Origin of the sequence: Indolivaga alginatilytica, assembly GCF_003201355.1 — a bacterium.
GTDB lineage: Bacteria > Bacteroidota > Bacteroidia > Bacteroidales > Dysgonomonadaceae > Dysgonomonas_A > Dysgonomonas_A alginatilytica.
Map to the genome: position 1 here is coordinate 57,672 of NZ_QICL01000010.1, position 57,671 is coordinate 115,342.

The 57,671-nt window shown below is 35.7% G+C and carries 58 protein-coding genes (2 of these 58 cut by a window edge); 23 read left to right on the forward strand and 35 right to left on the reverse strand.

Annotation, left to right across the window (positions count from 1 at the left end):
- Both gltB and CLV62_RS09385 read left to right on the forward strand, forming a co-directional pair.
- Positions 1-496, forward strand: the end of a protein-coding gene (gltB, locus tag CLV62_RS09380; protein ID WP_110310525.1) for a glutamate synthase large subunit. Its footprint begins 4,007 nt before the window's first position; the window shows 496 of its 4,503 coding nt (coding positions 4,008-4,503); its start codon lies beyond the left edge, outside the window; the stop codon is at positions 494-496.
- A gap of 12 nt (positions 497-508) precedes the next feature.
- Positions 509-1,936, forward strand: a complete 1,428-nt coding sequence (locus CLV62_RS09385; RefSeq protein ID WP_110310526.1) for a glutamate synthase subunit beta — start codon at positions 509-511, stop codon at positions 1,934-1,936.
- Positions 1,937-2,061: 125 nt separating this feature from the next.
- Here CLV62_RS09385 and rodA read toward each other — a convergent pair whose 3' ends face one another.
- From rodA to CLV62_RS09480, 19 genes are all read right to left on the reverse strand, one after another.
- The gene (gene rodA / locus CLV62_RS09390; RefSeq protein WP_110310527.1) at positions 2,062-3,519 is read right to left on the reverse strand and encodes a rod shape-determining protein RodA; all 1,458 of its coding nucleotides are present in this window, start codon (positions 3,517-3,519) and stop codon (positions 2,062-2,064) included.
- A 27-nt stretch (positions 3,520-3,546) separates the two neighbouring features.
- Positions 3,547-5,478 carry a penicillin-binding protein 2 gene (gene mrdA, locus CLV62_RS09395; protein WP_110310528.1) on the reverse strand — a complete coding sequence of 644 codons (1,932 nt, stop codon included), beginning with the start codon at positions 5,476-5,478 and terminating at the stop codon, positions 3,547-3,549.
- On the reverse strand, positions 5,475-5,984 hold the full coding sequence (gene mreD, locus CLV62_RS09400) for a rod shape-determining protein MreD (RefSeq protein WP_110310529.1): 510 nt from the start codon (positions 5,982-5,984) through the stop codon (positions 5,475-5,477). Before mreD ends, mrdA begins: the two co-directional genes overlap by 4 nt.
- A complete protein-coding gene (mreC, locus tag CLV62_RS09405) occupies positions 5,974-6,831 on the reverse strand; it encodes a rod shape-determining protein MreC (protein WP_110310530.1) in 858 nt (285 codons plus the stop codon). The genes mreD and mreC overlap by 11 nt, the downstream gene beginning before the upstream one ends.
- 129 nt (positions 6,832-6,960) lie before the next feature.
- On the reverse strand, positions 6,961-7,986 hold the full coding sequence (locus tag CLV62_RS09410; protein ID WP_050709631.1) for a rod shape-determining protein: 1,026 nt from the start codon (positions 7,984-7,986) through the stop codon (positions 6,961-6,963).
- A gap of 123 nt (positions 7,987-8,109) precedes the next feature.
- The gene (gene purH / locus CLV62_RS09415) at positions 8,110-9,633 is read right to left on the reverse strand and encodes a bifunctional phosphoribosylaminoimidazolecarboxamide formyltransferase/IMP cyclohydrolase (RefSeq protein WP_110310531.1); all 1,524 of its coding nucleotides are present in this window, start codon (positions 9,631-9,633) and stop codon (positions 8,110-8,112) included.
- Between the two features lie 174 nt (positions 9,634-9,807).
- Positions 9,808-10,773, reverse strand: coding sequence for an ROK family protein (locus tag CLV62_RS09420; RefSeq protein ID WP_110310532.1), 966 nt, complete (start codon positions 10,771-10,773; stop codon positions 9,808-9,810).
- Positions 10,774-10,896: 123 nt separating this feature from the next.
- Positions 10,897-11,997 (reverse strand): methylmalonyl Co-A mutase-associated GTPase MeaB, encoded by a 1,101-nt coding sequence (gene meaB, locus CLV62_RS09425; protein ID WP_110310608.1) that lies wholly within the window; start codon positions 11,995-11,997, stop codon positions 10,897-10,899.
- A 117-nt stretch (positions 11,998-12,114) separates the two neighbouring features.
- On the reverse strand, positions 12,115-12,513 hold the full coding sequence (locus CLV62_RS09430; RefSeq protein ID WP_110310533.1) for a DUF1573 domain-containing protein: 399 nt from the start codon (positions 12,511-12,513) through the stop codon (positions 12,115-12,117).
- Positions 12,514-12,584: 71 nt separating this feature from the next.
- Positions 12,585-13,124, reverse strand: coding sequence for a GNAT family N-acetyltransferase (locus CLV62_RS09435; protein ID WP_110310534.1), 540 nt, complete (start codon positions 13,122-13,124; stop codon positions 12,585-12,587).
- A 73-nt stretch (positions 13,125-13,197) separates the two neighbouring features.
- Complete coding sequence (locus CLV62_RS09440) at positions 13,198-13,887, reverse strand: cell division ATP-binding protein FtsE (RefSeq protein WP_110310535.1); 690 nt, start codon at positions 13,885-13,887, stop codon at positions 13,198-13,200.
- Between the two features lie 6 nt (positions 13,888-13,893).
- Positions 13,894-14,490 (reverse strand): bifunctional phosphoribosyl-AMP cyclohydrolase/phosphoribosyl-ATP diphosphatase HisIE, encoded by a 597-nt coding sequence (gene hisIE / locus CLV62_RS09445; protein ID WP_110310536.1) that lies wholly within the window; start codon positions 14,488-14,490, stop codon positions 13,894-13,896.
- A gap of 50 nt (positions 14,491-14,540) precedes the next feature.
- On the reverse strand, positions 14,541-15,293 hold the full coding sequence (hisF, locus tag CLV62_RS09450; RefSeq protein ID WP_110310537.1) for an imidazole glycerol phosphate synthase subunit HisF: 753 nt from the start codon (positions 15,291-15,293) through the stop codon (positions 14,541-14,543).
- A 17-nt stretch (positions 15,294-15,310) separates the two neighbouring features.
- Positions 15,311-16,036 carry a 1-(5-phosphoribosyl)-5-[(5-phosphoribosylamino)methylideneamino]imidazole-4-carboxamide isomerase gene (hisA, locus tag CLV62_RS09455; RefSeq protein WP_050709622.1) on the reverse strand — a complete coding sequence of 242 codons (726 nt, stop codon included), beginning with the start codon at positions 16,034-16,036 and terminating at the stop codon, positions 15,311-15,313.
- Positions 16,033-16,623 (reverse strand): imidazole glycerol phosphate synthase subunit HisH, encoded by a 591-nt coding sequence (gene hisH, locus CLV62_RS09460; RefSeq protein ID WP_110310538.1) that lies wholly within the window; start codon positions 16,621-16,623, stop codon positions 16,033-16,035. Before hisH ends, hisA begins: the two co-directional genes overlap by 4 nt.
- Before the next feature lie 6 nt (positions 16,624-16,629).
- Entirely contained in the window at positions 16,630-16,947 is a 318-nt protein-coding gene (locus CLV62_RS09465; protein WP_317048080.1) for a DMT family transporter, read from the reverse strand.
- 92 nt (positions 16,948-17,039) lie between these two features.
- Positions 17,040-17,375: a DMT family transporter gene (locus tag CLV62_RS09470; protein ID WP_110310539.1), complete on the reverse strand. Its 336-nt coding sequence runs from the start codon at positions 17,373-17,375 to the stop codon at positions 17,040-17,042.
- A 1-nt stretch (position 17,376) separates the two neighbouring features.
- Complete coding sequence (locus CLV62_RS09475; RefSeq protein ID WP_110310540.1) at positions 17,377-17,901, reverse strand: TlpA family protein disulfide reductase; 525 nt, start codon at positions 17,899-17,901, stop codon at positions 17,377-17,379.
- Positions 17,898-18,305, reverse strand: a complete 408-nt coding sequence (locus tag CLV62_RS09480; protein WP_110310541.1) for a VanZ family protein — start codon at positions 18,303-18,305, stop codon at positions 17,898-17,900. Before CLV62_RS09480 ends, CLV62_RS09475 begins: the two co-directional genes overlap by 4 nt.
- 259 nt (positions 18,306-18,564) lie before the next feature.
- On the opposite strand from CLV62_RS09480, the gene CLV62_RS09485 reads away from it, so the two are divergent.
- A complete protein-coding gene (locus CLV62_RS09485) occupies positions 18,565-19,974 on the forward strand; it encodes a DHA2 family efflux MFS transporter permease subunit (protein ID WP_110310542.1) in 1,410 nt (469 codons plus the stop codon).
- 96 nt (positions 19,975-20,070) lie between these two features.
- Here the strand turns inward: CLV62_RS09485 and CLV62_RS09490 are convergent, their stop codons facing one another.
- The gene (locus CLV62_RS09490) at positions 20,071-20,826 is read right to left on the reverse strand and encodes a hypothetical protein (RefSeq protein ID WP_110310543.1); all 756 of its coding nucleotides are present in this window, start codon (positions 20,824-20,826) and stop codon (positions 20,071-20,073) included.
- Positions 20,827-21,190: 364 nt separating this feature from the next.
- Here CLV62_RS09490 and feoB point away from each other — a divergent pair, with 364 nt between their 5' ends.
- The 5 genes from feoB to CLV62_RS09510 all read left to right on the forward strand — a co-directional run bounded on the left by feoB (position 21,191) and on the right by CLV62_RS09510 (position 25,278).
- Positions 21,191-23,671, forward strand: a complete 2,481-nt coding sequence (gene feoB / locus CLV62_RS09495; RefSeq protein WP_110310544.1) for a ferrous iron transport protein B — start codon at positions 21,191-21,193, stop codon at positions 23,669-23,671.
- A 74-nt stretch (positions 23,672-23,745) separates the two neighbouring features.
- A complete protein-coding gene (locus CLV62_RS09500) occupies positions 23,746-23,901 on the forward strand; it encodes a FeoB-associated Cys-rich membrane protein (protein WP_245904066.1) in 156 nt (51 codons plus the stop codon).
- A gap of 88 nt (positions 23,902-23,989) precedes the next feature.
- Positions 23,990-24,178, forward strand: a complete 189-nt coding sequence (locus tag CLV62_RS21500; RefSeq protein ID WP_146212723.1) for a hypothetical protein — start codon at positions 23,990-23,992, stop codon at positions 24,176-24,178.
- Between the two features lie 74 nt (positions 24,179-24,252).
- Positions 24,253-24,696 (forward strand): GNAT family N-acetyltransferase, encoded by a 444-nt coding sequence (locus tag CLV62_RS09505; protein WP_110310545.1) that lies wholly within the window; start codon positions 24,253-24,255, stop codon positions 24,694-24,696.
- Between the two features lie 12 nt (positions 24,697-24,708).
- Positions 24,709-25,278, forward strand: a complete 570-nt coding sequence (locus CLV62_RS09510; protein WP_110310546.1) for a DUF1697 domain-containing protein — start codon at positions 24,709-24,711, stop codon at positions 25,276-25,278.
- A 25-nt stretch (positions 25,279-25,303) separates the two neighbouring features.
- On the opposite strand, the gene CLV62_RS09515 is transcribed toward CLV62_RS09510, so the two are convergent.
- A complete protein-coding gene (locus CLV62_RS09515) occupies positions 25,304-26,371 on the reverse strand; it encodes a glycosyltransferase family 9 protein (RefSeq protein WP_110310547.1) in 1,068 nt (355 codons plus the stop codon).
- A gap of 209 nt (positions 26,372-26,580) precedes the next feature.
- On the opposite strand from CLV62_RS09515, the gene CLV62_RS09520 reads away from it, so the two are divergent.
- The 4 genes from CLV62_RS09520 (at position 26,581) to metA (ending at position 30,479) form a co-directional block, all read left to right on the forward strand.
- Positions 26,581-27,747 (forward strand): DUF418 domain-containing protein, encoded by a 1,167-nt coding sequence (locus CLV62_RS09520; RefSeq protein WP_110310548.1) that lies wholly within the window; start codon positions 26,581-26,583, stop codon positions 27,745-27,747.
- A 173-nt stretch (positions 27,748-27,920) separates the two neighbouring features.
- Entirely contained in the window at positions 27,921-28,862 is a 942-nt protein-coding gene (coaA, locus tag CLV62_RS09525; RefSeq protein ID WP_110310549.1) for a type I pantothenate kinase, read from the forward strand.
- A 60-nt stretch (positions 28,863-28,922) separates the two neighbouring features.
- Positions 28,923-29,474 carry a DNA-3-methyladenine glycosylase I gene (locus CLV62_RS09530; protein WP_110310550.1) on the forward strand — a complete coding sequence of 184 codons (552 nt, stop codon included), beginning with the start codon at positions 28,923-28,925 and terminating at the stop codon, positions 29,472-29,474.
- 57 nt (positions 29,475-29,531) lie between these two features.
- Complete coding sequence (gene metA / locus CLV62_RS09535; RefSeq protein ID WP_110310551.1) at positions 29,532-30,479, forward strand: homoserine O-acetyltransferase MetA; 948 nt, start codon at positions 29,532-29,534, stop codon at positions 30,477-30,479.
- Between the two features lie 85 nt (positions 30,480-30,564).
- Here the strand turns inward: metA and CLV62_RS09540 are convergent, their stop codons facing one another.
- Together CLV62_RS09540 and CLV62_RS09545 are read right to left on the reverse strand one after the other, a co-directional pair.
- Complete coding sequence (locus CLV62_RS09540; RefSeq protein WP_245904067.1) at positions 30,565-31,908, reverse strand: alpha-L-fucosidase; 1,344 nt, start codon at positions 31,906-31,908, stop codon at positions 30,565-30,567.
- A gap of 12 nt (positions 31,909-31,920) precedes the next feature.
- A complete protein-coding gene (locus CLV62_RS09545; protein ID WP_170120043.1) occupies positions 31,921-32,733 on the reverse strand; it encodes a DUF4261 domain-containing protein in 813 nt (270 codons plus the stop codon).
- Between the two features lie 240 nt (positions 32,734-32,973).
- Between CLV62_RS09545 and CLV62_RS09550 the strand changes: the two genes are divergently transcribed.
- Positions 32,974-33,231: a hypothetical protein gene (locus CLV62_RS09550; protein WP_110310554.1), complete on the forward strand. Its 258-nt coding sequence runs from the start codon at positions 32,974-32,976 to the stop codon at positions 33,229-33,231.
- Between the two features lie 552 nt (positions 33,232-33,783).
- Here the strand turns inward: CLV62_RS09550 and CLV62_RS09555 are convergent.
- From CLV62_RS09555 to CLV62_RS09570, 4 genes are all read right to left on the reverse strand, one after another.
- Positions 33,784-34,239, reverse strand: coding sequence for a helix-turn-helix domain-containing protein (locus CLV62_RS09555; RefSeq protein WP_110310555.1), 456 nt, complete (start codon positions 34,237-34,239; stop codon positions 33,784-33,786).
- Positions 34,240-34,258: 19 nt separating this feature from the next.
- A complete protein-coding gene (locus CLV62_RS09560) occupies positions 34,259-34,711 on the reverse strand; it encodes a helix-turn-helix domain-containing protein (protein ID WP_110310556.1) in 453 nt (150 codons plus the stop codon).
- 624 nt (positions 34,712-35,335) lie between these two features.
- Positions 35,336-37,159, reverse strand: a complete 1,824-nt coding sequence (locus CLV62_RS09565) for a peptidase U32 family protein (protein WP_110310557.1) — start codon at positions 37,157-37,159, stop codon at positions 35,336-35,338.
- Between the two features lie 263 nt (positions 37,160-37,422).
- Entirely contained in the window at positions 37,423-38,628 is a 1,206-nt protein-coding gene (locus CLV62_RS09570) for an MFS transporter (RefSeq protein ID WP_110310558.1), read from the reverse strand.
- A 509-nt stretch (positions 38,629-39,137) separates the two neighbouring features.
- On the opposite strand from CLV62_RS09570, the gene CLV62_RS09575 reads away from it, so the two are divergent.
- From CLV62_RS09575 to CLV62_RS09595, 5 genes are all read left to right on the forward strand, one after another.
- Positions 39,138-39,539: a hypothetical protein gene (locus CLV62_RS09575; protein WP_110310559.1), complete on the forward strand. Its 402-nt coding sequence runs from the start codon at positions 39,138-39,140 to the stop codon at positions 39,537-39,539.
- Between the two features lie 370 nt (positions 39,540-39,909).
- Positions 39,910-40,737, forward strand: coding sequence for an ABC transporter ATP-binding protein (locus CLV62_RS09580; protein ID WP_110310560.1), 828 nt, complete (start codon positions 39,910-39,912; stop codon positions 40,735-40,737).
- Positions 40,738-40,749: 12 nt separating this feature from the next.
- Positions 40,750-41,502, forward strand: a complete 753-nt coding sequence (locus CLV62_RS09585) for a hypothetical protein (RefSeq protein WP_110310561.1) — start codon at positions 40,750-40,752, stop codon at positions 41,500-41,502.
- A gap of 4 nt (positions 41,503-41,506) precedes the next feature.
- Entirely contained in the window at positions 41,507-41,866 is a 360-nt protein-coding gene (locus tag CLV62_RS09590) for a GntR family transcriptional regulator (protein WP_110310562.1), read from the forward strand.
- A gap of 5 nt (positions 41,867-41,871) precedes the next feature.
- Positions 41,872-42,066: a hypothetical protein gene (locus tag CLV62_RS09595; protein ID WP_110310563.1), complete on the forward strand. Its 195-nt coding sequence runs from the start codon at positions 41,872-41,874 to the stop codon at positions 42,064-42,066.
- Positions 42,067-42,126: 60 nt separating this feature from the next.
- On the opposite strand, the gene CLV62_RS09600 is transcribed toward CLV62_RS09595, so the two are convergent.
- The 8 genes from CLV62_RS09600 to CLV62_RS09635 form a co-directional block, all read right to left on the reverse strand.
- On the reverse strand, positions 42,127-42,795 hold the full coding sequence (locus tag CLV62_RS09600) for an MIP family channel protein (protein ID WP_110310564.1): 669 nt from the start codon (positions 42,793-42,795) through the stop codon (positions 42,127-42,129).
- Positions 42,796-42,982: 187 nt separating this feature from the next.
- Complete coding sequence (locus tag CLV62_RS09605) at positions 42,983-43,390, reverse strand: hypothetical protein (RefSeq protein ID WP_146212724.1); 408 nt, start codon at positions 43,388-43,390, stop codon at positions 42,983-42,985.
- 338 nt (positions 43,391-43,728) lie between these two features.
- A complete protein-coding gene (locus CLV62_RS09610) occupies positions 43,729-44,052 on the reverse strand; it encodes a hypothetical protein (RefSeq protein ID WP_110310566.1) in 324 nt (107 codons plus the stop codon).
- A 105-nt stretch (positions 44,053-44,157) separates the two neighbouring features.
- Positions 44,158-46,158 carry an SUMF1/EgtB/PvdO family nonheme iron enzyme gene (locus CLV62_RS09615; RefSeq protein WP_110310567.1) on the reverse strand — a complete coding sequence of 667 codons (2,001 nt, stop codon included), beginning with the start codon at positions 46,156-46,158 and terminating at the stop codon, positions 44,158-44,160.
- Between the two features lie 468 nt (positions 46,159-46,626).
- On the reverse strand, positions 46,627-48,843 hold the full coding sequence (locus CLV62_RS09620) for a GH92 family glycosyl hydrolase (RefSeq protein ID WP_394337199.1): 2,217 nt from the start codon (positions 48,841-48,843) through the stop codon (positions 46,627-46,629).
- Between the two features lie 105 nt (positions 48,844-48,948).
- Positions 48,949-49,425: a GAF domain-containing protein gene (locus CLV62_RS09625; protein WP_110310569.1), complete on the reverse strand. Its 477-nt coding sequence runs from the start codon at positions 49,423-49,425 to the stop codon at positions 48,949-48,951.
- An 86-nt stretch (positions 49,426-49,511) separates the two neighbouring features.
- Positions 49,512-50,702 carry a glycerophosphodiester phosphodiesterase gene (locus tag CLV62_RS09630; protein ID WP_110310570.1) on the reverse strand — a complete coding sequence of 397 codons (1,191 nt, stop codon included), beginning with the start codon at positions 50,700-50,702 and terminating at the stop codon, positions 49,512-49,514.
- A gap of 35 nt (positions 50,703-50,737) precedes the next feature.
- Positions 50,738-51,316, reverse strand: a complete 579-nt coding sequence (locus CLV62_RS09635) for a uracil-DNA glycosylase family protein (RefSeq protein WP_110310571.1) — start codon at positions 51,314-51,316, stop codon at positions 50,738-50,740.
- 409 nt (positions 51,317-51,725) lie between these two features.
- Between CLV62_RS09635 and CLV62_RS09640 the strand changes: the two genes are divergently transcribed.
- The 5 genes from CLV62_RS09640 to CLV62_RS09660 form a co-directional block, all read left to right on the forward strand.
- On the forward strand, positions 51,726-53,216 hold the full coding sequence (locus CLV62_RS09640) for a 2-isopropylmalate synthase (protein ID WP_110310572.1): 1,491 nt from the start codon (positions 51,726-51,728) through the stop codon (positions 53,214-53,216).
- Between the two features lie 16 nt (positions 53,217-53,232).
- On the forward strand, positions 53,233-54,306 hold the full coding sequence (locus CLV62_RS09645; protein ID WP_110310573.1) for an acyltransferase family protein: 1,074 nt from the start codon (positions 53,233-53,235) through the stop codon (positions 54,304-54,306).
- A 9-nt stretch (positions 54,307-54,315) separates the two neighbouring features.
- Positions 54,316-55,707, forward strand: a complete 1,392-nt coding sequence (leuC, locus tag CLV62_RS09650) for a 3-isopropylmalate dehydratase large subunit (protein WP_110310574.1) — start codon at positions 54,316-54,318, stop codon at positions 55,705-55,707.
- An 84-nt stretch (positions 55,708-55,791) separates the two neighbouring features.
- Positions 55,792-56,382 (forward strand): 3-isopropylmalate dehydratase small subunit, encoded by a 591-nt coding sequence (leuD, locus tag CLV62_RS09655; protein WP_110310575.1) that lies wholly within the window; start codon positions 55,792-55,794, stop codon positions 56,380-56,382.
- 95 nt (positions 56,383-56,477) lie between these two features.
- A protein-coding gene (locus tag CLV62_RS09660; RefSeq protein ID WP_110310576.1) for an alpha-isopropylmalate synthase regulatory domain-containing protein crosses the window boundary here: on the forward strand, positions 56,478-57,671 show its 5' portion. The gene runs 318 nt beyond the window's last position; 1,194 of the gene's 1,512 nt are visible here — the first part of the coding sequence; the start codon lies at positions 56,478-56,480; the stop codon falls past the right edge of the window.

Consider the following 57,671-nt stretch of genomic DNA (forward strand, 5'->3'; position numbering starts at 1 on the left):
TATTGCTGGCAATACATTGTTATACGGAGCAACAGGAGGTGAAGTATATATCAACGGACAGGTTGGCGAACGTTTCTGTGTAAGAAATAGTGGTGCAATAGCTATTGTTGAAGGAGCAGGCGATCACTGTTGCGAATATATGACAGGCGGACGTACTGTAGTCTTAGGGAAAACGGGTCGTAATTTTGCCGCAGGTATGAGTGGAGGAATCGCCTATGTATATAATGTAGACGGAGACTTCGATTTCTTCTGTAATATGGAAATGGTAGAACTTTCTTTAATTGAAGATAGCACCGACAATAAAGAACTGCATCAACTAATTTCTCAACATTATAAATATACCAAAAGCCCCTTAGCGAAGAGTATTCTTGAAAACTGGAATGAAGAAGTGAATAAGTTCATTAAAATTATGCCTATAGAGTATAAGAAAGTTCTTCAAGAAGAAAAAATGGAGGCTTTGAAAAAGAAAATTGCAAACGTAGAATTTGATTATTAATAACGAGGAACAATGGGAAATCCAAAAGCATTTTTAACAGTAAAAAGAAAAGAAGCAGGATACCGTCCTCGTCAAGAACGTATCCTCGATTTCGGAGAAGTAGAACAGACTTTAAACTCAGAAGACAGACAACAGCAAGCATCACGTTGTATGGACTGTGGTATACCTTTTTGTCAATGGGGGTGTCCTCTCGGAAATAAAATGCCCGAATGGCAAGACTACATATACAAAGGTAACTGGCGTTTAGCAGCAGAAGTATTGATGCAAACAAATGATTTTCCTGAGTTTACAGGACGTATTTGTCCCGCTCCATGTGAGAAAACTTGTGTTTTGTCTTTGCATAAATCTCCGGTAACTATCCGTGAGAATGAAGCATCAGCTTTAGAGCATGCTTTTCAGGAAGGATATATCAAACCTTTTATACCAAAGGTAAGAACAGGAAAGAAAGTGGCAGTTATAGGTTCGGGTCCTTCAGGAATGGCAGTTGCGAATCAATTGAACCGAATGGGACATGAAGTCACTGTTTATGAAAAAAGTAGTCGTATAGGTGGTTTACTTCGTTTCGGTATTCCCGATTTCAAGTTGAACAAAAATATCATTGATCGTCGTCTTGAGTTAATGGAAGCCGAAGGTATTAAATTTGTAACCAATACTGAAGTCGGAATAGATATCAAAGGAAAAGATTTGGTGAAAAATAATGATGCTATTTGTGTAGCCATTGGTTCACAAGTTCCTCGTGATTTACCCGTTGAAGGCAGAGGGCTTAAAGGAGTTTACTATGCGATGGAATATCTGACAATGAAAAACAGATTGGTTGCAAAAGAAGAAGTTTCTGCTGATAAAATTATAAATACGGAAGGTAAAAATGTATTGGTAATTGGTGGCGGTGATACTGGATCGGATTGTATTGGTACAGCCAATCGTCAAAAGGCGGCTAATATTTTGCAGATCGAGATTATGCCTAAACCTCCAACATTGGATGAATTGGAAAATAGTTGGCCTATGCCATTTCCCGGAGTATTGAAAACGAGTTCATCACACCTCGAAGGTTGTGAGCGCCGTTGGTCTATGAACACCAAACGATTCATTGGAGAAAATGGTATCTTAACAGGTGTGGAACTTGTAGAGATAGCTTGGGAGAAAGACGAAGCAGGAAAAATGGTTATGAAAGAAGTCGGAGAACCCGAAATATTGAAAATTGATTATGTTTTCCTTGCATTAGGCTTTATTCATCCGATACAAGATGGTCTTTTAGCAGAACTTGGTGTAAAAGTAGATGATGTTCGTAAGAATATTACCACAGATGTAAATCGGTTGACAAATGTTTCGAAAGTATTTGCAGCAGGTGACTGTGTTAGTGGACAATCTTTGGTTGTTACAAGTATTGCCTCGGGACGTAGAACTGCAAAACATATCAATGACTTTCTGAAAACAAAATAAGTTTGTAAGTATACAGATTTTGTTAAACGCAAAGTCGCAAAGATGCAAAGTTTTTTTCTTTGTTATTTGAAGATTACAAGCAAGAAAATAGCGTCTTTGCGACTTTGCGTTTAATATATAAAACTTTATCGTCTTTTACGAGCCATATCTAGACGTAAAAATATAAATAAAAGAATTGTAAAAGCTAATAATGATGATCCTCCATAGCTGAAAAATGGCAAGGGAATACCAATCACCGGCAGTAATCCAATAACCATACCTACATTAATCGTTAAATGAAATAAGAATATGCATCCGACACCATATCCATAGACTCGTCCGAATGTGTTCTTTTGTCTTTCAGCCAGAAAAAACACCCTTATAATAAGTGCTGATAATCCTAATAATACTAAGACAGATCCTACAAATCCTTGCTCCTCTCCTACTGTGCAAAATATAAAATCAGTATCCTGTTCGGGTACATATTTTAGTTTGGTTTGTGTTCCATTCAAGAAACCTTTACCCAAAGCACCACCCGATCCTATTGCTATTTTTGATTGATTGACGTTATATCCGGCTCCCATCAAATCATCTTCCATACCTAAAGATACTTTGATTCGTATTTGTTGATGAGATTGTAATACATCAGTAAATACATAGTTGACAGAACTGACATAGCCGATACTGCCTATAGCAAAAAGAGCTAAGAACAGATAGGTTTTAGACCATTCGCGGGCTGCAGTAATCAGCAAGTATATAACAACAGCGCTTATAGCAGTAATGGAGATAATACCCCAATTTACATAAATGTCAAAAAGAGAAATTACGTAGCAGATACCTCCATATATGGCTGCGCCTAATAGTATATAGGATGCTGTTCTGTAGTCTTTCCGAAAATTGATAGTAAGAATAGCGGTTACTACAATAATAAAGAGAATAGATATGCATTCTCCCATGGTGAGAGCGCCCATATCAATATCTGAATATTTTAACCCGAGAATAAATAGGACAACTGCACAAACTCCCGAGAACAAAACCATTCCGGGCAATCCTTCTCTATATAAAACCAATATGAAAGCTGTAAAAACAAGAGCTGAACCTGTCTCTTTCTGCATCATAATAAGAATCATTGGCAATATTATCATTATAGCCAATATCAACAGATTCTTTATTGTAAGCAGTTTAAAATTATAGCTATTCATAAATCTGGCGATAGCCAATCCAACTGCAAATTTTGTAAATTCAGCAGGCTGTAAGCGTATTGAATCAGTTATAACCAGCCAAGATCGAGACCCTTTTATATCGGGTGCAATAATTATTGTGACTATTAATAAAACGATAAAAAATGCATATATAAAGTAAGCCAGAATATCATACAGATTATTGTCCAATTTGAGCAGTACAAAACCAACTATAATTGATATTCCCATCCATACAAGCTGCATACCTGCACGACCCGAAAAATCAAATAGACTAGTTACATGGTCGTAATCGTAGCTTGCACCATAGATGCTAAGCCAGCCGCCAATTATTAATAGAAAATATAAAACTATTATAAACCAGTCGACACTTCCTGTAATATGATCGTCTTCTTTTTTTAGCATGTATAATTTAAATCTATTCTGAGATTTTTATTCTTCAATTATTGTTTCACCTTCAGTTGTAGTTTGAGTCGCAATATCGTTTCTTCGTTGCTCCCAACTGTTCAAAACATTAGGCAGGATTATAGCATTTGCCATATTATCCTCCAGATATTTCTCAGAAGCAGGTATTTCTCCTTTCAAGTATTTTTGAACCATCAATCTTGCAATGGGCACAGCAAACCGAGCTCCAAAGCCTGCATTTTCAACCAGTACCGAGATGGCAACCTGAGGTTTGTCTACAGGAGCAAATCCCATAAACCAAGAGTGGTCGCGACCATGTGGATTTTCAGCAGTACCGGTTTTTCCTGCTACTGCAATTTCCGGAAGAAGATTTATACCATAACAAGTACCTCCGGTTACAGCATTTGCCATCCCTTGGGCTATAGTGTTATAGTATGCCTCCTTTACTCCTGTATACCTTCTATCGGTGTATGTTTTATCTAAAGGCATATCTTGAATTTGTCTCACCACATGAGGTGTGTAAAAGAATCCTCTGTTGGCAATTGTAGCTCCCAGGTTTGCAACCTGTAATGGAGTGGCCAAAATCTCACCTTGTCCTATAGCTATCGAGATTACATTTTGAGCATACCATTTTTCTGTTTTGAAAGCTTTTGTATAGAACTGACTATTGGGAATAAGCCCTCTTTTTTCAGAAGGCAGATCTACTCCCAGTTTATAACCAAATCCCATAGATACCAAATAATCTTTCCAGATATCAAAAGCTTCTCTGATATTTGCATATTTCTTTCGGTTGCTAAGCATAGCATTTAAACCATAACAAAAATAAGAATTACAAGACGTTGCTATTGCAGGAACTAATGATAATGGCGATCCATGTCCGTGACATCTGGGCCTTCCTCCACCCGGAGGATACCCTCCGGCACAGGAATAAGCTGTTTCGGGTGTAATAATACCCTCTTCCAGAAATATTAAACCTTGAGTGGTCTTGAATGTAGATCCCGGAGGATATGTACCTTGAGTTGCTCTGTTGAATAGAGGTTTTGATGGATTCTGTTCAAGCGATTTATAATTATTTCCAAATTCACGTCCTAACAAAATAGCCGGGTCATAAGTCGGAGAAGTAACCAGACATAAGATTTCACCGGTAGAAGGCTCAATCATTACTATACTTCCAATCTTATTTTGCATCAGGTATTCGCCATATGCTTGTAGTTCTATATCTATAGCCAGCTTAAGATTTTTGCCCGATACGGGATTTACGTCATGTTTACCGTTTTCGTATTTTCCTTTTATTCTTCCATGTGCATCACGAAGAAGAATCTCTACCCCTTTTTGACCTCTTAATATATTTTCATAGGATGTTTCTATACCTGATTTTCCGGCATAATCACCTCTAACGTAATAAGGGTCTTCTGCCAGAGCCGTTTTATTTACTTCGGCAACATAGCCTAATACTTGAGCTGCATTCACAAAATTATATTGACGTAGAGCTCTGTTCTGAATATAAAATCCGGGGAATTTATATAATTTTTCTTGAAAAAGACCATACTCACGAACGGTGAGCTGAGTCATAAGTGTTTGTAAGGTATAAGAAGAATAACCGGGATTAAGCCTTCGGTCTTTAACGTCACTTATTTTCTTTTCTAACTGATCTCTGGTAAGTCCTAAAATATGACAGAAGTCGAGAGTATCAAAAGGTTCTACTTCCCGTGGGATATATACAATATCATAGGTCGGCTGATTATAGACTAAAAGACGATCTTTACGGTCTGATATAGTTCCCCTTGCAGGGTACAGTGTCTTTTTAAAGAAAGCGTTACTATCTGCCGAATATTTGTATTCGTGTTGAATAATCTGTAGATTGAATAACTGGCAGATCAATACAATGACAATAATTACGGTTATCGCCAGAATTGTATAATATCTTTTTTCCGAGTGTAAATTATTATCCTTACTCATGCCCTTTTTCTTTTGACTGAGAATCCTTCAATGGCATAAATTAAAATAGATGTAAGAAGTGTAGAGCTTAAAACTCTCAACATTATTGTGAAGAAATTAAGATATGAAAATGAGCTGATTGAGATAAGTGCCAGATGATGAATAAAAACAATTACAATCGTATATTTTACAAAGGCAAGTCCCAAGTTGGGTATGCTTGGTATAAAGTGCTCAAAATCTTCTCTTGCAAAAAATAAACCCTGAACCGGTCGACGCATAAAGGCGGCAAGAACAGCCGCAGCAGCATTTTGTCCGAGCGTATTACAAAATATATCAATAGAAAAACCTAATAAGAATGCCATAATTAAAACAAAATTACGGTTGGTTCCAATGGGCATTTTTATAATGAAATATATATATAGAAAAGGTGTAGCATACCCCAAAAAAGAGATATGGTTAAGTACTAATACTTGAAGAAGAACAAGTATAATAAATGAAATCAATTGCTTCAGCCAATTACCTGCCATTCGTTGTAATTTCTTTTTCTAATTGTATGAGTTCTTCGCGATCGTTGTTTTTTATGATCAACACATCCTTTAAAGAACTAAAATCAGTAGATAACCGTATTTTCAAAGTCAGGAAGTTATCATCACTTTGACTTTTTGAATCTTCCACAACACCCACAATAATTCCTTCCGGAAATATACCTGAATTTCCACTTGTAATAATAGTATCACCAACCGCAAATTTTTCAAAACGAGGGAATCCTTCAAGATTTGTATATCGGTAATCAATTCCATCCCAAACCAATGTTCCCGGATTATTAGAACCTTTTACTTTACAATTTAAACTTGTTTTAGGATTTATGACAGTTTGAATAACAGAGTAGTTTGGAGATACTGCTCTCACAATACCTACTATACCTTGCTGAGATATTACCCCCATTTCATTATGTATACCTTCGTTACTTCCTTTGTTAATTGTAATATAATTCTCGATCTGAGAAATACTGTTATTTATGACTCTGGAAATAATAAATTCGAAGTGTCTGGTGGGAATTGAATCTACTATTATAGATTGAGTTTTCAGACTATCAGATTCTTTGTCATGTATACGGTTTTCGAGTTGCAGAACTTTATTCTGTAGCTCGGCATTTCTTAATAACAAATCCTGATTGGTCTCTTTTAAACCAAAATAAGATGTTATCTTACCTGATATAGCATAAACTCTTCCAACAATTTCGTTCGAAGAGTTTAGGTATACACTCCTTTGAAAAGAGTTATATTGGAATATAAAATAAAAACACAAGATTTCGAGGAGTATGAATAGAAACCACGAACTGTTTTTTATTAAAAAAGCTATTAAGTTGCGCATGTATACGTATCAGAATGACACATTGTTTTACCAGTTGTTAGCAAACAAGTTCACAAGCCTTGAATTTTGTTTACTTGTTAACTTGTCACTATTTTTATACCTACCAAAGCAATAATAAGGTCTTGGATCTTATCTCATTAAGAAATTAAATTTCTCGATATTGTTTAGTGCTATTCCTGTACCTTTTGCTACAGCATGAAGGGGGTCTTCTGCTACATGAAAAGGAATACCTATTTTGTCTGAGAAACGTTTGCTTAAACCTCTTAACAAAGCGCCACCACCTGTAACGTATATTCCATTTTTTACAATGTCAGCATACAATTCGGGAGGAGTTTGCTCTAAAGCACTTAAGATCGCAGAGTCCATTTTAGATATAGACTTATCTAAGCAATGTGCCATTTCCTGATAGGAAATAGGAATATCCATTGGTAAAGAAGTCATTCTATTCGGTCCGTGTACAATAAAATCTTCAGGCTCTTCATTTTCGGCAAGCTCTGTCAATGCAGACCCTACAGCAATTTTGATGCCTTCAGCTGTACGTTCTCCAACTTTAATATTGTGTTGGCGACTCATATATTCCTGAATATCTTCAGTTAAATCATCACCTGCAATTTTAATCGATTTATTAGATACAATACCGCCCAGCGATATAACTGCAATTTCAGTAGTTCCACCGCCTATATCAACAATCATATTTCCTTCGGGGGCTTCAACATCTAATCCGATACCTAATGCAGCTGCCATTGGCTCATAGATCATATATACATCACGTCCTCCGGCATGTTCGGCAGAGTCACGAATCGCGCGGATTTCGACCTCTGTACTTCCTGACGGAATACAAACTACAATACGTAATGATGGAGAGAATAAACGATTTTTATTATCAATCATTTTTATCATTCCTCTGATCATATGCTCTGCAGCCGTAAAGTCTGCAATAACACCATCTCTCAATGGGCGAATTGTGCGAATATTTTCATGGGTTTTTCCATGCATTTGACGGGCTTTGTCTCCCACGGCAATAACCTTATCGGTTTTGCGCTCGAGAGCCACCACTGAAGGTTCGTCTACAACGATCTTTCCGTCCTTAATGATGATGGTGTTGGCTGTTCCAAGATCCATCGCTATTTCTTGTGTAAAAGAGAATAATCCCATCTTGTTCTTTTCTTTAAACTAATACATTTAATAATTAAGTAAAAGTAAATTCTACTGCTTGATTTTCAAAGTTTAATTAATAATTGTACTTATCTCATCAGAGCAATAAAATGGTCTGAGACCTTAATGTTTGAAGTGACGGACACCTGTCATTACCATCGAAATATTGTTTTCGTTACAATATTCAACAGACAGATCGTCTTTTACAGAGCCTCCAGGTTGTATAACAGCTGTTATACCTGCATTGCCAGCAATTTCGACACAATCGGGAAATGGAAAGAATGCATCTGATGCCATCACAGCACCTTGCAAACTAAACCCGAATGTATGAGATTTCTCTATAGCCTGTTTTAGTGCATCAACTCTTGACGTTTGTCCTGTGCCGCTCGCCAATAATTGCTTGTCTTTTACCAAAATAATCGCATTTGATTTAGTATGCTTCACAAGTTTGTTTGCAAATAATAAATCATCTAGTTCTGTACCTTCTAATTGACGGCGAGTAACTAAAGTCAAATCTTCCTTATTCTGTATACTAAGATCTCTATCTTGAACTAACACTCCATTTAAAAGAGAACGGAACTGAGATGTTTCTGTTATCTCTCCCTTTTGTACAAGTATTATACGATTTTTCTTTTGAGTCAGTATTTCTAAAGCTTCTGCATCGTATGCAGGTGCTATAATGATTTCAAAAAATATTGTGTTAATTGCTTCTGCAGCTTCTTTATCTATTTTGGTATTAGATACTATAATACCTCCAAAAGCAGAAACCGGATCGGCAGCTAAAGCAGTATTCCAAGCTTCTAATACTGTTGCTTTTGAAGCTATACCGCATGCATTATTATGCTTTAATATGGCAACTGTAGTTTCGCTAAATTCACTGATTAAAGATACGGATGCATCTATATCAAGCAGGTTATTGTACGAAATCTCACGACCATGTAATTGCTCGAATAAGCTTTCAAAATCGCCGTAGAAAGATCCTTTTTGGTGAGGATTTTCTCCATAGCGAAGATGTTTTACTTTGTTTTCGGCTTTACGGAATGCTGTACATTCATCTTTATCCATGTAGTTGAAGATGGCTGCATCGTATTCCGAAGATACTCCAAAAGCTTCTTTGGCAAACCACTTGCGATCATCTATTTCCGACGATCCTTGTTTGTTGTCTAACAAAGCGGAAAGAGCACTGTATTGTCCTTTAGATGGCACAATTACAACGTCTTTGAAGTTTTTAGCAGCAGCTCTGATTAAAGAAATACCACCTATATCTATCTTTTCGATGATGTCTTTTTCTTCAGCACCCGAATTTACAGTTTCCTGAAATGGATATAAATCTACAATTACAAGATCAATCTCGGTAATGTCATAAGCTTTGGTTTGCTTAGCATCTTCCGGTAGCTCTCTCCTACTTAATATTCCTCCAAAAATTTTTGGATGAAGTGTTTTAACCCGACCTCCCAATATAGAAGGATATCCTGTTATGTTTTCAACTGCTTGGCAAGGAAAGCCCAGTGATTCGATAAATTCACGGGTTCCTCCGGTTGAAATAAACGAAACTCCTAAAGAGTTCAACTTTTTCAGTATTTCATCTAATCCATCTTTATGATAGACAGAGACTAATGCGGTTTTAATTTTTTTAGTAGAAGACATAGAACTAATAGTGTAACTTTTTTGGTTCACAAAGGTATAAAATCTATCTCATATACTTCTGATAAGCAATGAAAGATTTTAGAAATTTTACAATCGTTTATAAATAAAATGCTCTTATAGCAAAATGTTGCTATAAGAGCTTATATCTGAAGTTGGACAGGTAAAAAAGAGATATTAAATTTCTTTTACTTCCCAGCCTAATGCACTGGCACCTAATACTGCTGCGTCGCTCTCTTTAAGTTCAGACATCAACAGTTTTACTTTGTTCTTGAAGATAGGTAATAAGTTATCTTCCATATGTGTTTTTACAGGGTCAAAAATCAGACTGCCTGCTTTGGTAAGACCTCCAAACAGGATTATAGCTTCGGGGCTGGAGAATGCAATGAAATCAGCAAAAGCTTCACCTAGAAGCTGTCCTGTGTATTCAAATATTTCTTTAGCTAAAGCATCACCTTGTTGTGCAGCTTCTGCAACATCTTTAGAGGTTATCTCATCGATGCTTATGTTACGAAGTAAACTTGGGTCTTGACGTGTTGACAAGAATTCTTTTGCAGTACGGGCTACACCTGTTGCAGATGTATATGTTTCAAGACAACCTTTTCTTCCACAACCGCACATACGTCCGTTGGTACGGCGAATAGTTGTGTGGCCTAGTTCTCCGGCGAAACCATCGTGACCGTAAACTAATTGTCCGTTAACAACAATACCACTACCGACACCTGTACCCAGTGTGATTACAATAAAATCTTTCATTCCACGTGCAGCACCATAGGTCATTTCCCCAATAGCAGCGGCATTTGCATCGTTTGTCAAAGCAACGGGTACTTTAATACGATCTGTAAGCATTTGTGCCAATGGAATCATTCCTTTCCAAGGTAAATTAGGAGCAAATTCGATACAACCAGTAAAGAAGTTACCATTAGGAGCTCCTACACCTACACCTTTGATGTTGGCAGAACCACCTACTTGATCCATCACTTCTTGTAAAGCGATAGCTAAATTGTTAACATATTCGTTGATTTCTTTATGAACTGCTGTCTTTATAGAGCCTTGAGCTATAATATGACCTCTTTTGTCTACAACTCCAAAGACAGTGTTAGTACCACCGATATCAATACCAATTGCATATGGTTTTTCCATGATAAAACTTAATATATTTAATTCAACAATGACTAGTTTCTTCTTATTAGTATACAAATATAAATTATTATTCCTTATAAATAATCATTTGATATTGTAGAATTACGCATCTTTTAATGTTGCTTATTCATTAAAATATAAACTTAGCACCTTTTTTGCTGCTGCAAAAGAACTTATTTGTGAACTGAGAACCTGTTGTTCGTACACTTTCAATTCGGATTGTACTTTAGAGTTATTATAAAATCTGGATTTTAATTGCTCATTAATTGTTTCGTACATCCAGAATTTCGATTGTTCGTTGCGGCGATGTGCAAAATATCCGTTTTGGGTAGTGAATGTCATATAATCGGCAATCATATCCCAAATTTCTTTGATTCCGTATTCGTAATAGCCTGAATATAATAAAACTTTGGGTTCCCATCCCGATTCGGGCATAGGAAATAAATGTAGGGCGTTTTTAAAGTGTGCCTGAGCCAATTTTGCCTTGTCAATATTATCACCATCCGCTTTGTTGATGATAATGCCGTCAGCCATTTCCATAATACCTCTTTTAATACCTTGAAGTTCGTCTCCTGTTCCTGCAAGTTGTATCAATAAGAAAAAGTCGACCATAGAGTGTACTGCTGTTTCGGACTGTCCAACTCCTACAGTTTCTATTATTATACGGTTAAAACCGGCAGCTTCGCAAAGTATTATTATTTCTCGTGTTTTACGTGCAACTCCACCTAAAGAACCTGCTGAAGGAGAAGGGCGGATAAAAGCATTATTGGCAACGCTTAGGCGTTCCATGCGGGTCTTGTCTCCAAGAATACTTCCTTTGCTTAATTCGCTGGATGGGTCAATAGCCAATACGGCTAGTTTGACATCTGTATCTTTTAATAAATGCATACCAAAAGCATCGATAGATGTACTTTTTCCTGCTCCCGGTACTCCTGTTAGACCGATTCTTACAGAGTTACCCGAATGAGGCAAACATTTTTCTATGATTTCCTGAGCAATTATCTGATGCTCCAATTTAGAGCTCTCGACAAGAGTTACTGCCTGACTAAGTATCGATATATTACCTTCGAGGATGCCGTCTACATATTCATCTACCGAGTATGTTTTCTTTTTGAAACGACTAAAATCTTTCAGGTAAGGATTTACTGTAGGTTTGTCTGATGTTCCTTCATTTACTTGCAATGTGTGAAAATGCTCGTCATTTTCGGGATGTTCATGTTCCATCATACTTCATTTTTTATCTTTATATACGTAAAGATATAACAAAAAAGAAAGACTAAATAAGATTCAGTTGTAAAACATACTCTTATTTAATCTTTCCTTTAATTTATCAGTCACAAATTATTTGCGAGGCAATACTTCTCCTTTAATAGTTAAAGTATATACATTGTCTGGTTCATTTGTGAAAATAGTTATTTTCTTATCGAAACTTCCAATTCTTCCAATTGTAGAATAAGATATTTTGATTGTTCCTGTTTTTCCGGGTAATACAGGATCCTTGGTATAAGAAGGTGTAGTACATCCACAACTGGTTCTTATATCTTGAATGATTAGAGGTTTTTTTCCCGTATTCGTAAATTGAAACTCACAGCTAACCGAACCAACCTCTTCTGCAACTTTGCCAAAATCATGTACTAATGTTGCAAATTTAGCATCGCCTGTTTGTTGTTTATTTTGCTGAGCCGATATTAAACCGATACTCAAAATCATTGCCAATAGAATAAAACTAATTTTTTTCATTGTTACCAACTTTATGTTAATTTGTCAAAGTTATAAATTATCCAGTAATCAGATGTGAATTTAACAATCATTTATATTTCTTTTTTATACACTTCTGAATATATAGTATCTCTTATTGTTTCAAAAGTAGCAGGAAAGCCTAAGTCGCGATAGGTAATAGTCAACATCGGAATAGGTTCATACCCATGTTCATAAGGAGGCTGTTCATAAGGTAAATCCCAAATCTGAAAACCTTGTTTTTCATAGAATTTAACACGTCTGCTTGCCATTTCTGAGGCTCCCGGCAATTCTATTTCACCCACTAAAGGTAAGTCCGTTTGTTGGATGAGTTTTTCGACGGCTTTTTTTCCATATCCCCCACTTCTTTGTTCTGAACTGATCGCAAAATGATCTAAGAATATAAACGTATCAAGCATCCAATATGTTACAAAACCAATTCGAATATTATCTTCTGTTTCCAATAAATACATATTGAATCGCTCTTCTGTTTCCAGTAATTGGTGCATTTGCAATATAGGTCGTCTCTCGTAACGAGGAAAACTTTCAATATATAGCTTCTCTATAAATTCTAAATCCGATTTATTATCAAGAGTTACTTTTTTTAATATCATTTTCTATTCTTATTTATATTTGTGCGAATAAAGAACTAGTCATAATCTTTGCTCTTTTTTATAGAGTCTGATTTTAAGAGTGTGATGAGATCATAACTTCCTTCATCGATCCGTCATCACATTTTATGATTCGTCCATGAAATTTCTGAACGATTGCATAATTATGGGTCGACATTATAACAGTTGTCCCTTTTTCTGAAATTTCATGTAATAACTTTACAATCTGTGTTCCGGTTTCAGGGTCTAAGTTTCCGGTAGGCTCATCCGCCAGAATTAATGCAGGAGAATTAAGCAATGCACGTGCTATAACAATACGTTGTTGCTCTCCCCCTGATAGTTCATGAGGCATTTTGTACCCCTTATTTTGCATACCCACCTGAGTTAGCACTTCACGAATTCGGTTGTCTATGGCATCTTGGCTGTCCCATCCGGTTGCTTTAAGAACGAACTCCAAATTCTTTTCTGCAGATCTGTCTATTAATAATTGAAAGTCTTGGAATACAATACCAATCTTTCGTCTTAAAAAAGGAATCTGATTTCTTTTAATATCATTCAGACAATAATCTAAAATATAGGCGGTTCCACCATCATCTATCAGAACTTCGCAATAAAGACTTTTCAGAAAAGTACTTTTACCCGATCCTACTTTTCCGATCAGATATACGAAATCTCCTTCTGATATTTGCAGATTTAAGTCTTGCAGTATCGAATTACCATCTCTACTAAGACCTACTCCTTTGTAATCTACAATGATTTCACCCATGGCTATTTATTTTTTATGTCTTTTTTGTAATTCTCGAGATAAATCCTCAATACTCAAACCTTTCGATGTAAGCAATACTATTAAGTGGTACAGCATATCTGCAGATTCATAAACCAGCCTTTCGTCAGTGCCGTTACAAGCCTCGATTACCGATTCTATTGCTTCTTCTCCTACTTTCTGAGCCATTCTGTTAACTCCCGATTGGAAAAGAGAGGTCGTATAAGAGCCTTCGGGCATTTCCTGATGACGTTTCTCTATAAATTGTTGGAGATGTTTGAAGAACATTACTTCTTCGCGATTTACTTCTTTAAAGCAAGTGTCATCACCTGTGTGACAAACAGGTCCTACAGGATTTACTTTGATCAAGAGCGTGTCCTGATCGCAATCTTCCTGAATGCTGATAACATTCAAATAATTACCACTTTCTTCACCCTTTGTCCAAAGCCTTTGTTTAGTACGGCTGTAAAAAGTAACCTTACCAAGTTCGTTCGTTTTATCCAAAGCTTCTTGGTTCATATAGCCTAGCATTAAGACTTTATTAGTCTCATTATCTTGTATGATGGCCGGTATTAATCCGCCAACTTTATCAAAATCTAAATTCATAACAGGTTATAGTTATTATATTTGCCAAAGTTATAATAAGGTCTGAGACCTTATCTTACGTTTATACCCTCATTACGAAGATAGTATTTTAAATCTTTAATCGCAATCTCTCCAAAGTGGAAAACGCTGGCTGCCAATGCTGCATCTGCTTTTCCTTCTTTAAAAACATCCGAAAAATGTTGTAGATTACCTGCTCCGCCAGAGGCTATGATAGGAATATTTAGTGATTCGGATAAGCGGCATAAAGCTTCGTTTGCATATCCTTGCTTTACCCCATCGTGATTCATACTTGTAAATAGAATCTCTCCGGCTCCCCTATTCTCTACTTCTTTAGCCCAGGAGAATAGTTCTTTATCTGTCAAATTACGACCTCCACTAGTATAGCACATCCATTCTTTGCCATCAAAACGGGCATCAATAGCACATACACAAACTTGTGAACCGAAATTTTTAGAGATTTCGTCTATTATCATAGGGTTGCGAAGAGCTGTTGAATTGACCGAAACTTTATCAGCTCCGGCACTCAACAATCTATCTACATCCTTTAGTTCGTTTATACCTCCTCCAACAGTAAACGGTATACTGATGTTGAGAGCTATACGTTCTACTAATTCGGTAAAAGTTTTCCGTTCTTCATGAGAGGCGGTTATATCAAGGAAAACCAGTTCATCTGCTCCTTCTTTGCTATATTTTATACCCAACTCAACAGGATCGCCCGCATCTCGCAGGTTGACGAAGTTGATTCCTTTTACTGTGGTTCCATCTTTAATATCCAAACATGGTATTATTCTTTTCGCCAGCATAGTTCCCGAACTGTTATTTATGAATTTTGAATTTCAGCAAGCTCTTTAAGAGTTACCTTGTTTTCATATATAGCTTTACCCATAATTACAGCCGGTATACCTGCTGCATCTAGATCCAGAATATCCTGTTTGCATGATACACCACCGCTGGCAATCAAATATACATCAGGTACCTGATTCATTATTAATTTATATAGGTCTATAGCCGGTCCGCCTAACATTCCGTCTTTAGTAATATCTGTACAAACCACTTTTTGTACACCATATTGCATATAGTTACGGATGTAAGGAACCACATCTAAGCTTGTTGCTTCTTGCCAGCCTGAAACGGCTATATGTCGGTTTTTACTATCGGCTCCTAATATGATTTTATCTCCACCATATTTTTTAATCCAGCTAACAAAGAGCTGTCTGTTTTTTGCAGCCACGCTACCTCCTGTAACCATAGCAGCACCGGATGCAAATGCAATATCTATATCTTGTTCGCTTTGAATACCACCACCAAAATCAATAATAAGTGAAGTATGGGTTGCTATATTTTCCAATACTTTATTATTGATTACATGTTTGGCCTTAGCTCCATCCAGATCTACTAAATGTAGGCGATGAATACCTGCATCTTCAAACATTTTAGCTACCTCCAGAGGATTCTCATTATATATGGTTTTCGCACCGTAATCTCCTTGGGAGAGACGTACGCATTTTCCATCGATAATGTCTATAGCCGGAATTATTTCTATCATAACTTTAAGAAATTGGTTAGTATATGTTCGCCCACGCTACCACTCTTTTCGGGGTGGAATTGTGTAGCATAAAAATTCTGAGTATGAAGTGCTGCACTAAATGGCAATATGTAGTCAGTAGTGGCAGCGGTATTAGAATTGATCGGCACATAATAACTATGAACAAAGTAAACGTACTGATTTTCTAATGTTGTATCGAATAGTGGATTTTTTACATCTGTAATGGTGTTCCAACCCATATGAGGAATTTTATCCTCATGCTTCTGGGGTATAAAACGTTTTACATTGACATCAAAAATACCCAGGCAATCGGCATTTCCTTCTTCGGAATGTTTGCACATCAACTGCATTCCAAGGCAAATGCCTAGTACCGGTTGTTTCAGGTCTTTAATGAGAGTATCCAAACCATTTTCTCTAAGATATTTCATGGTTGTACTAGCTTCTCCTACTCCCGGAAATATAACCTTGTCGGCTTTCCGTATCAGCTCCTTATCGTCTGATACAATGGCATCTACTCCCAATCGCTTCATTGCTGAATCAACGGAGAATATATTACCTGCATTGTATTTTATAATTACTATTCCCATTATATATTAACTCGAAAGTTTTAGACCGGTAATTCCAATGATTATCATTAGGATGAAAATAATTTTCAAAAAGCTTTTTGATTCTTTAAAGAAAAACATGCCGATAAGCACACTGCCTACTGCTCCTATCCCCGACCATACTGCATATCCGGTTCCGATAGGTATTGTCTTTAATGCTAATGATAAAGAATAAAAACTGACTGCCATAAATAAAATGGTCAATAAAGAATATTTGAGTTTCCGAAATCCATCGGATAACTTCATCATTGTCACAAAACCAATTTCGCATGCCCCTCCTATGAAGAGGAATATCCATGAAATCATAATTTCTACTTTTTTAAGGTCTCAGACCTTTTATTGCTTTGTTAATAACCAATCAAAGCTATTATAGTTTATATAAGCTTTATATTATTATATTACTTAGCCTCTTTTTTATCGTCCTTAGCCAGTTTTAGTCCTACAATACCCAATATTAAAAGGGTTAATGAGAATATTTTCAGAAAGCTAGTTCCTTCATTCAGAAAAAGGATGCCTATTATGGCTGTACCTGCCGCCCCTATTCCGGTAAAAACCGCATAAGCTGTACCGATAGGAATAGCGCGCATTGCACGGGCAAAAAGATAGAAACTTACAATCATAAAAAACAGAGTAATTAAACTCCATTTAACATCCGTAAAGCCATGTGCCGCTTTTAAGCCATACGCCCAAACTATCTCAGAAAGTCCGGCTAATATAAGATATAACCAAGCCATATTATTCTTCAGCTAAAAGGTTATCAATAACTTTTACCATTTGCTTAAACTCCTCCGGATCATAAAGGCGAGTCAGCATAACTATTCTGCCATCTTTTCCTATAATCACATTACGAGTAATACCTGCATCTTTCTCAGCATAAAGCTCAAAAATTCCTGCTTTAGGGTCTAATCCTATCGGATAGGTAACCCCTGTTTTCTTAGCAAAAGCGAGTACAGTTTCAGCCGGTTCATCCCTGTCTATTCCATATAATGCAAAATTAGGATTGTCTTTATGTTTTTGCCAGATCTCTGATTCTATAAATGGCATCTCTTTTCGGCATACTCCACACCAACTAGCTGTAAATTGAAGCATTACTACTTTACCTCTAAGAGACGATAGTTTTATCGTTTCAACACCGGGCATTGCCATTTCAAAATCGGGAGCTATATCCCCTACCTTTACTAGGTATTTACGATCGTCATCCTGAGCAAATATGTTCAGAGATACCAAAGTTACGATAAAAGTCAAAAATATAATCTTCATTGTATATGTTTTTTCTTTAAGTAGTTTCTATACTGAAATGCGATTGGCAATGCTGTAAGAGAGCCTAGCATATCTGCTAAAAAGTCGAACCAATCGCCTGCTCGTGGAGGAAAGAAATAATGTTGTAGAATTTCAACAAATCCACCATAGAGTATTGGTAGTAAAAAAGCTGCGATTATTAGCTTTTGAGTATTAACGAGACCTCTTTTTCCGTGTATGTAATTAATTGCAGTTGCTCCCGATAAACCCAAATACATACAAAAATGAACTATTTTGTCCATAGGTATAAAAAATTCAAATGATACTTCGGGGATATCATTGGCAGGAATAAGGCAACACAAATATAGAATTACAAGCGAAATAAAAATCGGTACTATAGAATACCTAATTAGCGAATATGACATAATCTTTTACCTGTTTCGTATACAAAGGTGCTATAAATTATCGACATTTGCATACAATCTGTAACAGTTTTAATCTGAATTAATAGTAATTTTGTTATATAAAAAGTGTGTTTTGGACGTATGCCCTATTTTTGAATTCGAAATTTTAGGCAAAATATAATTTAAGTCTCAGACGTATTTAAGATTTGGCAAGAATAAAAACTGTACCCTTTTACAACTCGAAAGTATATCGTTGCATACTTTCATTTACTTATATGATATGTTATTGGACGAAAATAAAGAGACTTTGAATATCTCTCCCAAATTGCCTTGGTTGGCGGCTATGGCAATGTTTATGCAATCATTAGATGCTACAATATTAAATACTGCTTTACCTACTATTGCAAAAGATTTAAATCATTCTCCATTATCGATGCAAGCCGTCGTAGTGAGTTATGCTTTGACTCTCGCTTTGTTAATACCGGTTAGCGGGTGGTTGTCCGATAAATACGGTACAAAACGAATTTTCAGCATTGCCGTATTTTTATTTACACTGGGATCTTTGGCTTGTGCTTTGTCTACAAGCTATTCATTATTAGTTTATTCGCGTATATTACAAGCGATCGGAGGCTCTATGATGGTGCCCGTTTCGCGTTTGGCTTTACTCTATGCTTATCCCAAAAGCAAACTATTGGGTGTAATGAATTTTGTTACTATGCCGGGATTAGTTGGTCCACTAATAGGGCCTCTTCTTGGTGGATGGATTGTAGATATTTCGACATGGCATTGGATTTTTCTCATCAATATCCCAATAGGAGTTGTGGGGTTGATATTTACTCAATATGTAATGCCAAACTTTACGAGAGGTGGTAAAAACTTTGATATAATCGGATTCTTTCTGTTTTCGGCCGCTCTTATTGCGTTATCCTTATTTCTCGAAATCGGAGAAGGAAGTTCTTTCGAATGGTGGGTAATTCCAAGTATATTATGCTTGGCTATTGCCTTTGGAGGATTATATATACTATATTCGAGAAGGGTAAACTATCCGATTATAAATTTAAATTTATTTTCGATACGAACATTACGGATCGGATTGATGGGCAACTTATTTACCCGATTAGGAATTGGAAGTGTTCCGTTTTTACTCCCTCAAATGTTACAAATTGCTTTTCTGCACACATCTACTGAGTCGGGAATGATTATGATGGTATCTGCTATATCTACTATTATAGCAAAATCGCAAGTGGTTCACTTGGTACACCGATTTGGATACAAAAAGATATTGATTACTAATACTATTATTCTTGGGTTTGTAATCTCAATGTTTGCATTACCGGACAAGGCTACCCCACTCTATTTATTGATACCTATATTGGTAATTTATGGAGCTGTAAATTCGATACAAATGACATCTATGAATACTATTTCACTAGCTGATCTAACGCCTGAGGTTGCAAGTGGCGGAAATAGCCTTTTAGCAATTACACAGCAATTGTCTATGAGTTTCGGTGTTTCGGTGGGAGCTATGATTTTACGAACAACAGAATCAACGACTTGGTTGACGGGTGGAGATATTGAATCTTCTTTCAGGTATACTTTTCTTATATTGGGAGTAATAACTTTACTGGCATCCTTAATATTCAGCCAGTTGAAGTCTGGTGATGGAGAACAAATGTCGGGGCATAAATAGTCTGGATTATTTGTATACGAATTTGCAGTAAAAAAATAAAGGATGAATTACTTTCACCCTTTATTTTACAAATAAGATTTTCTCTAGGATTATTTTTTATTCATTTTCTGAATCTGAACTGGAATTTTTTTTCTTTAGCAACTCTTCTATTTCTGAGTCTTCAATCTTTCTTACATTTGTCAGAAGGAATTGATCATCTACAAAATGCCCCATTTCATTACATTCTTTTATTGCATTTTCGATACAAGTATTTCCGTCCTGACTCAATCCGCAGAAAAGATATATTTTTAGGTAGTTTGTTTTTATTTCAATGCTTTCTACTTCTATATTATGAGTCGTAAATGCAAATTGTAATTCTCTCAAGAGGCTTTCTCTCTGGAATTCATTAAAGTCGGAACGATCCGAGGATGCTATAACCGAGAAATAGCGCAGTTTTCCGTTTTTCCCTCCTAATCCGGTAGATACGAAAAATTGTTTCTCGCCTGACAAATCGGCATCCAATAATATTTTACTTTCAGCCAGAGCCATTGCCGACCAATTGGCTAATTCGGGTTCCAAGGGGCTGCTGTGGTATGTTTCAATAGCTCTAAATGCTGCCACATCAACAATACCTGCTAAGGCTGACAGATAGTAGCGTCTATCTTCCAGATCAAGTTCGGGCGTGAAAAGTTTTGCTATTAGATAGTTGCGGTCGAGACCTGTATTATCTTTATTCGATTGTACGTATTTCGAATATTCGAAGTATTTCATTTGCTCTTCTACGGGTACAATCTCATTCAAAAGGTGCATGTTAGCTTTTAATTCACCTGATGAATCTCTCAACTGATTAAGCATTTTTTCAAATTCTTTCATAAACTAATTTCATTAGGTGATTTAGGTCTCAGACCTGTTTATTTTATAAATATATGTACTTACTCGTATCAAAAACTATACCATCAATTAACCATATTATTTATAACAAATATTCTGTGAAAAAAGATGTGTCGAAAATATCAATTTATGCATAGATTATATTTTTTAGTTACAAATAATACATAAATATAGCATATCAGATTTCAAAAACATAAAAAATGGGATAAAAACAGAGGTGTTCCAAAATTTAAAATAACCTATTAGTCCTTAAAAAGACATCCTTATTTAAAATTATTATAAATAATAAAGGAGTTTATCGGCAAAAATAAGCATCTTTGTATTCCCTAAAATTGATAAAGAAAACATGTTTCTATCTGACCTCAAAACCGGAGAGATTGGTGTTATTGTAAAAGTAAATGGCAGCGGGGCTTTTCGTAAACGAATTCTTGAAATGGGATTCATAAAAGGAAAAGCTATAAAAGTCATACTTAATGCTCCTCTCAAAGATCCGATAAAGTATAAAATAATGGACTATGAGGTTTCGTTGCGAAGAAGCGAAGCCAAATTGATCGAAGTAATATATCCTAAAGATAATAAAGAAAAAAAAGCTCTTGTTGAAGAGAAGTACTCATTTGAGAATAATTATGATTGCGAAGAGTGTGTTCTGAAAAAAGCTCCTAACGGAACTAAACAGATAACCATCGCATTAGTTGGAAATCCCAATGCCGGTAAAACGTCATTGTTTAATATTGCATCAGGAGCGCACGAGCACGTTGGTAACTATGGTGGTGTAACTGTTGATTCTAAGGAAGGAAACTTCAAGCACAGCGGGTACCAAATCAAAATTGTAGACTTGCCCGGTACATATTCTATATCGGCTTATACCCCTGAAGAATTATATGTGCGGAAATTCTTAATAGAAGAAAAGCCGGATGTTGTAATCAATGTTGTTGCAGCTTCTAATTTGGAACGAAATCTATATCTGACAACGGAATTAATAGATATGGAGGTTCCTATGGTCATAGATTTGAATATGTATGACGAGCTTCAAGAAAGTGGTAGTGAATTTGATCATATAAAACTTTCTAAGTTATTAGGTATTCCTATTGTTCCCACAGTTTGTCGCTCGGGAATGGGTATTCCAGCCTTGTTTGATGCAGTAATCAGAGTTTACGAAAATAAAGAACCCGTAGTACGCCGTATTAAAATCTATTACGGACATACTATTGAGAATGCAATCAGTAAAACCAATATCTTACTCGATAAGGAAAAAGGAATAGAACGTATATTCCCTACTCGTTACCTATCTATTAAGTTATTAGAGAAAGATGCTGAAGTTACCAAATATGTAAAACATGCATATCAATCGGCCGAAAATATACTGCAAGTAACTGCTGATGAAATAAAAGATATAGAAAGTACTCTTCAAGAAGATACCGAATCTGCAATAACTAATGCCCGCTATGGCTTTGTAGCCGGAGGATTAAAAGAAACATTCAAAGAGAAGCTGAAAGAATCGGATGCCACACGTGTGATTGATGCTATTGTAACCAATAAGTATCTAGGTTTCCCGTTGTTCTTTATCTTTATGTGGATTATGTTTGAATGTACATTCCGTTTGGGTGATTATCCGATGGGGTGGATTGAATCCGCTGTGGAATGGATAGGCAATATAGTGCGTAGTTATATGCCCGATGGTATACTTAAAGACCTTATAGTTGATGGTATTATTGGAGGTGTAGGTGGCGTAATTGTATTCCTTCCAAACATTGTGATCTTATATGCTTTCATTTCATTTATGGAAGATTCGGGCTATATGTCTCGTGCAGCATTTATAATGGATAAGGTAATGCATAAGATGGGATTGCATGGTAAATCTTTTATTCCACTGATTATGGGATTTGGATGTAACGTCCCTGCAATACTAGCAACACGTACTATCGAAAGCCGTAATAGTCGTATGATAACCATGCTTATCAACCCATTTATGTCATGTAGTGCCCGTTTGCCGGTGTATCTGCTTTTTGTGGGAGTGTTTTTTAAAGCCAATGCAGGATTAGCGCTATTTAGTCTATATATAATAGGAATACTATTAGCTGTAATTTCCGCCCGATTGTTTAAACGTTTCTTATTTGCGGGTGAAGATGCTCCTTTTGTAATGGAATTACCTCCTTATCGTATGCCTACCCTTAAATCGGTATGCAGACATATGTGGGATAAATCGAGACAATATCTCAGAAAGATGGGGGGAGTTATTCTTATAGCCTCTATTCTTATCTGGTTTTTAGGATATTTCCCTCAGGATAGTATCGAAAACCAACAAATCGATACTCAGATCGGACAAATTGATGAAAGCTTCTCTAGTGGCTTACTTACTGAGGAAGAAAGAAACGAACAAGTTGATGAGCAAGAAGCTTTAAGAACTACCGATCATACGGAATATTCATATATAGGACGTCTTGGGAAGTTTATAGAACCTGTGATGCGTCCTTTAGGTTTTGATTGGAGAATTAGTGTAAGTTTACTAACAGGAAGTGCAGCAAAAGAGGTTGTTGTGAGTACATTGGCAGTATTATATACAGGCAATGCAGAAGAAGATCAGTCGTCGCTGCAAGAACGTTTGTTGAGTAGTACAAATCCCGATGGTACACCAACTTTTACTCCATTGGTGGTCATTAGTTTACTTCTGTTTGTATTGATCTATTTCCCTTGTGTGGCTACAATTGCTGCAATAAAAGAGGAAGCAGGATCTTGGAAATGGGGACTTTTTAGTGTGGTCTACACTACCCTACTAGCTTGGTTAGTTGCATTTGCTGTATTTCAAATAGGAAGTTTATTTTTGTGAATAATTTGAACGTTATATAGCAGATATCTGTTTATAAATAAACAATCAATTGTATGTTGTAATAAAATTGAAAAATGATGATACAAGAGATAATTGTAACAATAATAGGATTAGCGGTTGCTGCAATTTTAGGATATAAGGTCTATTCTTTTTTCTTTATAAAAGAGAAATCGGGAGGAGCCTGTGGATGTTCGAGTTGCCATTGTAATGTGGAGAAAAAATTTAAATAACTCCTGCAAAGCTTGTATATTCCGAGAATATTCTATATTTTTGAATTAGTAATTAAGATCAATTAGAAGGAGAGCCTTCTTTAAAATATTGAGTCGTACTGGTCGATTGGGAAACTCATCAATTACATACGAATTCCGAGACAAGCTTCTCTATTCTAATGGCGGGTCACATCCTTCGGGATTGCTTAGGCGCAGTGAATTACAAAGGGATGGAGGCACTCAAATCCTGTTTAACGGAGTTTCGTCTTTATCCATCGGTACGGCTCTCTCATACTAAAAGGTAGATCATCTATATGATCTGCCTTTTCTAGTTGAAAAAATAACTGAAATATTGTTTTAAACACACTCGTAATGAATATTAGCATTAGAAAATCCACAGAGAAAGACATTCCTGTGATACTTAGTATGATTAAAGAATTTGCTACTTACTTGGGTAAAGCAGACAAAGTGAAAATAAGTATAGAGGATCTAACAAAGGAAAAAGATCGTTATCACTGTTATTTAGCGGAAAATGAAAAAGGTGATCCTGTTGGATATGCTTTTTATTTTTATACTTACCATACATGGACGGGAAAAGCTATTTATCTCGATGATTTATATGTAAAAGAGAAATACAGAAGATTTTCGGTTGGAACAATGCTAGCTTGTGCTTTAATTGATTTGGCAAGACAAACTAATTGTAAATCGCTTCGATGGCAAGTTTTAGATTGGAACAAGGAAGCTATTTCATTTTATAAGAAACTGGGGGCAACTGTAGGTGATGATAATTTGAATTGTTATTACGAAATCAAATAAAGAAACGGCTATATGAAAATAGAGGATTCTTTGAAGCAGACTTACATATCCATGTTACGTGGGATTAATGTGGGTGGGCATCGAAAAGTAAAGATGGATGACTTGAAAGACCTCTATGAAAATCTGCAACTTGAAAACGTGACGACATATATCCAGAGTGGCAATGTTGTTTTTCAATCTAATATACAAAGCTGTAAAGTACTTGCCGATTTAATTTCGGAGCAAATACTTCAACAATTTCAACTGGATGTGCCTGTTATTGTCAAAAATATAGAGGAGCTTAATGATGTGCATGAAAGTAACCCTTTTGTGGCACAGAATAGAGATGTAGAAAAGCTTTATGTGATTTTCTTATCAGAGAATGTAACTGGGACTGTCGTTGAAGAAATCAATAAGTATTCAGGTGATGACTTATTTATTATTTATAAATCAGTTATCTACTTGTTTTGCACCAACGGGTATGGCAAAACAAAGCTGACAAATACCTTCTTCGAAAAGAAATTAAAAATTATAGCTACCACTCGAGGATGGACAACGGTGTCTAAACTCCGAGAGATAGCTAAAAGTTCGATAAGTGAGTAATAACAAATTCTATAAATAGTTGTTATTACTTATTTTCTGCTTTATCTGAAAGGATTTTACTGATTATTTGTATAAGATCCTCTGTACTTGTTTTCTTGGTGTTTATGGCTATACTGCCCTTATTGTAAGGCTGGTATTTATCAATATCACTAATTGAAAACAATCCGACTGTGGGGGTGTCAACAGAACTTGCCAAGTGCATAATACCACTATCAGCACCTATAAACAATTCTGTGTTTGCTATTACTGAGCCAATTTCACGGATATCCTTACTATAATATGAGGGAGCTTTAAATCCTATCTGAGAAACATTCTCAACAGGCAAAACTTCCAATATGTTATAAGTTTCTCCATATTCAGCCTTTAGTCTGTCATATACAGGCTCCCACCAAGATTGAGGGTAGCATTTACTGCCCGTTGCAAACGTATATATAGCTATTGTCTTTTTTGTGTTGCTGACAATATTATCTAAAACGTTTTTGCCATTGGTTATTTCTGAAGGACTTAATTTTAGATCTAAAGAAAAAACAGGGTTGTTGTTCTCTTTGATTCCAAATTGAGTTAAGTATCTCCTCAAGTTATAAACCGGGAATTTAGCAATATGAATATAATCGGGGTATTTTGCTTGGAGTTCTTTACTGTCCTCATTGAAAAACTTGACTTTTGAACGGGTAAGCTGAGTAGAAAGTCTTCCTGATGAAGAACTCATACTCACATTAATAACCAAGTCATAACGGTATTTTCTTAACGAGAACCAAACTTTAATGTACCCTATTAATTCTTTGAATGGTTTTCGGGGTAGTTTAATTGTACGATCAACATTGTTGTAGTTTTCAAACAAAATAGGTGCTAGAAATCCTCTGACAAACAGATCGATTTTACATTCGGGAAATGTTTCGACGAGTTCTTGTACTAAAGGTGTTATTAACAGTTGATTGCCTAATCGACTGTTAGGTCTGCAAATTAAAACTCTTTTTACCTGAAGAGGATTATTGGAGTAATCTTTCTTGCTAATGGTCGATTTACCAATATTACTGGCCAATCCCTGCATTATAACCCTTCTTATCTGGTTTACTTTACTACTGAAACTCATTTCGATATTTTATTTATTGCTACATTCCTTGAGTATAATACTCACATTGTAAAAATAGAATTTTTTCAGGTATTATTTGATTCTTTTGGTTATTTATTTTAGGTGGGTATTTTTACAACAAAATAATTTTATTCAAGGGATATTAAATATAATATGATATTTTTGCAAATGGTCGATAATTAAAACTTATTAAATATTAATCTAATACTATGAGTGAGCCAAAACGTATTGATGTAGCCGATGTACTGCGTGGTTTTGCTATTATGGGAATATTCCTTATTCATACCATTGAGCATTTCAATTTCTATTCGTTCCCTGAAGTAGAAAACGAATGGCTGAAATTTACAGATAAAGCTATTTGGGATTCTGTCTTTTTTGTTTTTTCGGGTAAAGCATACGGAATATTTGCTTTATTATTTGGATTCAGTTTTTTCATTCAGGATAATAACCGAATGCAAAAAGGTTCGGATTTTAGACCTCGATTTGCATGGAGGCTTGTTCTTTTATTTCTCTGGGGGAATATTAATGCAATGTTCTTTACCGGCGAAATATTGGTTTTCTTCTCTATCATGGGATTTGTTTTGCTTTTTGTTTGCCGCTTATCAAATAAAGTTGTTTTTATAATTGCAACAATCCTGATGTTACAGCCATTTGAGTGGTATAAGCTTATTTCTGCTTTAATGAATCCTGAGTATGTAGCAGGAGAAAGTATGGTGGGCTATTATTTCGGAGAAGCATACAAAGTACAGATGAACGGAACGTTTTTAGAAACAGTGAAAATGAATCTTGGAGTGGGACAAATGGCTAACTTTTCATATGCATGGGAATATGGTCGTGTTTTTCAAACCGCATCCTTATTCATGTTTGGTATGTTGGTTGGTCGTACGGGTTTATTTTTGAATACGGAGGATAATCTTAAATTCTGGAAAAAAGCATTCGTTATATCTATATTGTGCTTTTTCCCTTTGAGTGGTTTAGTAAATCTGATCCCTCAATTTATAGAAAAAGGACCTGTACTTAGCTCTCTTAAAATAATACTTAATCCTCTGGCGAATCTCATGTTTATGGTTTTCATAGTTTCGTTAATTATTAATCTTTATTATACTACCAAGTTTCATACAATATTGGGCAAATTAGCTCCATACGGTATGATGAGCCTTACTGCATATGTTACTCAGTCGATAGTTGGTTCTTTCTTATTCTATAATTGGGGGCTAGGGTTGCACGACAAGTTATCTATAACCTTTTCATTCCTTTTAGGGATAGTTTTATTCTTATTACAATACAGTTTTGCCTGCTGGTGGATGAAACGTCATAAACATGGTCCTTTAGAGTATATTTGGAGAAAGGCTACATGGATTGGCGCAAAGAATTGAGATATGTTTATTGCTTTAGTAAGCACAAAAGCAATAGTCTTTTATAATCTAAAAGCGCATTCTTAAATACTTTCACTTACTTATATCAGTGTCGTGAATTAATTTTGTACTTTTGTGCAAAATTAATTCACGATGAATAATTGAACGATTATTCTCAAAACCTGAGACTATAAATGGATGTTTCTTCTCAGAGCCCCTATATGCTGTTTAGTCGTGACAAATGGGCTGCACTACGACAATCTGAGCCAATGACTCTTACACAAGAAGAGTTGGAGAAATTAAAGGGAATAAATGAAGAGCTTTCTATAGAAGAAGTTCAGGATATATATCTGCCTTTAACCCGATTGTTGAGTTATTATGTAAATGCAACTAAAACACGCCAAGCTGCGACAATGGAGTTTCTGAACGAAAAAGCTCTTAAAATACCTTTTATAATAGGTGTTGCGGGAAGCGTATCAGTCGGAAAAAGTACCACTGCTCGGGTTTTACAGGCATTGATGAGCAGATGGAAAGAAAACTCTAAGGTTGCTCTTATCACTACAGATGGTTTTCTTTATCCGAATGCAATATTGGAAGAAAAGGGATTAATGCTAAAAAAAGGATTTCCTCAATCTTATGATATACATAAACTACTTGAGTTTGTAAGTGATATAAAATCAGGGAAAGAAGAGGTGAAAGCCCCTAAATATTCGCATCTTATTTATGATGTAGTACCTAATGAATATGAGATCATAAAACAGCCTGATATCTTAATAATTGAAGGTCTGAATGTTTTACAAAGTGGCATGGATTACCCTAAAAGTAAACCTCGTGTTTTTCTTTCCGATTATCTCAATTTTTCGATCTATGTAGATGCTGAAGAGGATATGCTTGAACATTGGTATATTTCGCGTTTCATGAAGTTTAGAAATGGTGCATTTACCGATCCTCAGTCTTATTTTTATAACTTTACCCAACTGGCGGAATCTAACGCCATTAATATGGCTAAAGGAATCTGGCGAGAAATAAACAGGAAAAACTTACGTAAGAATATACTTCCGACTCGTGAACGTGCCAGTCTTATTTTACATAAAAGTGAAGACCATAGGGTCGATTATGTTCGGTTAAGAAAATAAGGCCTCCTACCCTGTTAAATTCTGTCTTTTACTGAATATATATTTAACTAACTTGACTATATGACCTATTGTGAATTTGTAAATAATCTGGCAGAGGATGATAACAACCCTAATAAGGATTATCATAACAACCATTATGGATTCCCTATCACCGATGATAATGAGTTGTTTGAGAGATTAGTTCTCGAAATTAATCAAGCGGGATTAAGTTGGCTTACAATACTTAAGAAGCAAAGTAACTTCAAAAAAGCGTACGATAACTTCGATATAATTACTGTTGCTAATTATACTGATAAGGATATAGAAAGATTGCTCAATGACACAGGAATCATTCGGAATAAATTGAAAATTAATGCAGCAATACATAATGCTAAAGTAATTGTAGAGCTACAGAAAGAATTCGGATCATTTAAAAATTGGATAGACACTAATCATCCCAAAACAAAGGAAGAATGGGTTAAACTTTTCAAGAAGACATTCAAGTTTACAGGAGGAGAAATAGTTAATGAATTTTTAATGAGTACCGGATATTTAGTAGGAGCTCATGATCACGATTGCCCGATTCACAAGAAAGTCCTTGAATTTACTCCTGCTTGGAATAAGAAAAGTTAGTTATATTTGATAGCTTTTCATATCTTTATTGTTTGAATTTTAAAGACAGAAACAAATATGCCTGTAACACTCCCCGATAACCTGCCTGCGATAGAGATTCTTAAAAAAGAGAATATCTTTGTAATGACTCAATTGAGAGCCAAAGAACAAGATATACGTCCTTTAAAAGTTCTCATCCTCAATCTGATGCCTATAAAGATAGCGGCAGAAACAGACTTGGTTCGCTTACTGTCGAATACTCCATTGCAGATAGAAGTTGATTTTTTGAAACTTTCGACTCACCAATCAAAGAATACACCTATAGAACATATGGAAACATTCTATAAGGAATTTAATGATGTACGTAATAGTAATTACGACGGGCTTATTGTTACCGGAGCACCTGTGGAGTTGATGGAGTTTGAAGAGGTAACCTACTGGCCTGAGGTTTCTGCTGTATTTGATTGGGCACGTAATCATGTAACATCTACATTCTATATATGCTGGGCTGCACAAGCCGCTTTGTATAATGCTTACGGAGTACCTAAACATTTGATGGACGAAAAGACATTCGGGGTATTCAAGCATACAATTAATGATAGAAGTTTCCCCTTATTCAGAGGATTTGATGATGAATTTTATGCTCCTCATAGTAGGCATACTGAAATTAGAAGAGAAGATGTAGAAAAATATGCCGATTTGGAAATTCTGGCTGAATCTGACGAAGCTGGTATATATATAGTTGTGGGACGTGGAGGCCGTGAGTTTTATGTAACAGGGCATTCAGAGTATGCACTCTACACTTTGCATAACGAGTATGTACGTGATCTGGAGAAGGATCTGCCGATAAGCATACCTAAGCATTATTACAAACATGATGATCCTAGTTTGAAACCGATTTCTCGTTGGACAGGTCATGGTAATTTGTTATTTAACAACTGGATCAATTACTTCCTATATCAGGAAACCCCATTCGATTTGTCTCAGATCAAAGAACTGGCAAATCTAACGCCTACAAGAGAATAATAAAAAAATACAATTCTGATAAAATAAAAAAGCAGCTTCATTATAAGAATGAAGCTGCTTTTTGCATTATTATTTATAGCTTAGATTAAAGTTCTTCTGTGATTTCAGCTTTCAGTACTTGTACTGAACAATCTTTGAATAAGCTTTGCGGTATATCGAAAGTAACTCCCCCATTTGCTTTTGAAAACGAAATAGGCATATCTGATTCAAGAACCACACAATTCTTAATAGTCGAAACATCAAATGGTAAATTAACTTTACCAATAGCATTTGTCAAACTAATATATAGATAGTGCTTATTATCTTCTGATTTCTGAGCCAGATAAACACCGGCAGGAGTTTCAACCTTTACAGGTTTTGTTCCGTATATCGATTCCTGATTCGGAACCATCCATGCACCCATTTCTCTTAAACGACGGGTTGCAGCCTTGGGAAATGTTCCATCGGGTTTAGGTCCTATATTCAAAAGGTAGTTTCCTCCTTTTGATACATTGTTGACTAAATAGCCGAGCATTTCAGAAGTAGGTTTCCATGCATAATCTTTTGCATGCCATCCCCAGGAGTGTACCATTGTTGCTGGAGTCTGCCAAGGTTTATCAAGCATTTTTTCAGGATATTGATTATCGTGCATTTCAAGGAAATCTATATTATCTCCGGGATTTAGATAAGATATACGTCCGTTAATTAAACATTTCGAACTATTCTCACGTACAAGAGCAATCAATTCGTCTCGACGTTTATCTGTGATATGTGTCGGCCAATCCCATGTATCGAACCATAATAAGTCGGGATCGAAGTTGACTAATAACTCTTTTACTTGTGGCAAAGATTTCTCCTGCCAGTATTTTTCGAACTGATCGTCCGGAACCATTGTCATCCAGTTAGGCATTCCTCCACCCGGATATTCCCAATCTTGCCAGTGAGAATAATAGAACCCGTATTTGATTCCATATTTTTTGCAGGCGGCTACCAGTTCAGCCAGAATATCTCTTTTGAATGGAGTATTGGTGACCTTGAAATCTGATACTTTAGTATCCCATAGTGCAAAACCATCGTGATGCTTTGATGTAATTACGAAATAACGCATACCTGCATTTTTAGCTTCTGCAATCCATGCATCGGCATCAAAATCCACAGGATTAAAAGCCTGAGCGAGCTTTTGGTATTCACTGCCGGGTATTTCCAGACGCATTTGAATCCATTCTGCGTACCACGTATTTCCGTTTTCGAGTGTAGTATCGGGCAATGTTCTGTTTTTGTAACTGCCTTCGAGCATAGAATAAAGCCCCCAATGGATAAACATACCAAATTTGGCATCTTTAAACCATTCTGCCTTTTGAGGATCAAGTGATAGTGATTTATTCTGAGCAAATGTCAGATTTGCACATATACATAAACCAATAATAATACTGAGAGATCGACGCATCATATATTAGTGTTTTTAAATTGTAAATTTCAAACTTATTCCATCAACATAAATTCCTTTAGATATATTGACTTTTAGTTTCACACCTCCCGACAAACTGTAAATATCTTCGTTTCTGAATGTAATATCCTTATCTATTATGTGTGAGGCAATACTTAAGATCATCGTATATAAACGATTTGCATCGAGACCCGAATCAATAATTTCGATTTCGGGTTTTCCGAAATTGAATAGTCCATAGCTATAAGCATCAATACCACTGGCCGTAGAACGTAGTCCTATGTATATCCATGCAGATATAGGAATTCTGTTCATCTTTAAATCGTCAACAGCTGCCAGATAATGATCTTTATGTAATAATAATGTTTCGTTGCCTTGATAGATAGCAATACAGTTTTCGGATGTGATAAGGATAGAGCAAAGTAATTTACTGAGAATTGTAAAACGTTCTATCTGCGTTTTTTTCCCACCTAAAATAGAAACAATGGCATGACCTGTATGTTTTTCCAATTCTTTGGCTGCATCTCTCCAAACATATGCATAGGGAATCACTTCGTCAAGTTCTTCTTTTGGAATAGGAATAGGCATATTTCCGAGAGCTATAGTTACTCCATCTATTTCGAAAGCAGCGGTTTCATTGTCCCCCTCTATATTTGAAACATTAAGCCCCCAAAAACTCTTAAGATTCTCAACAACTTTATCTAATTTTAGTGAGCCTCCATTAATAAATATCGGCATAGCTAAGAGTACTTTTTCTTTATTTTCCTGCTCAATAGTTTGTGTTTCTACTTTTTTATTTTTGCTTCTAAAAAAACTAAATAATCCCATAATTGTTGTGTAATTGTGAAAGGAACCCATTCATTCAAATGAGTTGTATAAACATTTTATCAGACTAAGGTAATAAAAAAATATGAATAAATTCGACTCCTTTATGTATAGGAATTCCAATTAGTTAAAGCATGTTTTATAAATTGTTAATTCAATGTATCCGATTAAACTTTTTGTATAAGTATTATGTTTTAAGATCAAGGCTATAAATGACAGATTTCGAACTTAATACAATTTACGATGAAGACAAATGATACGAGGAAAATAAAAGAGGGTGATATTTTATTTAGTGTTGACCCTCAAAGACTGGTAATTGCTACAACAAATGTAACACAAGTCAAAAACGGATACGGAAAAGTTTCCGTTCATCATACTTCTTATCTGGAAGAAGAAGAATCGATTCCGATTGAGAGCTTTCCCGTAGAGTGCCATGGTCTTCTTCTTTTTAAGACTCAGGACGAAGCGGAAGAATTTATAAAAACACAGATCGGTATCTGATCTTTTATTTAAATGTCTCTCTTAAATGGAGAGACATTTTTTTTTTGCCCTGATATCAAAGTCGCCTTATTTTTTATTAATATGAATCAGTAGTTGGATTATATAAAACTCTCCTTTTTTACTGCCGCACCTCTATCGAGGTTTGTCTTTCATTTTGCCTTGATGCAAAACGAAACAAAAGATCAAGACTGTGCCTTTTGCCCGACCCGATAGGTGCTCCGAAAGCGAAAACAAAAAAATACGTTTGACACTGATTCCTTTTTGTTTTTTACGCTTTCTTCCCACATCGGGTACCCCGTGCAACCGGCAAGGTCGATAGCCTGACGGGCGTAAACGTCGGCAAAGACTTTTTGGTTCCTTTTGCGGCTTTGGGCAAAAGGAACACAAGCAATCTGTGATTGCGCGTAGTATAAATAGCTTAAAAGAGCATTTATTACCACCTATCACATGAAATATAAATTAGGCATAAAAAAAACTCCCATCAGGGAGTTTATATATAATCAGGATTATTATCTTGAAAGAAGTAAATACAATCAAATAAAAGTGTATTTATCAGCTTTTATTATTTTGTTTTTCCTCTAATGATTCCAACTTACTTTCTATTTTTTTTATGTATTGATTCTTCTCCTCCATCCAACGTTCGTATAACGATTTAATTTTTTCGATAGGATTTACAATAACACCTGTTCCTCCATCCCGAACTTCACCGCTATTAGTGTTGTTATTCGTATTGTTATTATTAGTGATATATGTAATATAATTACACATACTGGCATTATGGTCATAAGCTTTCAGTATATCAACAGTAACTCCCAGAGCCTTTGCGACATCTGACAAGATAGTTTCAGTAATAATTTCGGTATTTTCAATCTGGGAGATTCTGTTTTGTGATAACTCCATTCTTTCAGCCAATTGTTCTTGAGTTAATCCTAGAGTAACTCTCCATCTAGCTATATTCTGCTCTTGATGCATACATCTATTATTCTTATTTGGTACTTTTTCATCCATAAATATTATAGTGTATTTATCACATTTTACTTAAGAATTTTTCTTCAAATGAATCCAGTCTGGTTTCAAGTTTTTTAATATAGTCATTCTTATCAGCTAACATTCTCTCGTATAATTCAGCTATCTTTTCGATAGGATGAATCTGTGAGTTTACAACTCCAGTTCCGCCTTCTTTTACATCACTTACATTATTAGTATTATTGTTCGTAACATAAGTTATATAATTACAGATATTTGAATTATGATCATACGCTTTAAGTAAATCCACAGTAATACCTAAAGCTTCTGCAATATCTCTTAATGTTGATTCGGCTATTGTTTCTTTATTTTCTAATATGGATATACGATTTTGAGTCAGCTTCATTCTCTCTGCTAATTGTTCCTGTGTTAAACCCAAAATCTCTCTCCACTTGGCAATATTTTGCCCTTGATGCTTACATATACTACTTTTAATTGCCACTTTTTCATCCATAAATATTATAACCTTTAAATTATACAAACAACGATTATACGTTTTTGTTTTTACAAAACTAGTATAAGAATATAGCTTTAGATATCTAATTATCAATTTTCTAATATATCAATATATAATTTTTGTATATCATTATATGATTTTACAAAATTCATACATTTAATATATTGATTGGTAATCCTATAAAGATATACAAAAAAATATTTTCTTAATCGATTTCCCATTTCTATTTTTGTATTAAGCAAAATTAAAAACTTAACCAACCGAAAAATATGAAATATAGCGTTCATTCCGAAGAAGGAGAAAAATAATTATAAAACAAATGCCCGATCGATAGATATTGTTTGATTTCATAGGATTAAACTTTGTAAGCCCATCTATTATGCCGGAAATGTGTCAAAGGGATGGACGCTTTTTTATATAGAAATAAAATTCAGACACACTACGACAATTTTTATTCATAACCAATCAATTACAGGGAGTAAAAGGAGTCCTCACCTCAAAGCCCTTTTGCTCGGAAAGTGCCATAATAAATATGGCACTTTTTTATCTGCTAAGCCATCAAAGCAAAGAAATATTTTAAATTAAACGCTGCGTTTTCTGCTATTTCAGTATCTGCGATCTTCAATTCTCAAAGACTTTCATTTCACAGTTTTTACAATCAAACTCGAGTCTCAATTTAGTAGCATTGTATAACAAGAAAAAAGGCTCTTTATAGGGTGGGCGGGTAGATGTTTCTTTCGGACACCATCCCATAGACTGTTTAATACAATGGCGTGTAAACATCAAAGGTACAGCTTTTTGTTGTTTCCTCTCGAAAGCCGGCTCCTGAACAACAGATTGATGTTGTGTATAAAAAAGCTCACTTTTCTTATTCATGACATTACCCAGATAAGTAATATTTTTTGTCGGAAAAGCGTGTGTTGTCAGCTTGTGGCTGACTTCTTCTATAATATGATTCGCTAAACGTATTTCCAAAAGATTGTCAATCAGTTTGCGCCTCCAATCTGTAATAAGGGAAGCGGGAATAAACCAATTGCCCGATAAATTCAATTCAACTGCCGTTACTCTGAAAATAGTATTACCTGTTTTACTCAGATTATTTTTAATATTTTCGGTCGGGTCTTTTTGAGCTGTTTCTTTAGCCAGTTCAACTTCTAAAGAAGCAGAAGTTCCATCTTCATCTTCTATATATAAATGAAATCCCTTGCTTGTTTCGTGAAGAGAAATTGAAACATCGATTTTACGTTCCGCAGATTTTTTACCGAGAATTTTCTCAAATTCATGATCGTAATTACGATACACGAAAGTGCCTTTTCGCAGCGAAAGGTGATTTTCTGCCGGAAACACTTTCTCACCCTCTATTCTGTTAACCCTTATTCCCTGCAATTCTTTATTTTCCGTTAAGAAACAAAGACCATCGCCATTACTCAATAGTTTTGTACCCGACAGGGTAAAGAACCGGTCGAATACTTCCTTGATCTTTCCGATAGGTTCGCCAATAGATTTTGGTGAATCGATAGACCACATATCGGGTGTACGCCCATTGAAAAAGTATTCTGTATAACCCCTGTTAAAACTTTTTTCGAGATTAGGCACAAACGTATAAGTACTACTCCCCGACGAAGCTCTTACATACTCGGGACGGCGAGCCAGTATTTTATCCAGTTTCTGCCTGTAATAAGTTACCACATTTTTCACATACGACAGGTCTTTTAATCTGCCTTCTATCTTGAGCGAACTTACTCCGGCATCCATCATTTCTTCGAGATGCTCCGATAAGTTCAAATCTTTCATCGATAATAAATGCTTCTTTTGTACAACAGACTTGCCCTCATTATCCAGAAGAGTATAAGGCAGGCGGCAAAACTGAGCACACGCCCCCCTGTTGGCACTTCGCTTGGATATCGCCTCACTCAAATAGCACTGTCCGCTATAACAGACACACAATGCACCATGTACAAAGGCTTCGAGAGGTGTCGATATTTGAGAAAAGATCACTCTGATTTCGTCCATTGTCAGCTCACGTGCCAGTACAATTTGCGAGAAGCCTGCTTGTTCAAGAAACTTCGCTTTATCGGCAGTCCTGTTGTCATTCTGCGTACTCGCATGCAATGGAACAGGAGGGAGGTTCAGCATAGTTATACCCATATCCTGAATAATCAGGGCATCCACTTTCGCATGGTATAAATCCCAGATAAGCTTTTCTGTTTCCTCCAGCTCTTCGTCCTTTACAATGGTATTTAATGCCACATATACACGGGCATTAAACTGATGAGCATACAGGGCAAGTGCCTGTATATCTTCCAGAGTATTTCCGGCGGCAGCACGGGCACTAAACTTGGGCGCACCTATATACACTGCATCTGCACCATGATTGATGGCTTCGATACCACATTCGAGGTTTTTCGCAGGAGCGAGTAATTCTATTTTACGAGCGTTTATCAATTAAGTCGTTTTTTTAAGTTCAGGTAAAGTCACTTTAGTTACAAAAAGTAAACAATTAAGGTAACAAAAGTAACCGAAAAAGGACTAATAAGTGTCACTTTTGATGATTTTATAAATATCTGAAAATCAGCCGATATTATTTAAAAAGGTGACAAAGGTAACAAAAGTAACACTTTTTTATGAGTTTTATTTTCTCCTGTTTACCGCTCACCGGTCACTAGGTTTACTGATAGATAAACTCAACCACCGAATCCCTTTAATTATTATTTTTCGGTAGCTGCTTTCTTATTATTCGGCAGTAAGCCGGCTATCAACCCGATTAAAGGCATAAAGGCTGCAATATGATAAATGTATTCGATACCGTGTTTATCTGCCATATTACCGAATATAGCGGAAGATATACCTGCAATACCAAAAGCCAATCCGAAGAACAGCCCCCCGATCAAACCTTCTTTTCCGGGCAAAAGCTCCTGAGCATAAACCAAAATAGCCGAGAATGCCGAAGAAAGAACAAGACCTATAATAACACTCAGGATACAAGTCCACATCAAATCTGCATAAGGCATTATCAGAGCAAACGGAGCTGCACCCAATATCGAAAACCAGATAACATATTTACGACCGAATCGGTCACCGATAGGACCTCCTAAGAATGTGCCTACTGCAACGGCAAATAAAAAGATAAACAGATATATTTGAGATTCCCGAATACTAACTCCAAATTTTTCAATCAGATAGAAAGTATAAAAACTGGTAAGGCTCGACATATATACATATTTAGAAAAGATCAGTAACAGAAGAATAGCTAATGTAAATACCACTTTCTTTGTCAGTACCCTTGCCGGTTTTGCTTGTCGTGATTCATCTTTGGGAAGAGCATTGGCTTTTATATAAAGCAGACGATGTTTATACCACTTGCTTATGTATAGCATAACTCCAATGGAAACAACAGAAACAATGGAAAACCATGCTATATTTTGTTGTCCGTAAGGCGCTATGAACAGAGCAGCCAAAAGAGGCCCGATTGAACCCCCAAAATTACCTCCTACCTGAAAAATTGATTGTGCCAGACCTCGTTTTCCACCTGAAGCCATATGCGCCAACCGGCTGGCTTCGGGATGAAATATCGATGAACCTATTCCACAAAAGAAAACGGCAAATAATACATGATTAAATTCGGAGGCAAAAGCCAGAGACAAAATTCCCGTCATTGTAAATGTCATGCCTATAGGAAGAGAGTAGGGTTGCGGTTTTCGGTCGGTATATGCTCCGATAATAGGCTGGAAGATAGATGCTGCCATCTGATATACTAAAGTAATTATACCGATCTGGCTAAAATTCAGGACAAGCGATTCCTTTATCATCGGATAGACAGCTTGCACCAGATTTTGCAGTGTGTCGTTAAACATATGAGATACACCTAACAGAATCAGTATCGAGAATACCGAACCTTTTTCTTTGCCCTTCATTATTGCTTATTTTATGGGAAAAATAATATTAAGGCGCAAAGGTAAGAATATATTACTCATTAATAAAGCCAATCAGTAGTTGAATTGTCAGTAATAAACTCTCATTTAAGTTATTTATACTATGCGCAATCAAAGTCTTTTGACGACCACCCGATGTGGGAGGAAAACGTAAAAAACAAAAATAAATCAAAGTCGAAAGTAGTTTTTTGTTTTCGCTTTCGGAGCACGTATCGAGACCAAAGCAAAGAGGCACAGTCTTGATCTTTTGTTTCGTTTTGCATCAAGGCAAAATGAAAGACAAACCTCGTTAGAGGTGCGTCAGTAAAAAAAGGAGCGTTTATTACCGCTTATTAAACTACTGATTTGCATATTTCATAAAAGCATATAGGATTGAATAAATACTATTTTGATATGTCTTAGCTCGTTCGAAGCGAAAACTTTAAAGGTCAGTTATATATGTAAAAATATTTATATATATTTATGCAAACTTAATCAAATTCTTTATAGCTATGAATGCACTAAAAAAAACTCTATTTTTCGTATTCCTATTATCAGGAATATACTCTTGTTCTGATGATGAAGCACAAACGGATGGTTATCAAATAAGAAAACATGAAATAGTATTATTCCCGAATCAAGAAAGTGTAGAATTTATCGGCACAGACTATATGTATCCGTACATGGATGAAACTACAGGGGAAAAAGTATATTATATAACGTTTAAGGGCTATTTCATGCTAGGTTTATCAGGCAGAGCTTACAATATTCCTGACAATATTCAAAATTTAGAAATACCGCATGAAGGAATAAAAGTTAGTGTTTCCGGCGAAGCAAAACCTGCGGATTACTTCAATATTCCGGAAGTTAAATCAATAGATTTCTATTGCTCGACAATTAATGTTGTTAACTAATCGGAGTATTTTATCTATCAGTAAGAAGGGTACAACCTATGCGTCTGCCCGAATCGCTAAACAGTAAACAAGAGAAAATAAAACTCGCAGGAAAAGTGTTACTTTTGTCACTTTTGTAACCTTTTTCAATAATAGCAACTGATTATCAATGGTTTGAGAAATAACCAAAAGTGACGCTTATTACTCGTTTACCGGTTACTTTTGTCACCTTAATTGTTTACTAAAGCAATAAACAGGTCCGGTGCTTTTAAAATAATTCTCAAATAGTTTAAATATTTCAAAATATAGTTTGATATTCCTTGCATTATTCAAAAATGTACTTATATTTGTGGTGTACTAATATAGTAATACACTAAAACATAAATGCTATATGATTAACATCACCAATTTAAGCTTTAATTACAAGAACAATTTACCTATTTTCAAGAATGTGTCTTTCTCGATGAAGAATGGCATATATGGATTGTTAGGTGAAAACGGTGTCGGTAAAACAACTCTGCTACACATCATTAGCGGGCTTCGTTTTCCGAAAAACGGAAATTGCAGGGTCTTTAATTACGAATCGGCACAAAGGACACCCGCTATGCTCTCCCAACTGTATTTTTTACCCGATGAATTTCATACACCTTCCATGTCTATTGGCTCCTATGCAAAATACAATGCCGTATTTTATCCTCATTTCAGTAAGGAGCAGTTCAATTCTTATCTGAACGAATTTCAAGTCGATGGAGACAAGAATATGATGGAAATGTCATTCGGGCAGAGAAAGAAAGCCATGATTGCATTCGCACTGGCTCTCAATACTCCGATTGTATTATTGGACGAGCCGACTAACGGGCTTGATATTCCGTCAAAAGCCCAATTCAGAAGCATACTGTCATCACTGTTCACAGAAGACAAATGTGTGATTATATCCACGCATCAGGTCAGGGATCTTGAAAACCTGATTGATCCGATTATTATTCTGGATCAGAATCAGGTGCTTATTAATAATACGGTTGAAGAGATAACGCAAAAGCTGTATTTCTCACGTACCCCATCAAAGCCTCAGGATGCTTTATATACAGAGCAAATATTACAGGGATATTCTTCGGTACAAATAAACGAGATCCAACAAGAGAGTACCTTGAATATTGAGGTTCTTTTTAATGCTGCAATATCCAACAAAGCCAAAATGAGAGAATTATTTAATGCCTAAAATTTACAAAAAATGAATAATACATTCGATCTGAAACGATTCATGTATCTAGAGATATATGACTTTGTAAAATCTAAGAATCAACTGCTCCTGATAGTGGCATCTATTGTTATCTTATATGTACTGGCTGTTTTATTTGATTCTTTTGAGAATTTTAATTTCTTTCCCAATTTTATTGGTCTGGTGCCTTTATCGGCTCTTGCAGCCATAATTATATCGCCTTGTATTTTGGTTCCTAAATTAGACAAATATACCGGCACTTTTCAATATACACTCCCTGTATCTAATTTTGAACGCCTACTGAGTTTTGTACTTAAATACATAGTGATTATTCCGTTATTATGCTTGTCGACTGTCTTTGTGCTTAAATCGATTTCTCCACTTTTTGTTTCCGAGGATCGGGCTATTTTATATAATAAAGTTTTAGACCTCGAAATGAATCTCAATTTTCTGGTCTTTGGCTTTCAGGCTGTATTTCTACTCGGCTATTTCTATTTCAGAAAATTGGCAATTATAAAAGTCCCCGTTACTTTATTCCTGTTTTTCATATTACTCCAAACAGTTAGTATGATCACAGTGAAATACTTGATGAATACTGATATCAGCTATAGCATCTTTAACTTATTACAGCCTTCGGAATTTTATATTCAGTGGATGGATGGATCGAATTCTATTATAAGCATCTGTAATGCCATATTAAGGCTTATAATTCCTTTTGGTATATGGGTCGCTATTTATTTTAAACTCAAAGAAACTGAAATTTAAGCATATGGATTTTAAATCTAACAAACCGATATACCTGCAAATTGTTGACTTTTGTTTTCAGAAGATCCTTCTAAAAGAATGGCAGGAAGACGATCGAATCCCTTCGGTCAGGGAACTGGGCTCACTTTTGCAGGTCAATCCTAATACTGCTATGCGTGCCTTCGAATACATGCAGGCTGCCGATATAATCTACCTTAAAAGAGGTACAGGATATTATGTGCAAAAAGGGGCTATCAAGCAGGTATTAAGACTTCAAAAAGATGAATTTTTCGAGAATGTCCTTCCTGAGACATTCGAGTCTATGAAGCTTCTGGATATTAGTATCGATGAAGTTATTAAAAGATATAAGAAATATAAAAACTGATAGTCATGAAAAAATATGCGAATAAAATATTATTCTTTCTTTGTTCATTAATTGTGATCTGTATAGCTGTAGAATCGACTCAGCTGATAGAAGCTCAAGAGAATCAACAGCAATATATTCTTCAAAAACAAAAAGAATGGGCGGAACAACAGAAGGAAGAACTCAAAAAAGGAATAATAGAAGATCGAAAGGATCAGTAATAAAAATATGCAGCATAAACCTTGATAATTTATGCTGCATACTATATTTTGATTTTGTAATTAAACTGCCTCTTCGGTGTCTATTGCTTTCCATGTGAAAGCGGCTATAATTGCACCTAAAAACGGAGCTACAATAAATAACCAAAGTTGGCTTAGGGCTTCTCCTCCTTGAAAAATAGCAGGTCCTATACTACGTGCCGGATTTACAGATGTTCCTGTGATCGGAATACAGACAATATGAATCAATACCAGAGTTAATCCGATTGCTAATCCTGCAAACTTATTAGGTGCTCCTTTTGATGTAGAGCCAAATACAACTAGAAGGAATATAAATGTGAATACGGTTTCGGCAACAAATGCAGGAACTAAGTCCTTATATCCATTCGCTCCTGTGAGAGTGGTGGTTGACCCCGAATCTTTAGCTAAGACATATAAAATACCCGAGCCTATTATTGCCCCGATTATTTGGAATAGAATGTACATTCCTGCATCTTTTCCCGAAATTTTGTTGGCAACAAGCATACCTAAAGTTATCGCCGGATTAATATGGCATCCGGATATTTTACCGATAGTATATGCCATTGCTACAACTGAAAGACCAAATGCAAAAGCTACCCCTAAAGTTCCAACCGCATCAAAAGGTTGCACAGTTCCTGCAAAGACTGCACTACCACATCCCATAAGAACCAATACCATAGTTCCTATCAACTCTGCTACATATTTTCTCATTGTGTAAAGTAATTAGTTAATACTAAATTATTAAATGTTATTTTAGTATAACACATTTCCGGCAAATAAGTTATATCCGCTTAAGCAAATAAATATAGATGGAATACCATAACAATGATATCAGTTATGTGTTTCTTCTAAAAAATAGAATGTTTGCCATACTTTTGGGCATTACTATGGCTTTGGACTAGAGGTCATCATCGAGGGTCATTTTATAGACATTTATAAGAATCTTTCTGGACTTTTTAGATAGTCTTTTTCTCCCTCCACCTGATAAATCCGTGCCAGAAGGAGTGACTAATCCATCAACCCGATTGGATGGATTAGCAAATCCCCAATGACCGAGATTAAAAACAGGAACAACATAGCCATCAGGTAATTTATTGATTGGGTCTTTTCCTGAGTATTTCGTCAGGTTTGGATTGATCTTGTAATTCTTATCTATATCTACATCTAATACAGAGCCCGCCTTATACTTCTGATAGTATTCAAGCAGATCAGCATCTTCGGCTTTAGTATCTAACGGAGATTTCTGCATAGTAGAACCGGGAGCCGATAATTTGGGTTTTACCTGCTTTAACAGTTCTTTTTTCATATCATCTTTGATATATGATTTAAGACTTTGAGCTTGTATCGAAACCGATATTATTAAAAGAACAAAACTCGTAATATATCTCTGATGAATGTCCATTATTGCATATTCTATTTGCACAAATCTACTAAAAGAGTCTGTTGCTTTATATGCAAAAAAGTTAAGGTTAAATAAGCTTTACATCTGTAAATGTTAATTAGTAAAATAGTTAAAATATAGTTATTTTAGAGAATGTCCTTAATAATAAAAAGCAATTCATAAAGTTCTTATGAATTGCTTTTTATTTAATGTTTTAAGTAAATAAAAGTAAAATATATACTTAATCTAATTTTATATTCAAATTAATAGAAATAGATTCTTAGAGTTCCGGTTCCGGTTTTGCAAACAACTTCTAAATCTAAATAAGATTGTTTACTTAAACGATCCATATGTATTGATTCAATAGTAAATTTCAAGCGTTTTCCTGAAATATAATAATCAGATATAATTGGAGCATTAATACCTAATGCTTCATAGGAAAGTTCCTTATCAAAAGTATAGTCCTTCCCTGCTTGATGATGGTAATTGTCAATAGCTATCAGCCCAAGGTTATTAGCTGCTTCAACTTTTTCAGTAATCAAGAAAGAAAATACAGAAATAAGGGTAAGTAATAAGATCTTTTTCATAATGGTAGTATTTAAATTGTTATTAAGAATACTCAAATATAAATATTATACTTTTAATGCCTTACTTTTTTCTTAAACTTAGTCAGATGTTATTTAGCATGTTTTTTATTGATTCATTAACCAATTCAAGTTAAACTGATAATGAATTCCACTGCTTAACAAATGGATCATATTATCAGGAGATTGTGTAGCTGCTAAATATCCACGAGGTTCTGCATGAGTCTTATCCATCAGGAAATGACCGGTCCATGCCTGTCCGTACAATAAACGCTCTTTCCCGTCAGTAATCAGTTTCTTTACAGGCCAGGTTTTCCCTTCGTCCCACGAAAGTGCAGCATATGCACCATATCCTGTAAATTCTTTGTTTTCAGAATCTATGAATGTCATCCCTTCCTCTCCATTATTTTTTAAACGATATGGATGATGGGTAAATGATATTACCATCAAAGGGCCTTCATGAAGTCTCATGAGTACTAAGCGCTGTCCTCCATCTATCGGTGGTAATTCTGATGCTGCATATTTCCATGTCTGCCCCATATCAGAAGAAATGCTCATTGGCATACGAAGAAGGCCTTCTCTGTTTTTAATGGCATCACCTCTTCCTAAGGCCATTAGATTGCCATCTTTCAATTCTACAATTCCGGCATGGATTCCGGCAATATTACTGCCCGTTCCTCCTTCTGTAAAGTTATTCGGGATTCCACTGTTCGGGTCATACCATGTTGCACCGCCATCTTTACTTATGTGAATAGCTGTTCCTCCTTCACCTTCGGGCGTAGCATCGGCAGCTTGTATCAACCATCCTTTAGATGTTCGGACAGTTCCCGATATTACCTGATTTCGTTTACCATGTTCAGGTACTATCATTCTCGGTCTGTCCCAAGTAGCACCATTATCGATACTTATACGTTGTACGATGGCTAAATTTTGCCAATCGCCTGCTGCTTCTACTCCATTGAAATACATCAAAGTATCTCCACCTTTATGAAATAAGGCAGAGCCTGTCATATTACGATCGGGTACTTTAAAAAATCGGGAAGCAGGTTCCCATTGACCTTTTCCTTGTCTCAATCTACTGCCTATAATTTCGATTCCTCTTCCGTTTTCTTGATCAGCAGTAAACCATACAGCTAATAAATCACCGTTGTTGCACCATGTTATAGTCGGGCAATGGTTATGTGAGTAAAAAGGAGTTCCTGTCTTACAATCGGGAGCAACGACATATCTCACAGGTTCTTTAAATATTGGTGTAGCTTCCTTTTTCCAGATATGCTTCTTTTGATCTATATTCAGCATATTTTCGGGCATTCGAGATTGACTCGCATATTCCTTACTATTGGGATAATCAGCCTGTACAATTCTAAACCCTGTAAGCCAATGTTTATCCTCCGGAATCATTGCCATGCGATTTGCAGACCGAAGATATTCTGCTGGAGTGCCATGGCTCCCTCCACGTGTAACTCTGAATAATCCATCTTCTCCTCCAAGTGGATCAATTGCATCTTCTTTAGATGGGTACGGAGCATACCAGTCGGAACACCATTCTTCTACATTACCATGCATATCATATAGTCCAAAACTGTTTGCTTTACTTTGACCTACTTTCAATGAAACGGCTACAGGATCACGATATAATTTTTGATTTTTAAGGAAAGAATTAGGTAGATAGTCTCCCGTATAAAAGAGAGAATAAGTACCTGCTCTACAAGCGTACTCCCATTCTGCTTCTGTGGGTAATCGATATGTTTTTCCTTCCTTTTCTGATAACCATTTGCAAAAAGCAATGGCATCCGAATAGCTTACATATATAACTGCGTCATCGTCATTCGGAGATAGTCCGTATTTCCCTCTATATTGAGAGTGAGATGGGTCAAACTGTTCATACTGCACATTTGTAATTTCGGTTACTCCCATTTTGAACGGTCTGCTTATAGTAACCTTATGCATAGGTGCTTCGTCGTAGTTTTCACCTTTACCCTCCGACCCCATCCAAAAATATCCTGCGGGAATTTTTGTAATATCTATTCCGATGGTGTTTTTTTCTATTTGGGCATATAGTCCGCTATTTAAAATAATAGCTATAATTAATAAGGAAATTCTATTCATGCTAATCAGTAGTTAAAAAGTTCTGCCATAAAGATTCATAAGTAACAAAAAGTAAACAATTAAGGTAACAAAAGTAACCGGTAAACGAGTAATAAGTGTCACTTTTGGTTATTTCTCAAAGCATTGAAAATCAGTTGCTATTATTGAAAAAGGTTACAAAAGTGACAAAAGTAACACTTTTTTTACAGTATTTATTTTTTCTTGTTTACTGTTTCTCAATTTGGACAGACATTTGTGCCCTCATAATTGTCGACTGCTAACTGATAGATAAACTCAACTGCTGATTCGCATGATTTATAATATAATATGCAAGATTTACTAAAAGAATAAAGACTCATACCTGTATTTGGATATGAGTCTTTATTTTTTTAGTACTTTAAGGTCTCAGACCTTTTTATTTCTTTGACTAGGATATTCACCTATAGTTAGTTATAATTTAGAAATATAGCATAAAATAGTTGGAATTACTTACTTACCGGCTATTGGTTTCAGCAAATATTTAATTTCTTTAGCTCCGGTCAATTCTTCATGAGTGATTCTAAAGCTATCGTGCACTTTTCCATCTATACGAAGACTTCCAATAAAGTTAGCATTAGCTGCATCCATTGGTTTTACAGCCTCTATTACAACTTTGTCCGATTTATAGTAGTTTGGATTTAGCTTAATCGTTATTTTGTCAAAAGTTGGAGTTACAAGCGTATAATCCGGTCTTCCGGGACATTCCGGATAGAGTCCCATCATATTAAATACTGCCCATGTAGAAAGGGTTCCGGTATCATCATTTCCGGGTAATCCGCCGGGAGTATTAGTGAAGTGATCATTTAGTAATTGTTTTACAATTTTTTGAGTTCTCCACTCCTCGCCTTTGAAATTACTAAAAAAATGAGGGTAATTTATATCGGGTTCGTTAGTTACATCAAAATATTCTTTATCGAATACCATTTGCAGTTTATCTACGAATTTTTTATCACCACCCATAAGCTTAGCTAAACCTGCTATGTCGTGAGGAACGGCAAAGGTATAATTCCATGCAGAACCTTCGTGAAATCCGGGGTTCGGTTCGAAGTTCATTCCTTGCGCCGGATTAAACGGAGTTAAGAATGTTCCGTCAGGTAACAGAGGTCTGAATGCTCCGCTTTCTTTATCATAGTAATGTTTATAGCCCAACGATCTTTTATAAAACAGTTTAGCATCCTCTTTTTTGCCCAAAGCTTCAGCAAAGCGAGCTAAATTCCAGTCTGCAATATAATATTCCAAAGCATGAGAAACAGAGTTGTCAAATTCACCACGCAAAGGAACAAAGCCTAGCTTCATATAGTCGTCATTGTCGGGACGCATTAAATTTTCTTTGCTTGGCAATGTTGCAGACTTATACATTGCCTCGTATGCGGTGTTTACATCAAAATCTTTTAAGCCCTTGAACCAAGCATCCACAATAACGGGTATAGAAGGGTCGCCCTCCATTGTATAAGACTCACGACCATACAATTCCCACTTAGGTAGCCACCCGTGCTCTTTGTACATATCTATCATGGTATGCATCATTTGAATCTGACGCTCAGGATATACCAATGTCATTAATTGATGTACATTACGATAAGTATCCCAAAGAGAGAATACTGTATAACGGTTCTCCTTTGTAGTCTTAATTTCTGAGCTTTCCATTGCAGGGTAGTCACCGTTTACATCTTGTAGAATATTAGGGTGAACAAGAGCATGATAAAGTCCTGTATAAAAAACTGTTTTTTGATCTTTAGTTCCGCCTTCTACTAAGATTCGGGAAAGATCATCGTTCCAGCTTTTACGGGCAGCTTTATGTACAGCTTCAAAATCGGCTTTGGGTTGTTCAGTGTTTAAATTCAAACGAGCATTTTCAATACTAACAAAAGAAACACCCATTTGCACTTCGATACTTTCTCCTTCTTGTGCATCGAAAGTGAAGTATGCGCCTACATCATCCCCTGCAATTTCTCTATTATATTTCGTGTAAAGTTTATATGTTCCGGCATCCTTATTCCATTCTTTTTCCCAAGTCTCACCGGGACGTTGCAATTTCCAATATCCTACCGATTTAGGAGCTTTATTAATTCTCATCACAAAGTAAATCGGAAATACAGCTTGGGATGCAGTGTAACAGAATGTACCAAGAAGCTTAGTTCCTTCGATCTCGGTGTCACTTACTCTTCGAACCATAGCTCCCGACTCATTGGTCAGCCCTTCACCCAAATTCAATAATATATTAGCTTGCCCTTTAGGAAAGGTAAAACGGGCAATACCCACCCGAGGGGTTGCACTTACTTCTGTTTTAATATTGTATTTAGTCAGAATATTCGAGTAATATCCCGGAGATGCAGTTTCATCTTTATATTCACTTCCGTATTTACGGTAATCTACAATCATATCTCCTGAGGTTGGCATCAATAAAAGGCTGCTCATGTCGGGGCAACCTACTCCACTTAAGTTTACGTGGGCATATCCGGTGAAGTATTTATTATCGAAGCTATAAGGGGTCGACCACCATCCGGTATCTTTATCTCTTTTATTGAGGTCGGAACCCATTACATTAAAAGGTGTTACCGACATAAAACTTTGAGGGCACATAGCGCCCGGGTTAGTTGTCCCATAATTAGTTGTCCCGATGAATGGATTGACATAGTCAACCGGCTCATTTTGGGCAGAAACCATTGTGAAACAGCCTAAAAATAAATAAAGGAATGTTTTTCTCATGATATTTTAGTAATGTGAAATATTCATCGTTATATTTTATCTCCTCTCCCTAAAAAGAGACCTTTATACTTCCAAAAAAGATATAATCTCTTGCAGGTATTTAGCATCTATTTCAGAAAAGTAATTTTCAATTTCGCTATCCACATCTAAGACAGCTATAACCTCGCCTTGTTTTCGTATTGGCACTACAATTTCGGAACGTGATTCACTGTCACAGGCAATATGTCCTGCAAAAGTATTTACATCGGCAACTATGACAGTTCGATTCTCTTTCCAAGCGGTTCCACAAACTCCTTTACCATAGTTTATACGAGTGCAGGCTATCCTTCCCTGAAAAGGGCCTAATACCAATTGTTCTCGTTTTACAATATAAAATCCAACCCAAAGAAAACTAAAAGCTTCTTTTAAGACAGCCGATACATTTGCAAAATTGGCTATAGTATCTGTTTCAGCCTCTAAGAGCGCTTTTATTTGAGGTAAGAGATTCTTATATTGATCTTCTCTTGATGCATGTTTTAATATGTCTACTTTTTCCGCCATAATGTAAAATATTTGATGCGATGTTTTATCAGTATAACTATCTCTGGTTTTTATGCCCAGCCTAAGCAATAAAAAGGTCTACGACCTTAAAATTTGCATACTGCAAATTTTATACTTTTTATCTGAACCGAATTATCTAAAGCTGTTATTTTCAATTTCGGTCTCTTATTATGAATTATAAATTGATAGTAATAAGTCGTATAGTCACCTTTTAAAGAAGCGTTTTTGTCCGAATCCAATTCGTTAGATTCTAACTTGAATGAGCCTTTTGCTTCAATGATTATATAAACAGCTCCTAAATATATACTATCTTGAAGAAGATCAGGATTAAAATCCAAAGTCTCATTTTTTTCTAAAGTAAGTATATTATTATTTCTACTACCTCCGATATAGTTACTAAATGTACCATCTGTCTGATCTTGCACTATTGCTTTACTATAATCCAGCGATGGGGCTATATCATCAGAGAGTATAACATCGACGTTCATTTTCAAAGTTTCATCATAATCCTCTTTCGGAACAGTCCAAACTGTAATGTGCTTACCTGCTTCATGAAATGTTTTAACAGCATCGGGGGTAAGCCATTTATAGAAAGCATAATACTCAATATTGTTACGGATCATCTCATTGAATGTGTAATTGAACCCAACTAGATCTTTGTTAAATATATCACAATACAATTCCAGCTCGGGGTCTGTAGATCTTAGATAGTCAATTACTTTCGAATCGAAACAAGTGAGAGCAAAATTTCCTCTTCCAAGTATTTGCATAGCTGTTTTATAAGCTTTTAGAGCCAGAGGGTTAGTCAGATAATCAGCCTTAAGTTCAATATATGGGAATATATTTAATTCAGAACACTTATTCAGAAATTCAGTTAATGTCGGAATTGGTCTTCTGAATGAAGGGTTCGGCGATACCAAAACATATTTTTCTTGTAAATCGGATAAAGTATTCTCATGGCAGTTTACCGTTGTTTTTAGAGGCGAATAATCAGCCACGTTTCTATACATTATATTAAGGCTGTCGTCATGCATCATAACGAACTCTCCATCTGAGGTAACAGTAAAATCAAACTCAACTGATTTAAAGCCACATCTTTCAGCTAGAATAAGGGCATCCAAACTATTTTCGGGTGCAATACTGTCTAAATGCAATCCCTTGTGAGATACAATATTAATCCGATTGCGTGTATCTCTGTAAGGTTTTTTATTGCTGGTACAAGAGATATTTAATAAGAGTAAAGTTAGAAACAAAAACAGAGTTTCTTTTTTGATCATCTGACTGGATTTATTGAATTTATAGAAATAAAAAATTATAACAGACCTAATTGCCCGAACATCGTTTGGTATATTTCCGCTTTTCCAGCTAAAGATTTGGGATATGCTCTTGAGGATGACGGCATACGATATAAACGCATCAAACGTCCCTCAAATTCAAATTCAGAGAAGCTTCCTATTTTGGGTTCTTTTGTCTGGACAAAAGATATTAATGTATCGGTTGCTTTCTGTCCTGTAGTAACAATCGCTCTGCAAAGAGGTATTTCTTTTAATATGATGCTCAGGTCTGTAGGTTCAACTACTTCTAGAAAATTATCAGAAGCATTATCCTTATGCCTTATAATAGCTTTAGCTGTATCGCCTAATCCTATTCGTTTATAAATAAGGAATTTTTTTATTCTGTCTTCATCGAAAGCCTTTTTGCCTGTAAGTAAGAAATGGTCTTTATTTTGAAAAAAAATTAAGCCGAATATTCTCCACATGTCATTCTGGAAGTTTGGATAGAAGAAATTCATAGACCATCTTTCCTGCTTGGGTGGAAAACTTCCTAACATTATCAATTGAGTATCAACAGGTAGAAAAAAAGGTAAAGGATGATATTCTATATCTTTCATAAATACATTCAATATTATTGAAGTGTTATAAAGACGAAGATAATAAAAAAATATTTATAGCTTCATTTCTCAATAGTAGCAAGTAATCTTTGTTGTGCTTACAAAAAGCAAAAAGGTTTGAGACCTTAAAATATGAATTATTGAAATTTATATGTCTTTTTATTTGTGATTAAAGAAATATGTTATATTTTTGCTGTAACGAAATAAAAAATCAGATCGAAATGAAATTATTCACTAACATTATCAGTACTATTATTCTGCTCTGGGAAAATCTTAGAGTGAGTAGTGCTGCGTAGTCGAATAATCAAAACAGATATAGCAATGGCCTTTCTCACTAAAAGAGAAGGGCTATTTTGTTAAATAGCATCAACATTGACTAAGAATAGAAACATACTTTAGACAAATTTATATGGACAAATTATTTATTTTTGACACGACCCTTAGAGACGGAGAACAAGTTCCGGGCTGCCAGTTGAACACTATTGAAAAAATAGAAGTAGCTAAAGCTCTGGAAGCTCTCGGTGTTGATGTTATAGAAGCTGGTTTTCCTGTATCAAGTCCCGGAGACTTTAATTCAGTGGTAGAAATTTCTAAAGCCGTTACATGGCCTACTATCTGTGCACTCACACGTGCGGTTGAAAAAGATATAGAAGTTGCAGCTGAAGCTCTCAAGTATGCCAAGAAGAAACGTATACATACAGGAATCGGAACTTCGGATTTCCATATAAAGCATAAATTTAATTCTACTCAGGACGAAATCGTAGAACGTGCAATCGCAGCGGTGAAATATGCGAAACGTTTTGTTGAAGATGTTGAATTCTATGCAGAAGATGCCGGTAGAACAGATAATGCATATTTGGCAAGAGTGGTGCAAGCTGTAATTAATGCAGGAGCAACAGTTGTAAATATTCCTGATACTACAGGATATTGTTTACCAACCGAATATGGGGCAAAAATTAAATATCTGATTGATCATGTGGACATGAAGAATGCCATACTATCAACACATTGTCATCAGGATTTAGGAATGGCGACAGCCAACTCTATTATGGGTGTATTGAATGGAGCCCGTCAGGTGGAAGTTACGATTAATGGAATCGGTGAACGCGCCGGTAATACTTCTTTAGAAGAGGTTGTGATGGCAATAAAGAGTCATAAAGAACTGGATATTGAAATGAATATCAATACTCAAAAAATATATCCGATGAGTCGTATGATATCCAGTTTAATGAATATGCCTGTACAACCCAATAAAGCAATTGTCGGACGGAATGCATTTGCCCATTCATCGGGAATACATCAGGATGGAGTTCTTAAAAATATGTCTACCTACGAAATTATAGATCCTAAAGATGTTGGTATAGATGATAACGCTATCGTTCTTACCGCCCGTAGCGGACGTGCTGCATTAAAAAATCGATTGGGTATTTTAGGTATTGAAGTTAATGATGGTGAATTAACAGAAATATATCAACGCTTTTTAGAACTTGCGGATCGTAAGAAGGATATTACAGATGAAGATATTCTAATTCTTGCAGGAAAAGAAACGGATAAAATGCACCGTATCAAGTTAGATTATCTACAGGTAATATCAGGAATAGGTGTTCGCTGTACTGCTAATGTAGGTATAGATATTGCAGGTGAGAAATTTGAGGCTTCTGCTTCTGGAAACGGACCTGTTGACGCAGCAATCAAAGCTGTAAAACAAATTATTCGTCGTGAAACAATAATTCAGGAGTTTCTGATCCAAGCGATAAATAAGGGCAGTGATGATGTAGGTAAAGTGCATATGCAAGTAGAGCACGAAGGACAAAATTATTACGGATTTTCAGCAAATACTGATATTGTAGCAGCATCTGTTGAAGCATTTATCAATGCAATTAATAAATTTGTAAAATAAACCAAATCATATTTTAGTGGAAACTAAAAAATACGAATATATAGATAGTTTACGAGGGATTGCCGTACTGATGGTATTAATGGTGCATGTGGGTAATTTTTTTAAAATTCCAACGACTGAATACTTTTCTCACTTATTCTTTGGGCCTATCTATAGTGGCAGAATGGGTGTTCAATTATTTTTTATAATCAGTTCTTTTACATTAATGTTTTCCTTTGAAAGAAGAAGCGGAGAAAAAAACGGAACATCAAATTTTTATATACGGCGTTTTTTTCGAATAGCTCCGATGTATTATCTAGCAATTATTGCCATTACAATCTATTATATCCGGACGAATACAGTTAATTGGGATATTCTAACATCGCCTTGGTATATAAGTAATTTTTTGTTTCTGAATACATTGACCCCTTATTGGATTAAAACGGTAGTCCCCGGCGGTTGGTCTATTTCTGTAGAATTTCTTTTTTACATTATATTTCCGTTTATAGCCTCTCGAATAAAAAATATTAATATGTCGGCTATAGCATTATGTATAAGTCTTATTATTGCAACACTTTTTATATTCATTACTAGAAAAGATTTCTTTTATTCTCAATTCGATTTTAATCAGATCAGCTTTTATAACCAATTACCCGTATTTTTTATTGGAATATTTGCTTATTGGCTTACAAAAGAAAGTTATAAAGAGATCAAAAATAGGACATGGCTACTCTTCATTATTGTTCTGTTCTTATTCACAATGATGATGGTACCTTATTATTTATTTTACTGCATAATATATTGCATCTTGATTTTTATTCTTTCGAAAAAACCATATAAATTTTTATGCAATAAATGGTTTTCCATGGTTGGCAGGGTAAGCTTTAGTATGTATATAGTGCACTTCTTCCTGATAATAATGATGAATAATCTGGGGATTGGACATCTTATTCCTGTTACAAATATGTTTACATCAATAGTAAACTTTGTATTATTATATATGCTGGTTTTCACTCTAACTTATACGATTTCTTATTTCTCATATAAATTCATAGAACTTCCCGGACAAAATCTTGGAAAAAAACTAATCAAAATTAGATCAACAAAATAATATTTCAGTATGAAAACATTATTCGATAAAATTTGGGATGCGCATACAGTATCAACCGTACAAGATGGTCCCACACAGTTGTATATCGACAGACATTTCTGTCATGAGGTAACAAGCCCACAAGCCTTTAATGGTTTACGTACAAGAGGGCTTACGGTTTTACGTCCTGATAAAACGACTTTGACGGCAGACCATAACACTCCGACAATCAATCAAGATCAGCCTGTTAAAGATCCTATTTCCAGAAATCAGTTAGACACTCTTTCTAAGAATGCTGCCGATTTTGGACTGACATTATATGCATTAGGAAATAAGAAAAACGGTGTTGTACATATTATAGGTCCTGAAAACGGATATACTCAACCCGGAATGACTATTGTTTGTGGAGATAGCCACACATCTACTCACGGAGCTTTCGGTTCTATTGCTTTTGGTATTGGAACATCAGAAGTCGAAATGGTACTAGCTACTCAATGTATCTTGCAAAGTCGTCCTAAGACAATGAGAATTACATTTAACGGTAAACTGAATAAAGGTGTTACCGCTAAAGATTTGGCTCTTTATATGATTGCCCAGCTTACTACTGGTGGTGCTACCGGTTATTTTGTTGAATATGCGGGAGAAGCAATCCGAAATATGTCGATGGAAGAACGAATGACCCTTTGTAACTTAAGTATCGAAATGGGCGCTCGTGGGGGATTAATTGCTCCGGATGAAAAAACATTTACTTATGTAAAAGGACGTGAATTTGCTCCTAAAGGCGAAGCGTGGGATAAAGCTTTAGCTTATTGGAAAACATTGAAAACAGATGAAGGTGCTAAATTCGATAAAGAATTAGTATTCGAAGCTGCTGATATTCAGCCAATGATTACTTACGGAACAAATCCGGGTATGGGTATGGCTGTAAACGATTCAATTCCTACACTAGATCAAATAGACGAAGCTGGTCGTATATCTTTCCAAAAATCGATGGATTACATGGGTTTCAAACCGGGAGAGAAATTAGAAGGTAAATCAATAGACTATGTTTTCCTTGGTAGTTGTACTAATGGACGTATCGAAGATTTCCGTGCTTTTACTAACTTTATCAAAGGAAAGAAAAAAGCAGAGAATGTTGTTGCCTGGTTGGTTCCCGGTAGTTGGATGGTAGAGAAACAAATACGTGAAGAAGGTTTATATGATATTCTTATCGAAGCAGGCTTCTCTTTACGTCAACCTGGATGTTCGGCATGTTTAGCTATGAATGACGATAAAGTTCCTGCTGGAAAATATGCGATTTCTACATCGAATCGTAACTTCGAAGGTCGTCAAGGTCCCGGAGCACGTACTATATTGGCTGGACCATTAGTTGCAGCAGCGGCAGCAATTACAGGAAAAATAACTGATCCTAGAACATTCTAATATTAGACTTATTCAGAAGAGAATAATATTTTCTTGATACCACCAATTATATTTTGCATTACTTAATTTTCTAATAAAAGTAAAATGGAAAAGTTTCAAACATTAACATCAACATATGTTCCGCTTCCTATCGAGAATGTGGACACAGATCAAATTATACCGGCTCGTTTCTTAAAAGCAACCACAAAAGAAGGTTTTGGAGACAATCTTTTCGCAGATTGGCGTTATGATAAAGAAGGTAAACCGAAAGCTGATTTCGTATTGAATAATCCTACATACAGTGGAGAAATTCTTGTAGCAGGAAAGAACTTTGGTAGCGGATCAAGTCGCGAGCATGCTGCGTGGGCAATTGTTGGATACGGATTTAAAGCAGTAGTATCGAGCTTCTTTGCTGATATTTTCAAAAACAATTCATTAAATAACGGATTATTACCTGTAATTGTTAGCGTTGAATTTTTAGCTGAGATATTCGACAGCGTAAGTAAAGACCCTAAGGCAACACTTACAATCAATCTGGAGAAGCAAACTATAACTAATAATGCAACGGGAAAATCAGAATCTTTTGAGATTAATCCTTATAAAAAAGAATGTCTACTTAAGGGACTGGATGATATAGATTATCTTCTATCTAAGAAACCTCTTATAGAAGCATACGAAAAAGATCAGACATTATAAATCAGGTCATTTAATATGTGTCGGTTAAGTCTTAAGTAACCGACATGTATTGATTCTTTGTTACGAGAATGTAACATAATTTATTTTACAAGCCTATGTTAGAAATAATGGATACTACCTTGCGTGATGGAGAACAAACTTCAGGAGTTTCGTTTTCTATGCAAGAGAAATTAAGTATTGTCCACCTGCTGTTAGTTGACTTGGGTGTAAATCGGATAGAAATTGCATCTGCCCGTGTATCGGATGGTGAATTTAAGACGGTTAAACGAATTACCGATTGGGCTAAAGGTGCAGGGTATATTGATAAAATCGAGATACTGGGATTTATCGACAAAGGAGCTTCTCTAAAATGGATTAAAGATGTTGGCTGTAATACTGTAAATCTACTGACAAAGGGATCTTACAAGCATGTAACAGAGCAATTACGGAAAACTCCAGAGCAACACTTAGAGGATATTAAAGCTGAAATATATTTGGCTCAAGAAATGGGATTGAATGTAAATATTTATCTCGAAGATTGGTCAAATGGTATTTTGAATTCCGAGGAGTACGTTTACTTTATGGTGGATAATTTGAAAGATTTACCCATTAAACGCTTCATGCTCCCTGATACACTGGGTATTCTCAATCCCCATACTACATGGCGTGCTTGCCGGCGAATGACTAAACGATATCCCGGATTACATTTCGACTTCCATGCTCACAATGACTACGATCTTGCAGTTGCCAATGTAATGGTTGCCGTTGAAGTTGGAGTACATGGTGTACATGTAACTATGAATGGTTTGGGCGAACGTGCAGGAAATGCAAGTCTGTCGAGTGTAATAGCAGTTCTACATGATCATCTGAATGTGGAAACTACAATAAAAGAAGAAAAGCTTAATCGGGTCAGTCGTGTTGTGGAAACTTATTCAGGTTTAATAATCTCAGCGAATCAACCGATTGTCGGAGAAAATGTTTTTACTCAATGTGCAGGTATTCATGCTGATGGAGATAATAAAAACAACCTCTACTACAACGACTTATATCCTGAACGATTTGGTCGGGTAAGAGAGTATGCACTGGGTAAACTATCCGGTAAAGCAAATATCAGGAAGAATATTGAAGCCCTTGGTATTGAACTTGACGAAGCCGATATGACAAAAGTCACGAATCGGGTTATTGAGCTTGGCGATAAAAAGGAAGTCATTACTCAGGAAGATTTACCCTATATAATCTCGGATGTTTTAAGAAGTAGCGAGAAAGATAAACAGGTTAAGATTATTGCCTTTGCGTTTGTTCTGTCAAAA

What these genes read in the sequence shown, in the direction of transcription:
- CLV62_RS09385 (WP_110310526.1), top strand. Translation starts at nt 509, where the DNA reads ATGGGAAATCCAAAAGCATTTTTAACAGTAAAAAGAAAAGAAGCAGGA.
- rodA (WP_110310527.1), bottom strand. Translation starts at nt 3,519, where the DNA reads ATGCTAAAAAAAGAAGACGATCATATTACAGGAAGTGTCGACTGGTTT.
- mrdA (WP_110310528.1), bottom strand. Translation starts at nt 5,478, where the DNA reads ATGAGTAAGGATAATAATTTACACTCGGAAAAAAGATATTATACAATT.
- mreD (WP_110310529.1), bottom strand. Translation starts at nt 5,984, where the DNA reads ATGGCAGGTAATTGGCTGAAGCAATTGATTTCATTTATTATACTTGTT.
- mreC (WP_110310530.1), bottom strand. Translation starts at nt 6,831, where the DNA reads ATGCGCAACTTAATAGCTTTTTTAATAAAAAACAGTTCGTGGTTTCTA.
- CLV62_RS09410 (WP_050709631.1), bottom strand. Translation starts at nt 7,986, where the DNA reads ATGGGATTATTCTCTTTTACACAAGAAATAGCGATGGATCTTGGAACA.
- purH (WP_110310531.1), bottom strand. Translation starts at nt 9,633, where the DNA reads ATGTCTTCTACTAAAAAAATTAAAACCGCATTAGTCTCTGTCTATCAT.
- CLV62_RS09420 (WP_110310532.1), bottom strand. Translation starts at nt 10,773, where the DNA reads ATGGAAAAACCATATGCAATTGGTATTGATATCGGTGGTACTAACACT.
- meaB (WP_110310608.1), bottom strand. Translation starts at nt 11,997, where the DNA reads ATGGAACATGAACATCCCGAAAATGACGAGCATTTTCACACATTGCAA.
- CLV62_RS09430 (WP_110310533.1), bottom strand. Translation starts at nt 12,513, where the DNA reads ATGAAAAAAATTAGTTTTATTCTATTGGCAATGATTTTGAGTATCGGT.
- CLV62_RS09435 (WP_110310534.1), bottom strand. Translation starts at nt 13,124, where the DNA reads ATGATATTAAAAAAAGTAACTCTTGATAATAAATCGGATTTAGAATTT.
- CLV62_RS09440 (WP_110310535.1), bottom strand. Translation starts at nt 13,887, where the DNA reads ATGGGTGAAATCATTGTAGATTACAAAGGAGTAGGTCTTAGTAGAGAT.
- hisIE (WP_110310536.1), bottom strand. Translation starts at nt 14,490, where the DNA reads ATGAATTTAGATTTTGATAAAGTTGGCGGATTAATACCGGCCATCATA.
- hisF (WP_110310537.1), bottom strand. Translation starts at nt 15,293, where the DNA reads ATGCTGGCGAAAAGAATAATACCATGTTTGGATATTAAAGATGGAACC.
- hisA (WP_050709622.1), bottom strand. Translation starts at nt 16,036, where the DNA reads ATGATAGAAATAATTCCGGCTATAGACATTATCGATGGAAAATGCGTA.
- hisH (WP_110310538.1), bottom strand. Translation starts at nt 16,623, where the DNA reads ATGGGAATAGTAATTATAAAATACAATGCAGGTAATATATTCTCCGTT.
- CLV62_RS09465 (WP_317048080.1), bottom strand. Translation starts at nt 16,947, where the DNA reads ATGATTTCATGGATATTCCTCTTCATAGGAGGGGCATGCGAAATTGGT.
- CLV62_RS09470 (WP_110310539.1), bottom strand. Translation starts at nt 17,375, where the DNA reads ATGGCTTGGTTATATCTTATATTAGCCGGACTTTCTGAGATAGTTTGG.
- CLV62_RS09475 (WP_110310540.1), bottom strand. Translation starts at nt 17,901, where the DNA reads ATGAAGATTATATTTTTGACTTTTATCGTAACTTTGGTATCTCTGAAC.
- CLV62_RS09480 (WP_110310541.1), bottom strand. Translation starts at nt 18,305, where the DNA reads ATGTCATATTCGCTAATTAGGTATTCTATAGTACCGATTTTTATTTCG.
- CLV62_RS09485 (WP_110310542.1), top strand. Translation starts at nt 18,565, where the DNA reads ATGTTATTGGACGAAAATAAAGAGACTTTGAATATCTCTCCCAAATTG.
- CLV62_RS09490 (WP_110310543.1), bottom strand. Translation starts at nt 20,826, where the DNA reads ATGAAAGAATTTGAAAAAATGCTTAATCAGTTGAGAGATTCATCAGGT.
- feoB (WP_110310544.1), top strand. Translation starts at nt 21,191, where the DNA reads ATGTTTCTATCTGACCTCAAAACCGGAGAGATTGGTGTTATTGTAAAA.
- CLV62_RS09500 (WP_245904066.1), top strand. Translation starts at nt 23,746, where the DNA reads ATGATGATACAAGAGATAATTGTAACAATAATAGGATTAGCGGTTGCT.
- CLV62_RS09505 (WP_110310545.1), top strand. Translation starts at nt 24,253, where the DNA reads ATGAATATTAGCATTAGAAAATCCACAGAGAAAGACATTCCTGTGATA.
- CLV62_RS09510 (WP_110310546.1), top strand. Translation starts at nt 24,709, where the DNA reads ATGAAAATAGAGGATTCTTTGAAGCAGACTTACATATCCATGTTACGT.
- CLV62_RS09515 (WP_110310547.1), bottom strand. Translation starts at nt 26,371, where the DNA reads ATGAGTTTCAGTAGTAAAGTAAACCAGATAAGAAGGGTTATAATGCAG.
- CLV62_RS09520 (WP_110310548.1), top strand. Translation starts at nt 26,581, where the DNA reads ATGAGTGAGCCAAAACGTATTGATGTAGCCGATGTACTGCGTGGTTTT.
- coaA (WP_110310549.1), top strand. Translation starts at nt 27,921, where the DNA reads ATGGATGTTTCTTCTCAGAGCCCCTATATGCTGTTTAGTCGTGACAAA.
- CLV62_RS09530 (WP_110310550.1), top strand. Translation starts at nt 28,923, where the DNA reads ATGACCTATTGTGAATTTGTAAATAATCTGGCAGAGGATGATAACAAC.
- metA (WP_110310551.1), top strand. Translation starts at nt 29,532, where the DNA reads ATGCCTGTAACACTCCCCGATAACCTGCCTGCGATAGAGATTCTTAAA.
- CLV62_RS09540 (WP_245904067.1), bottom strand. Translation starts at nt 31,908, where the DNA reads ATGATGCGTCGATCTCTCAGTATTATTATTGGTTTATGTATATGTGCA.
- CLV62_RS09545 (WP_170120043.1), bottom strand. Translation starts at nt 32,733, where the DNA reads ATGGGATTATTTAGTTTTTTTAGAAGCAAAAATAAAAAAGTAGAAACA.
- CLV62_RS09550 (WP_110310554.1), top strand. Translation starts at nt 32,974, where the DNA reads ATGAAGACAAATGATACGAGGAAAATAAAAGAGGGTGATATTTTATTT.
- CLV62_RS09555 (WP_110310555.1), bottom strand. Translation starts at nt 34,239, where the DNA reads ATGGATGAAAAAGTACCAAATAAGAATAATAGATGTATGCATCAAGAG.
- CLV62_RS09560 (WP_110310556.1), bottom strand. Translation starts at nt 34,711, where the DNA reads ATGGATGAAAAAGTGGCAATTAAAAGTAGTATATGTAAGCATCAAGGG.
- CLV62_RS09570 (WP_110310558.1), bottom strand. Translation starts at nt 38,628, where the DNA reads ATGAAGGGCAAAGAAAAAGGTTCGGTATTCTCGATACTGATTCTGTTA.
- CLV62_RS09575 (WP_110310559.1), top strand. Translation starts at nt 39,138, where the DNA reads ATGAATGCACTAAAAAAAACTCTATTTTTCGTATTCCTATTATCAGGA.
- CLV62_RS09580 (WP_110310560.1), top strand. Translation starts at nt 39,910, where the DNA reads ATGATTAACATCACCAATTTAAGCTTTAATTACAAGAACAATTTACCT.
- CLV62_RS09585 (WP_110310561.1), top strand. Translation starts at nt 40,750, where the DNA reads ATGAATAATACATTCGATCTGAAACGATTCATGTATCTAGAGATATAT.
- CLV62_RS09590 (WP_110310562.1), top strand. Translation starts at nt 41,507, where the DNA reads ATGGATTTTAAATCTAACAAACCGATATACCTGCAAATTGTTGACTTT.
- CLV62_RS09595 (WP_110310563.1), top strand. Translation starts at nt 41,872, where the DNA reads ATGAAAAAATATGCGAATAAAATATTATTCTTTCTTTGTTCATTAATT.
- CLV62_RS09600 (WP_110310564.1), bottom strand. Translation starts at nt 42,795, where the DNA reads ATGAGAAAATATGTAGCAGAGTTGATAGGAACTATGGTATTGGTTCTT.
- CLV62_RS09605 (WP_146212724.1), bottom strand. Translation starts at nt 43,390, where the DNA reads ATGAAAAAAGAACTGTTAAAGCAGGTAAAACCCAAATTATCGGCTCCC.
- CLV62_RS09610 (WP_110310566.1), bottom strand. Translation starts at nt 44,052, where the DNA reads ATGAAAAAGATCTTATTACTTACCCTTATTTCTGTATTTTCTTTCTTG.
- CLV62_RS09615 (WP_110310567.1), bottom strand. Translation starts at nt 46,158, where the DNA reads ATGAATAGAATTTCCTTATTAATTATAGCTATTATTTTAAATAGCGGA.
- CLV62_RS09620 (WP_394337199.1), bottom strand. Translation starts at nt 48,843, where the DNA reads ATGGTTTCTGCCCAAAATGAGCCGGTTGACTATGTCAATCCATTCATC.
- CLV62_RS09625 (WP_110310569.1), bottom strand. Translation starts at nt 49,425, where the DNA reads ATGGCGGAAAAAGTAGACATATTAAAACATGCATCAAGAGAAGATCAA.
- CLV62_RS09630 (WP_110310570.1), bottom strand. Translation starts at nt 50,702, where the DNA reads ATGATCAAAAAAGAAACTCTGTTTTTGTTTCTAACTTTACTCTTATTA.
- CLV62_RS09635 (WP_110310571.1), bottom strand. Translation starts at nt 51,316, where the DNA reads ATGAAAGATATAGAATATCATCCTTTACCTTTTTTTCTACCTGTTGAT.
- CLV62_RS09640 (WP_110310572.1), top strand. Translation starts at nt 51,726, where the DNA reads ATGGACAAATTATTTATTTTTGACACGACCCTTAGAGACGGAGAACAA.
- leuC (WP_110310574.1), top strand. Translation starts at nt 54,316, where the DNA reads ATGAAAACATTATTCGATAAAATTTGGGATGCGCATACAGTATCAACC.
- leuD (WP_110310575.1), top strand. Translation starts at nt 55,792, where the DNA reads ATGGAAAAGTTTCAAACATTAACATCAACATATGTTCCGCTTCCTATC.